This is a genomic window from Streptomyces sp. NPDC030245 (assembly GCF_055572995.1).
The window spans coordinates 393,423-440,721 of record NZ_JBVICF010000007.1; the positions used below are offsets into that span (position 1 = coordinate 393,423).

General features: G+C 70.1%; 45 protein-coding genes and 2 tRNA genes (1 of these 47 running past the window's edge). 21 read left to right on the forward strand and 26 right to left on the reverse strand.

Annotated elements, in window-relative coordinates; all coding sequences use genetic code 11:
• From ACZ4Z4_RS21405 to pdhA, 6 genes are all read right to left on the reverse strand, one after another.
• On the reverse strand, positions 1–490 hold the 5' portion of the coding sequence (locus ACZ4Z4_RS21405; protein WP_468329317.1) for a potassium channel family protein. The gene continues 608 nt to the left of window position 1, outside the view; 490 of the gene's 1,098 nt are visible here — the first part of the coding sequence; its start codon is at positions 488–490; its stop codon lies beyond the left edge, outside the window.
• Positions 487–2,172, reverse strand: coding sequence for a molybdopterin molybdotransferase MoeA (locus tag ACZ4Z4_RS21410; protein WP_468329320.1), 1,686 nt, complete (start codon positions 2,170–2,172; stop codon positions 487–489). Before ACZ4Z4_RS21410 ends, ACZ4Z4_RS21405 begins: the two co-directional genes overlap by 4 nt.
• Entirely contained in the window at positions 2,169–3,146 is a 978-nt protein-coding gene (locus tag ACZ4Z4_RS21415; protein ID WP_468329323.1) for an NTP transferase domain-containing protein, read from the reverse strand. Before ACZ4Z4_RS21415 ends, ACZ4Z4_RS21410 begins: the two co-directional genes overlap by 4 nt.
• A 90-nt stretch (positions 3,147–3,236) precedes the next feature.
• Positions 3,237–4,661 carry a dihydrolipoamide acetyltransferase family protein gene (locus ACZ4Z4_RS21420; RefSeq protein ID WP_468329326.1) on the reverse strand — a complete coding sequence of 475 codons (1,425 nt, stop codon included), beginning with the start codon at positions 4,659–4,661 and terminating at the stop codon, positions 3,237–3,239.
• Positions 4,662–4,687: 26 nt separating this feature from the next.
• Positions 4,688–5,704 carry an alpha-ketoacid dehydrogenase subunit beta gene (locus ACZ4Z4_RS21425; protein WP_468329329.1) on the reverse strand — a complete coding sequence of 339 codons (1,017 nt, stop codon included), beginning with the start codon at positions 5,702–5,704 and terminating at the stop codon, positions 4,688–4,690.
• The gene (pdhA, locus tag ACZ4Z4_RS21430) at positions 5,701–6,846 is read right to left on the reverse strand and encodes a pyruvate dehydrogenase (acetyl-transferring) E1 component subunit alpha (RefSeq protein WP_468329332.1); all 1,146 of its coding nucleotides are present in this window, start codon (positions 6,844–6,846) and stop codon (positions 5,701–5,703) included. Before pdhA ends, ACZ4Z4_RS21425 begins: the two co-directional genes overlap by 4 nt.
• Positions 6,847–7,036: 190 nt before the next feature.
• On the opposite strand from pdhA, the gene ACZ4Z4_RS21435 reads away from it, so the two are divergent.
• A complete protein-coding gene (locus ACZ4Z4_RS21435) occupies positions 7,037–7,618 on the forward strand; it encodes an Lrp/AsnC family transcriptional regulator (protein WP_468329335.1) in 582 nt (193 codons plus the stop codon).
• A 19-nt stretch (positions 7,619–7,637) separates the two neighbouring features.
• Here the strand turns inward: ACZ4Z4_RS21435 and ACZ4Z4_RS21440 are convergent, their stop codons facing one another.
• A complete protein-coding gene (locus ACZ4Z4_RS21440) occupies positions 7,638–8,231 on the reverse strand; it encodes a TetR/AcrR family transcriptional regulator (RefSeq protein WP_468329338.1) in 594 nt (197 codons plus the stop codon).
• The gene (locus tag ACZ4Z4_RS21445; RefSeq protein WP_468329341.1) at positions 8,228–9,739 is read right to left on the reverse strand and encodes a 3-hydroxyacyl-CoA dehydrogenase; all 1,512 of its coding nucleotides are present in this window, start codon (positions 9,737–9,739) and stop codon (positions 8,228–8,230) included. The genes ACZ4Z4_RS21440 and ACZ4Z4_RS21445 overlap by 4 nt, the downstream gene beginning before the upstream one ends.
• Before the next feature lie 197 nt (positions 9,740–9,936).
• On the opposite strand from ACZ4Z4_RS21445, the gene paaN reads away from it, so the two are divergent.
• Positions 9,937–11,628: a phenylacetic acid degradation protein PaaN gene (gene paaN, locus ACZ4Z4_RS21450; RefSeq protein ID WP_468329344.1), complete on the forward strand. Its 1,692-nt coding sequence runs from the start codon at positions 9,937–9,939 to the stop codon at positions 11,626–11,628.
• A gap of 68 nt (positions 11,629–11,696) precedes the next feature.
• Here paaN and ACZ4Z4_RS21455 read toward each other — a convergent pair whose 3' ends face one another.
• From ACZ4Z4_RS21455 to ACZ4Z4_RS21465, 3 genes are read right to left on the reverse strand one after another with little or no spacing between them, the layout of a single operon-like run.
• On the reverse strand, positions 11,697–12,476 hold the full coding sequence (locus ACZ4Z4_RS21455) for a TrmH family RNA methyltransferase (protein ID WP_468329348.1): 780 nt from the start codon (positions 12,474–12,476) through the stop codon (positions 11,697–11,699).
• A complete protein-coding gene (locus ACZ4Z4_RS21460) occupies positions 12,473–13,792 on the reverse strand; it encodes an HTTM domain-containing protein (protein ID WP_468329464.1) in 1,320 nt (439 codons plus the stop codon). The genes ACZ4Z4_RS21455 and ACZ4Z4_RS21460 overlap by 4 nt, the downstream gene beginning before the upstream one ends.
• 23 nt (positions 13,793–13,815) lie before the next feature.
• The gene (locus tag ACZ4Z4_RS21465) at positions 13,816–14,709 is read right to left on the reverse strand and encodes a DUF5819 family protein (protein WP_468329351.1); all 894 of its coding nucleotides are present in this window, start codon (positions 14,707–14,709) and stop codon (positions 13,816–13,818) included.
• 192 nt (positions 14,710–14,901) lie between these two features.
• Between ACZ4Z4_RS21465 and paaA the strand changes: the two genes are divergently transcribed.
• The 6 genes from paaA to ACZ4Z4_RS21495 all read left to right on the forward strand — a co-directional run bounded on the left by paaA (position 14,902) and on the right by ACZ4Z4_RS21495 (position 19,794).
• Positions 14,902–15,921 carry a 1,2-phenylacetyl-CoA epoxidase subunit PaaA gene (gene paaA / locus ACZ4Z4_RS21470; protein WP_468329354.1) on the forward strand — a complete coding sequence of 340 codons (1,020 nt, stop codon included), beginning with the start codon at positions 14,902–14,904 and terminating at the stop codon, positions 15,919–15,921.
• Entirely contained in the window at positions 15,918–16,208 is a 291-nt protein-coding gene (gene paaB / locus ACZ4Z4_RS21475; protein ID WP_030972485.1) for a 1,2-phenylacetyl-CoA epoxidase subunit PaaB, read from the forward strand. Before paaA ends, paaB begins: the two co-directional genes overlap by 4 nt.
• Positions 16,205–16,951: a 1,2-phenylacetyl-CoA epoxidase subunit PaaC gene (gene paaC, locus ACZ4Z4_RS21480; protein WP_468329357.1), complete on the forward strand. Its 747-nt coding sequence runs from the start codon at positions 16,205–16,207 to the stop codon at positions 16,949–16,951. The genes paaB and paaC overlap by 4 nt, the downstream gene beginning before the upstream one ends.
• Entirely contained in the window at positions 16,945–17,445 is a 501-nt protein-coding gene (gene paaD, locus ACZ4Z4_RS21485) for a 1,2-phenylacetyl-CoA epoxidase subunit PaaD (RefSeq protein WP_468329360.1), read from the forward strand. Before paaC ends, paaD begins: the two co-directional genes overlap by 7 nt.
• Positions 17,445–18,515 carry a 2Fe-2S iron-sulfur cluster-binding protein gene (locus ACZ4Z4_RS21490; protein WP_468329363.1) on the forward strand — a complete coding sequence of 357 codons (1,071 nt, stop codon included), beginning with the start codon at positions 17,445–17,447 and terminating at the stop codon, positions 18,513–18,515. The genes paaD and ACZ4Z4_RS21490 overlap by 1 nt, the downstream gene beginning before the upstream one ends.
• Positions 18,516–18,660: 145 nt before the next feature.
• Positions 18,661–19,794, forward strand: coding sequence for an acyl-CoA dehydrogenase family protein (locus ACZ4Z4_RS21495; RefSeq protein ID WP_468329366.1), 1,134 nt, complete (start codon positions 18,661–18,663; stop codon positions 19,792–19,794).
• A gap of 8 nt (positions 19,795–19,802) precedes the next feature.
• Here the strand turns inward: ACZ4Z4_RS21495 and ACZ4Z4_RS21500 are convergent, their stop codons facing one another.
• From ACZ4Z4_RS21500 to ACZ4Z4_RS21515, 4 genes are all read right to left on the reverse strand, one after another.
• A complete protein-coding gene (locus ACZ4Z4_RS21500; protein ID WP_468329467.1) occupies positions 19,803–20,132 on the reverse strand; it encodes a rhodanese-like domain-containing protein in 330 nt (109 codons plus the stop codon).
• Positions 20,133–20,180: 48 nt separating this feature from the next.
• Positions 20,181–21,185 (reverse strand): hypothetical protein, encoded by a 1,005-nt coding sequence (locus ACZ4Z4_RS21505; RefSeq protein ID WP_468329369.1) that lies wholly within the window; start codon positions 21,183–21,185, stop codon positions 20,181–20,183.
• 102 nt (positions 21,186–21,287) lie between these two features.
• The gene (locus ACZ4Z4_RS21510) at positions 21,288–22,751 is read right to left on the reverse strand and encodes a DUF2252 domain-containing protein (RefSeq protein WP_468329372.1); all 1,464 of its coding nucleotides are present in this window, start codon (positions 22,749–22,751) and stop codon (positions 21,288–21,290) included.
• A 259-nt stretch (positions 22,752–23,010) separates the two neighbouring features.
• Positions 23,011–23,097, reverse strand: a tRNA-Leu gene (locus ACZ4Z4_RS21515).
• Between the two features lie 503 nt (positions 23,098–23,600).
• Between ACZ4Z4_RS21515 and ACZ4Z4_RS21520 the strand changes: the two genes are divergently transcribed.
• The 6 genes from ACZ4Z4_RS21520 (at position 23,601) to pknB (ending at position 31,830) form a co-directional block, all read left to right on the forward strand.
• Positions 23,601–24,491 (forward strand): FhaA domain-containing protein, encoded by an 891-nt coding sequence (locus tag ACZ4Z4_RS21520; RefSeq protein ID WP_468329375.1) that lies wholly within the window; start codon positions 23,601–23,603, stop codon positions 24,489–24,491.
• A gap of 10 nt (positions 24,492–24,501) precedes the next feature.
• Positions 24,502–25,017, forward strand: a complete 516-nt coding sequence (locus ACZ4Z4_RS21525; protein ID WP_468329378.1) for an FHA domain-containing protein FhaB/FipA — start codon at positions 24,502–24,504, stop codon at positions 25,015–25,017.
• A gap of 131 nt (positions 25,018–25,148) precedes the next feature.
• Positions 25,149–26,696, forward strand: a complete 1,548-nt coding sequence (locus tag ACZ4Z4_RS21530) for a Stp1/IreP family PP2C-type Ser/Thr phosphatase (RefSeq protein WP_468329381.1) — start codon at positions 25,149–25,151, stop codon at positions 26,694–26,696.
• A 26-nt stretch (positions 26,697–26,722) separates the two neighbouring features.
• A complete protein-coding gene (locus ACZ4Z4_RS21535; protein WP_468329384.1) occupies positions 26,723–28,141 on the forward strand; it encodes an FtsW/RodA/SpoVE family cell cycle protein in 1,419 nt (472 codons plus the stop codon).
• Positions 28,138–29,601 carry a peptidoglycan D,D-transpeptidase FtsI family protein gene (locus ACZ4Z4_RS21540; protein WP_468329387.1) on the forward strand — a complete coding sequence of 488 codons (1,464 nt, stop codon included), beginning with the start codon at positions 28,138–28,140 and terminating at the stop codon, positions 29,599–29,601. Before ACZ4Z4_RS21535 ends, ACZ4Z4_RS21540 begins: the two co-directional genes overlap by 4 nt.
• A gap of 168 nt (positions 29,602–29,769) precedes the next feature.
• The gene (gene pknB, locus ACZ4Z4_RS21545) at positions 29,770–31,830 is read left to right on the forward strand and encodes a Stk1 family PASTA domain-containing Ser/Thr kinase (protein WP_468329390.1); all 2,061 of its coding nucleotides are present in this window, start codon (positions 29,770–29,772) and stop codon (positions 31,828–31,830) included.
• Positions 31,831–31,937: 107 nt separating this feature from the next.
• On the opposite strand, the gene ACZ4Z4_RS21550 is transcribed toward pknB, so the two are convergent.
• The 5 genes from ACZ4Z4_RS21550 to ACZ4Z4_RS21570 all read right to left on the reverse strand — a co-directional run bounded on the left by ACZ4Z4_RS21550 (position 31,938) and on the right by ACZ4Z4_RS21570 (position 36,166).
• Positions 31,938–32,684, reverse strand: coding sequence for a class E sortase (locus ACZ4Z4_RS21550; protein WP_468329393.1), 747 nt, complete (start codon positions 32,682–32,684; stop codon positions 31,938–31,940).
• Between the two features lie 37 nt (positions 32,685–32,721).
• Positions 32,722–33,798, reverse strand: a complete 1,077-nt coding sequence (locus ACZ4Z4_RS21555) for a class E sortase (protein ID WP_468329396.1) — start codon at positions 33,796–33,798, stop codon at positions 32,722–32,724.
• Complete coding sequence (locus ACZ4Z4_RS21560; protein ID WP_468329399.1) at positions 33,795–34,451, reverse strand: aminodeoxychorismate/anthranilate synthase component II; 657 nt, start codon at positions 34,449–34,451, stop codon at positions 33,795–33,797. The genes ACZ4Z4_RS21555 and ACZ4Z4_RS21560 overlap by 4 nt, the downstream gene beginning before the upstream one ends.
• A gap of 210 nt (positions 34,452–34,661) precedes the next feature.
• Positions 34,662–35,351, reverse strand: coding sequence for a class E sortase (locus ACZ4Z4_RS21565; protein ID WP_468329470.1), 690 nt, complete (start codon positions 35,349–35,351; stop codon positions 34,662–34,664).
• 44 nt (positions 35,352–35,395) lie between these two features.
• Positions 35,396–36,166 carry a DUF881 domain-containing protein gene (locus tag ACZ4Z4_RS21570; protein WP_468329402.1) on the reverse strand — a complete coding sequence of 257 codons (771 nt, stop codon included), beginning with the start codon at positions 36,164–36,166 and terminating at the stop codon, positions 35,396–35,398.
• Positions 36,167–36,309: 143 nt separating this feature from the next.
• On the opposite strand from ACZ4Z4_RS21570, the gene crgA reads away from it, so the two are divergent.
• On the forward strand, positions 36,310–36,567 hold the full coding sequence (gene crgA / locus ACZ4Z4_RS21575) for a cell division protein CrgA (RefSeq protein WP_055563960.1): 258 nt from the start codon (positions 36,310–36,312) through the stop codon (positions 36,565–36,567).
• Positions 36,568–36,826: 259 nt separating this feature from the next.
• On the opposite strand, the gene ACZ4Z4_RS21580 is transcribed toward crgA, so the two are convergent.
• Positions 36,827–37,723 (reverse strand): rhomboid family intramembrane serine protease, encoded by an 897-nt coding sequence (locus tag ACZ4Z4_RS21580; protein WP_468329405.1) that lies wholly within the window; start codon positions 37,721–37,723, stop codon positions 36,827–36,829.
• Positions 37,724–37,848: 125 nt separating this feature from the next.
• Complete coding sequence (locus tag ACZ4Z4_RS21585; RefSeq protein ID WP_468329408.1) at positions 37,849–38,382, reverse strand: peptidylprolyl isomerase; 534 nt, start codon at positions 38,380–38,382, stop codon at positions 37,849–37,851.
• Positions 38,383–38,736: 354 nt separating this feature from the next.
• Here ACZ4Z4_RS21585 and ACZ4Z4_RS21590 point away from each other — a divergent pair, with 354 nt between their 5' ends.
• The 3 genes from ACZ4Z4_RS21590 to ACZ4Z4_RS21600 all read left to right on the forward strand — a co-directional run bounded on the left by ACZ4Z4_RS21590 (position 38,737) and on the right by ACZ4Z4_RS21600 (position 41,727).
• Complete coding sequence (locus tag ACZ4Z4_RS21590; RefSeq protein WP_468329473.1) at positions 38,737–39,495, forward strand: DUF5324 family protein; 759 nt, start codon at positions 38,737–38,739, stop codon at positions 39,493–39,495.
• Between the two features lie 229 nt (positions 39,496–39,724).
• Positions 39,725–41,203, forward strand: coding sequence for an aminotransferase class I/II-fold pyridoxal phosphate-dependent enzyme (locus ACZ4Z4_RS21595; protein WP_468329411.1), 1,479 nt, complete (start codon positions 39,725–39,727; stop codon positions 41,201–41,203).
• Positions 41,203–41,727, forward strand: coding sequence for a flavin reductase family protein (locus ACZ4Z4_RS21600; RefSeq protein WP_468329414.1), 525 nt, complete (start codon positions 41,203–41,205; stop codon positions 41,725–41,727). The genes ACZ4Z4_RS21595 and ACZ4Z4_RS21600 overlap by 1 nt, the downstream gene beginning before the upstream one ends.
• A 90-nt stretch (positions 41,728–41,817) precedes the next feature.
• Here ACZ4Z4_RS21600 and ACZ4Z4_RS21605 read toward each other — a convergent pair.
• Positions 41,818–41,890 (reverse strand) — tRNA-Ala (locus ACZ4Z4_RS21605).
• 183 nt (positions 41,891–42,073) lie between these two features.
• On the opposite strand from ACZ4Z4_RS21605, the gene ACZ4Z4_RS21610 reads away from it, so the two are divergent.
• Positions 42,074–42,622 (forward strand): helix-turn-helix domain-containing protein, encoded by a 549-nt coding sequence (locus tag ACZ4Z4_RS21610; RefSeq protein WP_055527494.1) that lies wholly within the window; start codon positions 42,074–42,076, stop codon positions 42,620–42,622.
• 51 nt (positions 42,623–42,673) lie between these two features.
• Positions 42,674–44,080, forward strand: coding sequence for a serine/threonine-protein kinase (locus ACZ4Z4_RS21615; RefSeq protein ID WP_468329417.1), 1,407 nt, complete (start codon positions 42,674–42,676; stop codon positions 44,078–44,080).
• Between the two features lie 27 nt (positions 44,081–44,107).
• Here the strand turns inward: ACZ4Z4_RS21615 and ACZ4Z4_RS21620 are convergent, their stop codons facing one another.
• Together ACZ4Z4_RS21620 and ACZ4Z4_RS21625 are read right to left on the reverse strand one after the other, a co-directional pair.
• Positions 44,108–45,307, reverse strand: coding sequence for a hypothetical protein (locus ACZ4Z4_RS21620; RefSeq protein WP_468329420.1), 1,200 nt, complete (start codon positions 45,305–45,307; stop codon positions 44,108–44,110).
• A 486-nt stretch (positions 45,308–45,793) separates the two neighbouring features.
• Positions 45,794–45,922: a DLW-39 family protein gene (locus ACZ4Z4_RS21625; protein WP_003999697.1), complete on the reverse strand. Its 129-nt coding sequence runs from the start codon at positions 45,920–45,922 to the stop codon at positions 45,794–45,796.
• Between the two features lie 314 nt (positions 45,923–46,236).
• Here ACZ4Z4_RS21625 and ACZ4Z4_RS21630 point away from each other — a divergent pair, with 314 nt between their 5' ends.
• Positions 46,237–46,572 carry a DUF6344 domain-containing protein gene (locus ACZ4Z4_RS21630; protein WP_468329423.1) on the forward strand — a complete coding sequence of 112 codons (336 nt, stop codon included), beginning with the start codon at positions 46,237–46,239 and terminating at the stop codon, positions 46,570–46,572.
• Positions 46,573–47,072: 500 nt separating this feature from the next.
• Here the strand turns inward: ACZ4Z4_RS21630 and ACZ4Z4_RS21635 are convergent, their stop codons facing one another.
• Positions 47,073–47,207 (reverse strand): hypothetical protein, encoded by a 135-nt coding sequence (locus ACZ4Z4_RS21635; RefSeq protein ID WP_468329426.1) that lies wholly within the window; start codon positions 47,205–47,207, stop codon positions 47,073–47,075.
• Positions 47,208–47,299 lie beyond the last annotated feature (92 nt).

Sequence of the window (47,299 nt, forward strand, 5' to 3'; positions counted from 1 at the left end):
TGGCGCAGACGGTCTGGATCGCGGAGCGACCCTTCGTACCGAAGCCGACGACAACAGTGTGTTCACGCAAGTTGGACCTCCAGCGGGACAGACGCCATTCCTCGCGCGTCCGTTCCGTGAGCACTTCGAGGGTGGTGCCGACCAGGATGATCAGGAAGAGCACGCGCAGCGGCGTGATCAGGAGGATGTTGGTGAGCCGGGCACTGTCGCTGTACGGGACGATGTCGCCGTACCCGGTGGTGGAGAGCGTGACCGTCGCGTAGTACGCGGAGTCGAGGAAGTCGACGCGCTGGTCCGAGTTGTCGTGGTACCCGCTACGGTCCATCCACACGAGGCACGTCGTCAGGGCGAGCACCAGCAGCGCCATCGCGAGACGCCGGGTGACCTGCCGCAACGGCCGCACGACCGCACGCTGGGGCAGTTTGATCCGGTAGGTCGCATGGTGCTCGTCGGGGTGACGCGCGATGGCGTCATGCCCGGGAAGTTTCACGTGAAACGCTCCTCGCCGTCGTCTACGGCTGCTTCAGCTCCGGTGCGGGTGCCGGTGCCGGTCTCCTCTACTCCAGGCGGCCCACCGTACAAACCAGTACCCACGCCTGTGCCCATGCCTGTGCCGACGCCTGTGCTCATGCCTGTGCTCATGCCTGTGCCTACGTCCGGATCGGCCCATGGCAGGTCCAGAACCTCCAACTTGTGTCCCCTGCACGCTCCTCCGGGCGGCACGACCGCGAGCCCGTCGGCCGCCGCGATGCCGCGCAACATCGCCGGGCCGTTGAAGTGCAGCGGCACGGCCAGGTCACCGCGCATGGCGATGGGGACGAGGCGGGTGTCGTACGGATGTCCTTGGACGTCGTCGCGCACGGGTGCGCTGTACGTCGACGGGCCCCCGCAGCCGGACGCGCGTCCGGAGAGCGTGCGGAGCAGGGGCGCGGCCAGGGTCAGCAGCCCGGACACGGCGGCGAGCGGGTTGCCGGGCAGTCCGACGAGGTGCTGTCCCGGCCGGATGCGGGCCAGCAGCATGGGGTGCCCGGGCCGCACCGCGACCCCGTCCACGAGCAGGTCGGCGCCGATCCGGCGCAGGGTGGGGTGCACGTGGTCGACAGGCCCCGACGCGGTGCCGCCCGTCGTGACGATCAGGTCGGCGGTGGACTCGGTGATCGCCTGGTGGACGGCCTCGGCGTCGTCCCCGAGGCGCCGGACTGCGGTCACTTCGGCACCGAGAGAGTGCAGCCAGGGCGGCAGCATGGGGCCGAGCGCGTCACGGATGAGCCCGCCGTGAGGCAGGCCCTCCGTCAGCAACTCATCGCCCAGGATGAGGACTTCGGCACGGGGCCTGCGGACCACCGGCAGCGTGTCGTAACCGGCGGCGGCGGCCAGACCCAGCACGGCGGGGGTCACCAGGGCGCCGGCCGGCAGCAGGTGGTCTCCGGAGCGGCACTCCTGGCCGCGCGGGCGGATGTCCTGGCCGGGGACGACCGCGCGCAGGGCATGGAGCCTGCCCTTGTCGTCGGTGCGGCCGTGCTCGCTGCGCAGCACCGCGGTGGCGTCCTGCGGGATGCGGGCGCCCGTGGCGATGCGGACGGCCTCTCCGTCGGTGAGCGCCTCGGGGTGGCCCTGTCCAGCGAGGATGCCGTCGGCGCGCCCGTCGGCCCGTACGTGCCAGGGGCCCGGGCCCGCGACGACCCAGCCGTCCATGGCTGAGGTGTCGAAGGACGGCAAGTCCGTCAGGGCGGTGAGCGGCGCGGCGAGGATCAGGCCGAGGGCCCGGTCCAGGGAAGCCGGAACGGGATCGCTCCCGAGGCGCGTGGCGGCCCGCTCGGCACGGGCGCGTGCGGCGGGCCACGGCGTGATGTCGCGGTGTTCGCCCTCGCCGGGGGTGGGGGCGGCGGGCCGGGGCCGGGTGGCCGGGGTGGATGCGCCCCATGGCTCTGATGGCCCTGACACGGGGTCCGGCTCCGACCCGAACCCCGATCCAGCCCCAGCCTCAGAGCCAGGCCCCGGCCCAGGCCCCGAGGGTGAGGCTGATGCCGATGCGGAGGCCGACCCAGATGCTGATCCCCATGCCGCGGCGGGAGCCGAGTGGGGGGCGGCGTCGGCGCGGTCGGCGCGGTCCCCGTTCACCAGGGCGAGCGCCTCGTCGAGCTCGGCGTCCGGCGCCGGCTGCCCGGTCATCCTGCGTCCGGAGGCGTGTGGGAGGAGTCGGGCTTCGCGTCCTGACGGTCCTCGTCCGCCCAGCGGGCCGCGAGCGCCATGGCCTTGCGCGTCGCCTCGGCCACCGCCTCGGCACCGCCGGCCGCGCCACCCGTGGCGGAGGCCCGCGCGGCGGCCTGCGCCGCCGCGTATCCGACGAGGAACGTGGTCAGCGGCGCCGCGGGTCTGGCCACGCCGTGCGCGGCGTCGCGAGCGAGGTCGAGGAGGGCGCCGGTGTCGACGTCCAACTCGATGCCCAGCTCGTCCTTGACTGCGGAGATCCATTCATCCAACACGTTGCCATGCTCCCTGATGCGTGCCCGGGCGGTGGCGATGTCGTCCCAGGTGTCGCAGTCGAAAGCGGCGACGGGGTCGGCGACCCGCGTGAGGGTGAGCCGCTCGGTGAGCCGCCGCAACGGCAGCCCGGCGAGCGCACCGCCGACCGCCGCGGTCTCCCGCCGGAGGGCATCCCGCCGGTAGGCCGCGACGAGCGGCTGGTCACGGCCGTCGGGATCGGTGAGGACCGCCCCGTCGGCGCCGCTCTCGTCGAGGGCGGCAAGGAGGCTTCGTACGGTCTCCGCTTCCAGGAACGGCAAGTCGGCGGAGAGCACCACGACGCGCTCCGCCGCGGTGTGCCGAAGTCCCGCGTCGAGTGCGGCGAGGGGGCCGCCGCCCGCGGGCTCCTCGCGCGCCCACACCACAGGGCGCGCGGTCGCCCTCGGCGCGGCCACGACGACGGTGCTCCCGGCACCGGAACAGGCCGCCAGGACACGGTCGAGCAGCGTCCGTCCCCCGACCCGCACCCCCGGCTTGTCCGCACCGCCGAGCCGCGCGGCGCCGCCCCCGGCGAGCACGACGGCGTCGTACGGCACGGCGTCGTACGGCACCGCGGCGTGCGGCGCGGTCGCGGCGTGCGGCCCGGCGTCGGTGCGCGGCCCGCCCTCGTTTCTGGTCACCCTCCGAGTATGGGCGCAGGAAGGATCATTGACACCCCTGAAAAATGCCCTAGGGGAAAGGCGCTTGCGTCACGTGGGCGCGAGGCCTGCTCACACCGACCGCAGCAACACCGCCGGTTGCTCGACGCAGTCCGCCACGTAGCGCAGGAACCCGCCCGCCGTACCGCCGTCGCACACCCGGTGGTCGAAGGTGAGCGACAGCTGCACCACGTGCCGCACCGCCAACTCGCCCTGGTGCACCCAGGGCTTGGGGACGATACGGCCGACTCCGAGCATGGCCGCCTCGGGGTGGTTGATGATCGGCGTCGAACCGTCGACCCCGAACACCCCGTAGTTGTTGAGCGTGAAGGTCCCCCCGGTCAGCTCTCCCGGGGTCAGCGTGCCCGCCCGGGCGCACTCCGTGAGCCGGATCAGCTCCGCGTTGATCGACTCCGTCGTCCGCGACTGGGAGTGCCGCACCACGGGGACGACGAGCCCCCGCTGGGTCTGCGCGGCGAACCCGAGGTGGATGTCGGCGAACTGCCGCACCTCCCGGGCCTCCATGTCCACCGAGGAGTTGAGCTGGGGGAACCGGGTCAGCGCGGCGACGCTGATCCGGGCCAGCAGCGCGAGCAGCGACACCTTGTGGCCGCTGTCGTGTTCCGTCATCGCCGCGTTCATCGCCTTGCGGGCCGCCAGCAGCTCCGTCGCGTCGGCGTCGACCCAGCAGGTCGCCTCCGGTATCTCGCGTCGGCTGCGGGCCATCTTGTCCGCGACCAGGCCCCGGATGCCGGTCAGCGCGTGCCGGGATTCGAGACCCGCCCTCTGCGGCTCCTCGCCCGCCTCCACCTGGCGGCGCGCCTCGGTGCGGCCCGCGCGGATCCGCTCGTCGTCCTCACGGACCGCCGCCTTGATCGTCGCGGCCCTGCCGGCGGCGATGGCCGACTCGACATCGGCCCGCGTGATCAGTCCGTCCGGCCCCGAGCCCACCAGACTCCGCAGCTCGACGCCGTTCTCCCGCGCCAGCTTCCGTACGAGAGGGGAGATCACCGGAACGGGACCGTCCGGGACGTCTACCGGTGGCGGCCCAGACGAAGCGGAGGGCACCGGCTGCCCCGGGCGCACTGGCTGCACTGGCTGCACCGGCCGTATCGGTTGCACCGGCCGCACTCTCCTGCGGCGCGCCGGCGCCGCCCCCGTGCCGTATCCGACCAGCACATTGCCCGAGGTCTCCTCGGCGGCCGTCTGTAGCGCCCGCTCGGCGGGCTCCTCAGGGGCCGACGGCCCGGCCTCCTCGGCCGGAGCGCCCACGGCCACCGTCAACAGCGGTGCCCCCACCGGGAGTTCCGCACCCTCCTCGCCGAAGCGGGCCGTGACCACGCCTCCGTAAGGGCACGGCACCTCGACCATCGCCTTGGCCGTCTCGACCTCGACGACCGGCTGGTCCACGGCGACGACGTCACCGACCTCGACCAGCCAGCGGACGATCTCCGCCTCCGTCAGCCCTTCCCCGAGGTCGGGCAGTTTGAATTCCATACTGTTCACATCAAGAGCAGGGGCCATCAGCTCTCCGCCTCCCACTGGAGCCGCGCGACGGCGTCCAGGATCCGGTCGACACCGGGCAGATGGTGCTTCTCCAGCATGGGCGGCGGATACGGGATGTCGAAGCCCGCGACCCGCAGCACCGGCGCTTCCAGGTGGTGGAAGCAGCGCTCGGTGACCCGCGCGGCGATCTCGCCGCCGGGGCCGCCGAAGCCCCCCGACTCGTGCACGACGACCGCCCGCCCCGTGCGCCGCACGGACGCGGCGACCGTCTCGTCGTCGAACGGCACGAGGGAGCGCAGGTCGACCACTTCGAGGTCCCAGCCCTCGGCGCGCGCGGCCTCGGCCGCCTCCAGGCAGACGGGCACGGACGGGCCGTACGTGATGAGCGTGGCGCTGCGCCCGGTGCGCCGCACGACCGCGCGGCCTATCGGTTCAACGCTCTGCGGTGCCTCCGGGTTCCAGTCGGCCTTGGACCAGTACAGGCGCTTCGGCTCCAGGAAGACGACGGGGTCGTCGGAGGCGATGGAGGCCCGCAGCAGGCCGTAGGCGTCGGAGACCGTGGCCGGCGTGACGACATGGAGGCCCGGCGTCGCGATGTAGTACGCCTCGGAGGAATCGCTGTGGTGCTCGACGCCGCCGATGCCGCCTCCGTAGGGCACGCGGACGGTGATGGGCAGCGGCATCGCGCCGCGCGTGCGGTTCCGCATCCGCGCCACGTGCGAGATCAGCTGCTCGAAGGCCGGGTAGGCGAATGCGTCGAACTGCATCTCGACGACGGGCCGCAGGCCGTACATCGCCATGCCGACGGCCGTGCCGAGAATGCCCGCCTCGGCCAGCGGCGTGTCCGTGCAGCGGTCCTCGCCGAACTCCTTGGCGAGCCCGTCGGTGATCCTGAAAACGCCGCCGAGCGCTCCCACGTCCTCTCCGAGGACGTGCACGGACGGGTCCTCGGCCATGGAGTCCCGCAGCGCGCGACCGAGCGCCTGCGCCATGGTGGCCGGTTTGGTGGCGGGCTTCGCCGCGACCGTGGTCATCGCGTTTCCTCCTCGGCCTCTTCCGAGGCCACTTCCAGCTCGGCCCGCAACTGCGCCGCCTGCTCACGCAGTTGCGTGGTCTGCTCGGCGTACACGTGCGTGAAGAGGTCCATGGGGTCGAGCGTGGGGTCCTGGTTCATGCGTTCGCGCAGGTCGGCCGCCATGGCCTCGGCGTCGTCGCTCGCCCGTCGCCTCGTCTCGTCGTCCAGGAGCCCGCGCTCCGTCAACTCCCGCTCCAGGAGCAGGATCGGGTCGTGGTCCCGCCAGGCGGCGACGTCGGTGTCCTGGCGGTAGCGCGTGGCGTCGTCGGCGTTCGTATGGGCTTCGATGCGGTACGTGACGGCCTCGACGAGCGTCGGGCCGCCGCCCCGCCGCGCGCGGGAGACCGCTTCGCTCAGGACTTCGTGCATCGCCACCGCGTCGTTGCCGTCCACCAGGCGTCCCGGCATGCCGTACCCCACGGCCTTGTGGGCGAGGGAGGGGGCGGCGGTCTGCTTGGCGAGCGGCACGGAGATCGCGAAACCGTTGTTCTGCACGAGGAAGACCACGGGGGCCTGCCACACCGCCGCGAAGTTCAGCGCCTCGTGGAAGTCGCCCTCGCTGGTGCCGCCGTCGCCGACCATGGCGAGCGCGACCACGTCGTCACCCTTGAGCCGTGCGGCGTGCGCGAGCCCCACGGCGTGCGGGAGTTGGGTCGCGAGAGGCGTGCTCAGGGGCGCTATGCGGTGCTCGCGCGGGTCGTACCCGGTGTGCCAGTCGCCGCGCAGCAGCGTCAGCGCGGCAGCGGGGTCGAGGCCGCGGGCGACGACGGCGAGCGTGTCCCGGTAGCTGGGGAAGAGCCAGTCCCGCTCCTCCAGGGCGAGCGCCGCGGCGACCTCGCACGCCTCCTGACCGGTGCTGGAGGGGTAGACCGCCAGCCTGCCCTGCTTCGTGAGGGCGGTCGCCTGGGTGTTGTAGCGGCGACCGCGGACCAGTTCCGCGTAGAGACGGCGGAGCAGCCCGGGGTCGGCCTTCTCGGCGGCCTGGGTGCCGAGGACGCGGTACGGCTCCGCGTCCGGCAGCAGCGGCGCGGGGTCGATCCTGGGCTGCCAAGCGGGGGGCGGGGCGGGCCGGTAGGCACCCCGCTGCTCCATGACCGTCATGACGGCACCTCCTGGGGAAGCGGTCTCCTCGTGGGAGTGGGCAGACGAGGCGCGCCGACGTGATGCGCCTCACCTACCGATTGTTCGGTCGACGGCACATTTTGGCTACAGGCACCTCCAGGCTGTGGACAAACGGTTCTCCACAGCCTGGGATGGACGCAGTACGTCCATGGTAGGGAGGCGGGGGGACATGGCATCTGAACGAATGGCCGACGGGCACGACGGCGACCTCCCGGAGCCCCGCGTTCCTGAACCGCGCCCCTCCGAGCGCGCCACCGAGACCCGCGCCCCCGAGCCCCGCGGCCCCGAACCCGCGGTCCCGGACCCTCGCCCTCTGGATGCCATAGACCGCGACATCCTCCAAATACTGCACACGGACGGTCGCGCGTCGATACGTTCGGTGGCCGAGCGTGTCCATGTGTCCCGGGCCAACGCGTACGCGCGCATCAACCGCCTCATCGACGATGGTGTCATCCGGGGTTTCGGCGCGCGGATCAACCACGAGCGCGCCGGGCAGGGCGCGTCCGCGTACATCACGCTCAAGATCGTGCAGAACACGTGGCGCACGGTGCGCGAACATCTGCGCGCGCTCCCCGGCGCCTCCCACATCGCGCTCGTCAGCGGCGACTTCGACGTGCTTCTCCTCGTACACACGCCGGACAACCGCGCACTGCGAGAGCTGGTGCTGACCCGGCTCCAGTCCATCCCCGAGGTGCTCAGCACCCGTACGTTGCTGGTCTTCGAGGAGGACGACATGGAGCCGGACAACTGACCCCGGCGGCAGCCGGGCCTCAGCGGTCGGTGCGCAGCCCCGCGAACGCCAACTGCACCACCGCGTCGGCGATCTGCTCGCCGTTGGCGGCCCCCCGGCTCTCCGGCCGGTACCACTCCACAATGGAGTTGATCATCCCGAAGAGCAGCCGGGTGGCCAGCCGCAGGTCGCCGTCGGAGCGCAGGTCGCCGTCCGCGGCGGCCTCCTTGAGAAGCTCGGCCACCTGCTGGTCGAACTCCCTGCGCCGCTCCATGGCCCACCGCTCGGTGTCGGTGTTGCCGCGCACCCGCAGCAGCAGCGTCACATAGGGCAGCTCGGCGACCAGCACCTCCACGGTGCGGCGCGTGACGTACTCCAGGCGCTCCACGGCACGGCCCACGCGCGCGTGCTCCTCGGTGAGGATGCCGAAGAGCCCGTCGAGGGCCCGGCTCACCGCACGCCGCAGTAGCTCCTCCTTGCCCGCCACGTGGTGGTAGATCGACGACTTGGAGATGCCGGCCGCCTTGGAGAGGTGCTCCATGGACGTGCCGTCGTAGCCGCGTTCGTTGAAGACCCGGACGGCCACGCCCAGCAGCGTCTCCGGGGTGTACGTGTCCCGCCGGACGGTGGTCATGAGTACTCCTCTCGCACGGCCTGGCGCCGCAGTGCCTGGGAGGGCGCGTAACGCCCGGTGGGGTACTCGTCGTGCAGGGCGTCGAGCGCCTCGGCCGCGCGGTACGCGGTGAGGCGGCGGCCCCATTCGACGGGGCCGAGCGGGTAGTTGACGCCGAGGCGCATGGCGGTGTCGATGTCCTCGGCGTCCGCCACCTCTCGTCCGACGGCGTCGAGGGCGAAGTCGACGAGCATCCACACAGTGCGGGCCACGATCATCCCTGGGGTGTGTCCGATGACGCTGACCTCCTTGCCGAGCGCCTGGAAGAGGCCGATCGCCTCCTTCAGGGACTGCTCGCTCACCCTGCTCGACGGGGCGAGGGCGATCCTCGTCGCGGTGCGGTAATCCAGTGCGAGATCGAAGTGGATCGTGGGCTCAGCCGCGGCGTCGGCGGCCGTACCGTCGGCGAGGGCGAGCCGCGCGCCACTGGGCAGCTCGATGAAGCCGGGGCAGCTCGGCACTCCCTCGCCGCGGCCGACTCGTATGCCCGCCGTGCCCATCAGGTCGATCAGCACGTCCGCCGGGAACAGATCACCGTGCACCGCGACGGACGCCGGGGCCTTCTCGGGTGGCGCGGTGTGCGGCTCCGCGCGCGGGGCGTCGTCCTCGTACGCGTACCAGCCCTGGCCCGACTTCCGCCCGAGACGGCGCGACTCGACGAGTCGGCGCTGCGCCAGGGAGGGCGTGAACTTGGGGTCCTGGTGGAAGGCCTCCCACACGGAACGTGTGACGGCTTCGTTGACGTCCTGGCCGATGAGGTCGGTGAGCTCGAAGGGCCCCATCTTGAAGCCGCCGCACTCGCGCAGCACGGCGTCGATCGTGGCCGGGTCGGCGACGCGCTCCTCGTACAGGCGCAGCGCCTCGGCGTAGAAGGGTCGCGCGATGCGGTTGACGATGAAGCCGGGGGTGTCCGCGCAGCGCACCGGGGTCTTGTCCCAGGCCGCTGCGGTCTCGTACGCGCGCGTGGCCGCCGACTCGTCCGTCGCGAAACCGCTGACGACCTCGACGAGGGGGAGCAGGGGCGCCGGGTTGAAGAAGTGCAGGCCGACGAAGCGGCCCGGCGCGCGCAGGGCGCCCGCGATGGCGGTCACGGACAGGGACGAGGTGTTGGTGGCCAGCAGACAGTCCTCGGCGACGACGTCTTCGAGGTCCTGGAACAGCTGCTGTTTGACGTCCAATTGCTCCAGGACGGCCTCGACGACGAGACCGCAGTCGGCGAGCTCCGCGAGGCTCTCGGCCAGAATGAGCCTGGCACCGGCGGCGGCGCGGTCACCGGCCGTGAGCCGACCCTTCTCGACGAGCCGGTCCAGGCGGGCCCCGATCGCGTCGGCAGCCGCCCGCGCGCGGCCGGACACGGCGTCGTACAGCCGCACGGGGTGGCCCGCGACCAGGGCGACCTGGGCGATGCCCTGCCCCATGGTGCCGGTACCGACCACGGCAACGGCGCTGCTGAGCTCGAGTGCTGTCATGCTCGCGATCCTCCCGTACGGCCCATCGGCCGCAGGGTGCGGGGGTGGCCGTGAAGAAGTTGTCCACAGGTTCGGCGGACCCCCTTGTCCCGACCGATCGTTCGGTTACTCTAGCTCTGTCAGAGCGTTCCTGCCCACCGTCCCTGCCCAGCTCGCCAGCTCGATGAAGAGCTGCCCGAGGAGGAGTTGGTCCCGTCATGGCCGCCGAACTCACCGCGCACCAGCTGATCGCCAAGCACCGGCCCACCCTCGACCAGGCGCTGGAGACCATCCGCACCCGTGCGTACTGGTCGCCCCACCCCGAGCACCCGAAGGCGTACGGGGAGGACGGCAGCCTGAGCCTGCCCGAGGGAAAGGCCGCCTTCGACGCCCTCCAGGGCACCCGCTTCGACCTCGACCAGCCCGGCACGGACGACTGGGTGGGCGGAGAAGTATCGCCGTACGGCCTGGAGTTGGGGATCACCTATCCCCATCCGGACATCGACACCCTGCTCCCCGCCATGCGCGCCGGAATGCGTGCCTGGCGCGACGCGGGCGCGGAAGTGCGCGCGATGGTCTGCCTGGAGATCCTGTCGCGGATCAGCGCCCGGACGCACGAGTTCGCGCACGCGGTCATGCACACCAGCGGCCAGGCCTTCATGATGGCCTTCCAGGCGGGCGGCCCGCACGCCCAGGACCGCGGCCTGGAAGCAGTCGCTTACGCGTACGTGGAGCAGTCCCGCACCCCCGACGCCGCCGAGTGGACCAAGCCCCAGGGCAAGCGCGACCCGATCGCGCTGAACAAGCGGTTCACACCCGTCGCCCGCGGCATCTCGCTCATGATCGGCTGCAACACCTTCCCGACGTGGAACGGCTACCCGGGCCTCTTCGCCTCCCTCGCCACCGGCAACCCCGTCCTGGTCAAGCCCCACCCGCGCGCGGTCCTGCCCCTGGCGCTCACCGTGCGGATCGCCCGCGAGGTCCTCGCCGAGGCCGGCTTCGACCCGAACCTCGTCTGTCTGGCCGTCGAGCGGCCCGATGAGGGCATCGCCAAGACGCTCGCCGTGCGCCCCGAAATCAAGATCATCGACTACACGGGCTCGACGTCGTTCGGTGACTGGCTGGAGGCCAACGCCCGCCAGGCCCAGGTCTACACGGAAAAGGCCGGGGTCAACACGGTCGTCGTCGAGTCGACGGACAACTACAAGGGAATGCTGGCCAACCTCGCCTTCTCCCTGTCCCTGTACAGCGGCCAGATGTGCACCACCCCGCAGAACCTGCTCATCCCGCGCGACGGCATCGAGACGGACGCCGGCCCCAAGTCGTACGACGACGTGGTGGCGGACCTCGCCTCCTCGGTGAGCGGCCTCCTCGGCGACGACGCCCGGGCGAACGGCATCCTCGGCGCGCTGGTCAACCCTGACGTGAAGGCGCGCCTTGAAGCGGCAGCAGGTCTCGGCGAGGTCGCCCTCCCCTCACGGGAGATCGTCAACCCCGACTTCCCCGACGCCGTGGTCCGTACGCCGGTGATCGTCAAGCTGGACGGCGCCAAGCCGGACGCCGAGGCGGCCTATCTGAGCGAGTGCTTCGGGCCCGTCTCCTTCGCGGTCGCCGTCGACTCCGCGACGGACGCCGTGGAGCTGCTGCGCCGCACGGTGCGCGACAAGGGAGCGATGACCGTCGGGGCGTACACGACGTCGGAGGAGATCTCCGCCGCCGTGGAAGAGACCTGCCTCGAAGAGTGCGCCCAGCTGTCCCTGAACCTCACGGGCGGCGTCTATGTGAACCAGACAGCGGCGTTCTCGGACTTCCACGGCTCGGGCGGCAACCCCGCTGCGAACGCCGCGCTGTGCGACGGCGCGTTCGTGGCTAACCGCTTCCGGGTGGTGGAGATCCGCAAGGACGCGTGACGCGTGACGCGTGACGTATAAGGCGTAACGCATGCGGCGGGGCGCGTGCGCTCTGACGCGCGGCGGGCTCAGGCCTCCAGCCCAGGAGGCCTGCCCGCCGACCAGTGGAAGAGCGCCATGCCGACGCTCGTCGCCAGGTTGTAGCTGGAGACCTGGGGGCGCATCGGCAGGGAGACCAGGTGATCCGCGCGCGCCCGCAGCGCGGCCGACAGACCGCTGCGCTCCGACCCGAAGGCGAGCACGGCGTCATCCGGCAGCTTCAGCCCCCTGATGTCCTCACCCTCCGCGTCGAGCGCGAACACCGGACCCGGCGGCAGCTCGGCCACCTCCACACGCTCCACGGCGGTTGCGAAGTGCAGACCCGCACCGCCCCGCACGACCGTGGGGTGCCATGGGTCGAGCGTGCCGGTCGTGACGACACCGGTCGCCCCGAACCCCGCGGCGAGCCGGATCACGGCCCCCGCATTGCCCAGATTGCGCGGGTCGTCGAGCACGACGACCGGCGCCGGTCTGGGCACACGGGCCAGTGCTTCGAGGTTGTCCGTACGAGAGGGGCGTACGGCAAGAGCGGCCACCGCCGTCGGATGCAGCCGCGGAACAAGGGCGCGCAGCCGCTCGTCCGGGACCTCTGCCAACAGCGCGTCGAGCGCGTCCCTCACATCGGGCGCCAACTCGTCCGCGAGCGCCAGGACAGCGGACCGGTCACTGGTCAGCGCGACCGGTACCCGCGCGCCGAAGCGCAGCGCATGCTTGATCGCGTGGAACCCGTCGAGCAGCACGGAGGTGTCGGCGAGCCCACGCCAGGCGCGTACGGCGCCGTCGGGGCCCGCCTCATCCGTCCTGTTCATGGAGTGAAGCCTACGCGCGCGTGCTCGGTGGGCTCCTCGCCCCGCTTCCCGCCCCGGGAGCGCGGATCCGGCACGGCACCCTCACCGGCCCTGTCGACGCTGCCGGACAGGACAGACCTGACCGACCTGAGCGACCCGACAGATTTGACCGACCTGACGGACCCGACCGACCTGACCGACCGCAGGCGGGTGACCACCCCTCCACGCGCGCGTGCCGCCCAACCGCCCATCCGTCGCAAAAACGACGTCGGCAGGAACACCGCGTCGGCCGCGATCATCGCGAGCGAGAAGAACGGCAGTCCCAGGACGACCGCGATCACGGCGTGCTCGACGATCATGACGGCAAGCAGGACGTTCTTGACCCGGCGGTTGAAGAGGGTGAAGGGGAAGGCCACCTGCACGGCGACCGTCCCGTACGTCACCAGCAGCACCATGATGCCGCTGGAGGAGAGCAGTTCGGAGAGGGCGGGCCAGGGGGAGAAGTAGTCGAGGTTCAGCGGGTAGTAGACGGCCGTGCCGTCCTGCCAGCGGCTGCCCTGGATCTTGTACCAGCCGGCCGTCGCGTAGATCAGACAGGCCTCGACCATGATCACGAGCAGCCCCGCGTTGTGGGCCAGATTCGCCATGACATCGAGGAGCTTGCGCAACTCGCTCCGCGGAGCCCGCCGCCCCACGGCCCACCACAGGCCGTGCACCAGCCACAGCCCCCAGAAGAACAGCAGCCACCCGCCGCTGAGCTCCCCCATGAACGTCACGGTCGACAGACCGAGCCCGAAGACCCACCACAGGAGGGTCCCCACCCGGTCGACCGGCACGGTGCCCACGGCTTCCGCGCGTGCCGCACGCCGCGCGTCCAGCGACCAGACCTGACCGCACCTAGTGAAGACCAGGTAGGTCGACATCAGGTGGATGACGTTGTCGCCGCCGTCCCCCATGAAGATGCTGCGGTTCTGAAGCGACAGGACACCGACCATGAAGAGCACGGACATCGCGCGCGTGTGCCATCCGAACAGCAGCAGGGCACTGCTGAGGATCGCCAGCGCGTAGACGATCTCGAACCAGACCTGTCCGTCCGACCACATCAGAGCGGTGAAGGCACCGTTGTTCGCGATGAGCCGCTGCGCCATGTCCCAGCTCCAGGGGCCGTCGGGCCCGTACAGCTCATGACGGTGGGGGAGTTCGCGCAGCAGGAAGAACAGCCAGGTGGCGGCGAACCCGATGCGGATCACAGCGGTCTGGTACGGGCCGAGGGCGAACCCGGTCACCTTGTCGATGCCCAGCGTCTTGCTGCGCCCCTGCGTCTTGCCGCGACCCAGAGCCGGCGGGCGTTCGAAGCGGATCACCGTCCCACCCCCTCGGTGCGCGCACGCGCACGGTCCGGCTGACCGGGCTCACCGGCAAGCGGTGGATCGTCGGCAAGCGGCAGATCATCGGGCTCCACCGACCACCACGGAAGCACCCGGTAGGCCGGTTTGAGGGAGACCTTCTCGTCGCTCCACTTCGGCGGCCGCACGTTGGTGGTCTTCGAGCGCATCTGCACGCGCGCGATCTCGTCGCCCTTGCCGCCCGGCTCTTCCCGGTCGAGCCGCATGTACGCGATGCGGCGGAGGTAGCGCTCGGAGAGCTGACCGCGCAGGCCGACGGGACGATTCTGCGAGTCGTGCGAGCCCACGTAGAAGTCCCAGGCGCGGCGGAGTTCATTCTGCTGCGTATGGCTGGGCAGCAGGCTTCCGTCGATGCCGGCGCCGTCCTCGGCGGAGAGCTCGAACCAGTCCGTGGTCCGTACGCCCCCTTCGGCCGTACGAAGTTCCGCGCGGGCCTGCACCGCGACGTTCTGCTGCAACGGGTTGGGCGCGAAGAGCTTCCAGTTCTGCTCGAACTCGGGGTAGATCCACTCGTCGATCACGTCCCCGTGCTGCTTGGTCAGCGTGTTCGACGGCGCGACGTGGAGGAAGAGCATCCCTATGTGGACGCAGGCGGCCACCGCGACGACCACCAAGGCACAGGCAGCTGCGATCTGATATCCGAGCCTGAGTCCGGCGATCCCGGGTTCGGCCGCTGCCGGCTCTGGTGCGGACCCGGCCGACTCCGCCCCTCCCTCCGGCCCGGCAACTCCCTCCGGCCCTTCCGACCCCTCCGGCCCTTCCGGCCTCTCCGGCCCCCTCGGCGCGGGCTCGCCGGGCTCACCGGGCCCGGCGGTCCCACCGCCCGGGACCTTGTCGTACCCGTCCATTCCGCCCCGTTCCCCGTTCCCCGTTCCCGCACCGAACCCTGCCGCCGGAACGGTACTCAGGCCCGACCGTCACGCACAGCGTCCGTGAAGTTATCCACAGGGTTGACACCTTATGGCGGAGGACCGCACCATTGAATTCAACGAACCGAACGATCGGTCGGGCGGTTCGCTCAAGGTCGAGGGGGCCGAGAGATGGCGACAGCAGCCGCACACCAGGCGGCGGGGACGGAGCCGGACAAGGCCGTCGTGCCCGCCGCGGACTCCGCAGCGCGCACGGCAGCGCACCAGGCCGCTTTCGACGCGGCGGTCGCCGCCGACGAGCGCATCGAGCCGCGCGACTGGATGCCGGACGCCTATCGCGCGTCCCTGGTCCGTCAGATCGCCCAGCACGCGCACTCCGAGATCATCGGCATGCAGCCGGAGGCCAACTGGATCACGCGCGCCCCCTCCCTGCGGCGCAAGGCGATCCTCATGGCCAAGGTGCAGGACGAGGCCGGCCACGGCCTGTATCTGTACAGCGCGGCCGAAACCCTCGGCACCAGCCGCGACGAGCTGCTCGACAAGCTGCACTCAGGCCGCCAGAAGTACTCGTCGATCTTTAATTACCCCACGCTGACCTGGGCGGACGTCGGCGCGATCGGCTGGCTCGTGGACGGCGCCGCGATCACCAACCAGGTCCCCCTGTGCCGCTGTTCGTACGGTCCGTACGCACGCGCGATGGTCCGCGTCTGCAAGGAGGAGTCCTTCCACCAGCGCCAGGGTTACGAGTCGTTGCTCGCCCTCAGCCGCGGCACCCAGGCCCAGCACGACATGGCCCAGGACGCGGTGAACCGCTGGTGGTGGCCCTCCCTGATGATGTTCGGCCCGCCCGACGACGAGTCCTCGCACTCCGAGCAGTCCATGACGTGGAAGATCAAGCGCCACTCGAACGACGAGCTGCGCCAGCGCTTCGTGGACATCTGCGTCCCCCAGGCCGAATCGCTCGGCCTGACACTCCCCGACCCGGACCTCGTGTGGAACGAATCCCGGGGGCACTACGACTTCGGCCCCATCGACTGGACCGAGTTCTGGGACGTCCTCAAGGGCAACGGCCCCTGCAATGACCAGCGCATCACCCAGCGTCGGCGCGCACATGAAGAAGGCGCCTGGGTCAGGGAAGCCGCCGCGGCGTACGCCGAAAAGCAGACAGAGCACGGAGAGGCGACAGCATGAGCAGCTCGACCGACTGGCCGCTGTGGGAGGTGTTCGTCCGCTCCCGTCGCGGTCTCTCCCACACCCACGCGGGCAGTCTGCACGCGCCGGACGCCGAGATGGCCCTGCGCAACGCCCGCGATCTGTACACGCGCCGCAGCGAAGGCGTCTCCATCTGGGTCGTGCCGTCCACCGAGATCACCGCCTCCTCCCCGGACGAGAAGGACTCCTTCTTTGAACCGGCCGGCGACAAGCCCTACCGCCACCCGACGTTCTACGAGATCCCGGAAGGGGTGAAGCACCTGTGACCGCCACCCCGGCCCCCGCCCTCTCCACAGCCGACGCCGCGGCCCTCCCCGCCCTGGCCCTCGGCGACGACGCCCTGGTGCTCTCCCACCGGCTGGGGGAGTGGGCGGGACACGCACCGGTCCTCGAAGAGGAGGTCGCCCTGGCGAACATCGCCCTCGACCTGCTCGGCCAGGCCCGCATCCTGCTCTCCACGGCCGGCGACGAGGACGCCTTGGCGTACCTCCGCGAGGAGCGCGCCTTCCGCAACCTCCAGCTGGTCGAGCAGCCGAACGGCGACTTCGCCCACACCATCGCCCGCCAGCTCTACTTCTCCACCTACCAAACCCTTCTGTACGGCCAGTTGGCGGCGGGGGACGGCGAGTTCGCCCCCTTGGCCGCGAAGGCCGTCAAGGAGGTGGCCTACCACCAGGACCACGCCGAGCAGTGGACCCTGCGGCTCGGCGACGGCACGGAGGAGAGCCACAAGCGCATGCAGCGTGGCCTCGACGCACTGTGGCGGTTCACCGGCGAGATGTTCCAGCCGGTCCCGGGCCTGGACGCCGACTGGCAGGCGCTGCGGGACAGCTGGACCACCTCGGTGACGACGGTCATCGAGCGGGCGACCCTGACCGTGCCCGAAGGACCCCAGTCCGGCGCGTGGACGGCAGGAGCCGGCCGGCAGGGCCTGCACACCGAGCCGTTCGGCCGGATGCTCGCCGAGATGCAGCACCTGCACCGCAGCCACCCGGGGGCATCATGGTGACGACCGCGCCCACCGCTCTGGAGGCGGAGCTCCTGGCCCTCGCGGGCTCGGTGCCCGACCCCGAGCTGCCCGTGCTGACGCTGGGCGAGCTCGGCGTGGTGCGCGGCGTCCAGATCCTCGCCCCCGGCAAGGTCGACGTCGAGCTGACCCCCACGTACACGGGCTGCCCGGCGATAGAAGCCATGTCCGCCGACATCGAGCAAGTGTTGCGCGACCGGGGCATGGTCGAGGTCGCGGTGCGGACGGTCCTCTCCCCCGCCTGGTCGACGGACGACATCAGCGCCGAAGGCCGCCGCAAGCTCGCCGAGTTCGGCATAGCGCCCCCGCGCTCCCACACGGCGGACGGACCCGTCCCCCTGAGCCTGTCGATCCGCTGCCCGCACTGCGGATCGACCGACACCGAACTGCTCAGCCGCTTCTCGTCCACGGCCTGCAAGGCACTGCGCCGCTGCGCTTCCTGCCGCGAGCCCTTCGACCACTTCAAGGAGTTGTGATGGCCCGCTTCCACCCGCTCCGGGTTGCGGCGGTCGACCGGCTCACCGACGACTCCGTGACGCTGACGTTCGACGTGCCACCGCCGCTCCGCGAGGAGTACCGCTTCGCCCCGGGCCAGCACCTCGCCATCCGCCGCTTCGTCGACGGCACGGAGATCCGGCGTACGTACTCGATCTGCTCCCCCGCCCCACCCCCCGAGTCCCCGGAGGGTCCCGCGGCCCTGCGCGTCGGAGTGCGCCTCGTCGAGGACGGCGCCTTCTCCACGTACGCCTTCAAGGAAGTCACCGTCGGTGACGAGCTGGAGGTCATGACTCCGGCCGGTCGCTTCACCCTGGACCCCGCCCCCGGGCGCTATGCGGCGGTCGTCGGCGGCAGCGGCATCACCCCGGTGCTCTCGATCGTCACGACGCTCCTGGAGCGCGAGCCGAAGGCGGACTTCTGCCTCATACGCAGCGACCGCACCGCCGCCTCGACGATGTTCCTCGAAGAGGTCGCCGACCTGAAGGACCGCTGGCCCGACCGGTTTCAGCTGGTGACCGTGCTCTCCCGGGAGGAGCAGCAGGCGGGTCTCGGTTCCGGACGGCTCGACGAGGAGCGGCTCGCGGCGCTCCTGCCCGCGCTGTTGCCGGTGTCGGACATCGAGGGCTGGTTCCTGTGCGGGCCGTTCGGCCTGGTGCAGGGGGCGGGGCGGACGCTGCGCGGCCTCGGCGTCCCCCGCAGCCGCGTACACGAAGAGATCTTCCACGTGGACGACGCGGGCGTGCCCGCAGCACCCTCGGCTCCGGCGCCCGCGCACAGCACGGTGACGGCGACCCTCGACGGCCGCTCGGGCACCTGGCCGGTGCTGGAGGGCGAGACTCTTCTCGAAACGGTGCTGCGCAACCGCGCCGACGCCCCCTACGCCTGCAAGGGCGGGGTCTGCGGCACGTGCCGGGCGTTCTGCGTATCCGGCGAAGTGCGGATGGACCGTAACTTCGCGTTGGAGCCGGAGGAGACGGAGGCCGGTTATGTGCTGGCCTGCCAGTCCCGTCCGGCGACGGACACCGTGGAGCTGGACTTCGACCGCTGACCCCACCCACCTCCGTCCCCGGCCCCTGACCACGCCCCGCCCTCGCCCCCGTGCCGCGCCTGTTCCCTTCCGATAGAACCTGTTCTATCTTGACGCCCCGTCAGGTTGGCGGAAGCGGGACGGCCGGGGCACGGGAGGACGGACAGTGGACTTCACCTTCACCGAGGAACAGCAGGCCGTGGTCGAGGCGGCGAAGGCCCTCTTCGCCGACGTCGTGCCGGACGGCGTGCCGAGCCCCGCCCTCACGCCCGGCGCCGTCGCGGAGGACTTCGACCGTGCCTTGTGGTCCCGCCTCGCCGACGCCGACCTCCTGGGCGTGCTCATCGACTCCGAGCACGGCGGTGTGGGCCTGGACCCCATCGCGCTGTGCCTGGTCCTGCGCGAGTCCGCGAAGGTGCTCGCACGGGTCCCGCTCCTGGAAAGCAGCGCAGCCGCGTCCGCCGTACAGACTTATGGCGGGGCCGAGTTGAGGCAAAAGGTCCTGCCCGCGGCCGCCCGTGGTGACCTCGTCCTGACAGTCGCCGCCAACGGCCGCACCGGACACGACCCGGCCGAGCTGGCCGTCACCGCACAGCGCGACGGCGACAGCTGGGTACTGGACGGTCTCCAGACGGGCGTGCCCTGGGCGCAGAACGCCGACCTCGTCGTCGTTCCCGCCCACACCGCCGAAGGACACACCGTCCTCGCACTCGTCCCCCGCATCCACGAGGGCATGACCGTCGCGGAACAGACCTCCACCAACGGCGAGCGCCTCGGCGAGCTCCACCTGGCAGCCGTCCGCGTCGCCGCCTCCGACGTCATCGAGGCCGACGGCGCCTGGGACCGGCTGCGCGACCTGCTCGCCACCGGAACCTGCGCGCTCGCCCTGGGCCTCGGCGAAAGCGTCCTCCGTATGACCAGCGAATACACCAGCAAGCGGGAGCAGTTCGGGCACCCCGTGGCCACGTTCCAGGCGGTGGCCGTGCAGTCCGCCGACCGCTACATCGACCTGCGCGCGATGGAGGTCACCCTCTGGCAGGCCGCCTGGCGCATCAGCACAGGCGCGGACGGCGCCCTGCCCGCAGCGGGAGACGTGGCCGTCGCCAAGATCTGGGCGTCGGACGGCGTACGAAGGGTCGTGCAGACGGCCCAGCACCTGCACGGCGGCTTCGGCGCCGACACGGACTACCCCCTGCACCGCTATCACGCCTGGGCCAAGCAGCTGGAGCTCTCCCTCGGCCCGGCGGCGGCCCACGAGGAGGCACTGGGCGACCTACTGGCCGCCCACGCACTCGGCTGAAGCCCGTCCTAGATCACGGTGCCCGGCTGGCCCTTGTCGTCGACGACGGGCCGTCCGGCGGCCGCCCACGCCTCCATGCCGCCCGCGACGTTCACCGCGTCGATGCCCTGCTGCCCGAGGTACATGGTGACCTGGGCCGAACGCCCGCCGGACCGGCAGATGACGTTGACCTTTCCGTCCTGCGGCGCCGCCTCGGTCAACTCACCGTAGCGGGACACGAATTCGCTCATCGGAATGTGCAGCGCGCCCGCGGCGTGACCTGCCTGCCATTCCTCGTCCTCCCGGACGTCCAGCAGAAAGTCACCGCTCGTGAGGTCGTCGATGCCGACCGTGGGCACCTGAGATCCGAAAACCATGCCCCCGACGCTACCCGACGGGCAGCACCGTCAGCCGCGCAGCCGCTCCAGCTCCGCCTCACGCTCGGCGACCTGGGCGAGCAGCTGCTCGGCGATCTCGTCGAGCAGCGTGTCCGGGTCGTCGGGAGCGAGCCGCAGCATCCCACCGATCGCGCTCTCCTCCAGCTCCTTGGCGAGGACCGAGAGGAGCTCCTTGCGCTGGGCCAGCCACTCGAGCCTGGCGTACAGCTCCTCGCTGCGGGTGAGTCGCTGTTCCTCGGGCACCGGCCCCGCGGCCCACTCCTCGGACAGCTCGCGCAGCATCGCCTCGTCACCGCGGGCATAGGCGGCGTTGACACGCGTGATGAACTCCTCGCGCCGCTGCCGTTCGCCCTCCTCCTGCGCCAGGTCCGGATGCGCCTTGCGGGCCAGCTCGCGGTAGAGCTTGCGGGCCTCCTCGCTCGGGCGCACCCGCTGCGGCGGCCGGACCGACTGATCGGTGAGCATCGCGGCGGCCTCGGGGTAGAGCCCCTCGCCGTCCATCCAGCCGTGGAACAGTTCCTCGACGCCGGGCATCGGCATCACGCGGGCCCGCGCCTCGTCCGCCTTGCGCCGGTCCTCGGGGTCGCCGGTGCGGGCGGCGGTGGCCTCGGCGATCTGCGCGTCGAGCTCGTCGAGGCGGGCGTACATGGGGCCGAGCTTCTGGTGGTGCAGGCGGGAGAAGTTCTCCACCTCCACGCGGAAGGTCTCCAGCGCGATCTCGTACTCGATCAACGCCTGCTCGGCAGCGCGCACGGCTTTCTCGAGCCGCTCCTCGGGACGCCCCGCAGACGACGACCGCTCCGCGGACGGCCGCCCCGCGGAGGAAGAACCGTCCTCGGCGGACCGTCCCTCAGAGCGCTCCTCAGAACCCGCCTCGGACCGCTCCTTGAGCCGTGCCTTCAGCTGCTCCTTGAGCCGCCCCTCGGGACGCCCCTCGGGTCCGGACCGCTGCGCTCCCTCCGGGGGAGTCTCAGGAGTCTCGGGCTGCGTCGGCTCGGCTTCCGGGATCGTCACTCGTCCAGCGTAGGCCACCGGGCGCCTCGCCCATGAAGCCCGCACCGCCACGCCGCGTACGCCCCCACCGCACGCCCCTGACCTCCCTCACGTCCCGACGCCTCACACCCCCGACTCCGCCGCCAGTCGTCCCTCCTTGACCGCCCTCACGAGCAGGGCGTGATCCGCCTCCGTGCGGTCCGCGTACGCCGTCGCGAAGCGCGCTATCGCCCCGTCCAGCTCGTCGTTCTTGCCGCAGTACCCCGCTATGAGGCGAGGATCCGCGCTGTGCGCGTGCGCGCGGGCCAGCAGGGCGCCGGTCATGCGGCCGTAGTCGTCCAGCTGGTCGGCGGCCAGTGCGGCCGGGTCCACGCTGCCCTTGCGGTTCCTGAACTGCCTTACCTGGAAGGGCCGTCCGCCGATCGTCGTCCACCCGAGCAGAAAGTCGCTGACGACCTGCATCCGCTTCTGCCCGAGCACCACCCGGTGCCCTTCGTGCATGGTCTCCGGGGCCTTGAAACCGGCCACCGGCAGATGCGGCAGCAGCGCTGAGGGCCTCGCCTCCTTGACCTGCAACACCAGCGGCTCGCCCCGGTGGTCGAGCAGCAGCACCACATACGAGCGGAGCCCGACGCTGCCCGTGCCGACGACGCGGAACGCCACGTCCTGGATCGCGTAACGCGCGAGCAGCGGCAGCCTGTCCTCCGTCAGCGTGCCCAGATACTCACCGAGCGAGGCGGCCACCGAGGCTGCCTCCTCGTCCGGCACGCGCCGCAGTACGGGCGGAGCGTCGACGAAGCGCCGCCCCTCGGAACCGTCACTGCCCTCGACGGACTCCGTCGACTTCGCCGCGAAGCGCGCGCTCGTGTTCTGCCGGGCCTTCTCGGAGACCTTTTCCAAGGTGCCGAGGAGATCACGCGCGTCAGTGTGCGAGACCAGCTCCTCGTCCGCGATGGCGTTCCACGCGTCGAGCACGGGGAGCTTGGCGAGGAGCCGCATCGTGCGGCGGTAGGCCCCGGCGGCGCCCAGTGCCGCCTCCTCACAGACGTCCTCGCTCGCGCCTGCTTCGCGCCCCGCGAGCACCAGAGAGGCAGCCAGCCGCTTGAGGTCCCACTCCCAGGGCCCGTGCACCGTCTCGTCGAAGTCGTTCAGGTCGATGACGAGGCCGCCCCGCGCGTCTCCGTAGAGCCCGAAGTTCGCCGCGTGCGCGTCGCCGCATATCTGCGCGCCGATACCGGTCAGCGGGGTGCGCGCGAGGTCGTACGCCATGAGTCCCGCGGAGCCCCGCAGGAACGCGAAGGGTGAGGCGGCCATCCTGCCGACCCGGATCGGCGCGAGCTCGGGGAGCCGGCTGCGGCTGGACTCCTCCACGGCGGCCACGGGATCCGGCCGCCCGCCATCCACCACGAATTCCGCGTGCGCGGAGCGGGGCACCTGCCGGCGGAGCGCCTTGCCCTCCCTCTTCGGCGCCCCCTGCGCGGGCCACTCGGCGAACCCCGCCACCCGCGGCAGCCGCTCGCTCCCCTGCTCCTGCCCCTGCCGCTGCCGCTCCCGCTGCCCGGGAACCTTCCCGTCGAGCTGCACCATGCCCATCGCCCCCGCCGGCTATCGGCCAATTCCAGATCCGGCCTCGACCGTACCGCCGCTCGTCGACCGCCGTGAGGGCCTGTGGATAACTTCGGTGACATACATCACCACGCCACACTCGCCCCCTCGTCACACGCTTCAAGAGCACGAAAGGGAGCGCCAGGCCACGAAACGGAGCGCCGCAGCATGAAAGGGAGCGCCGAGACAAAAAGAAGCGGCCCCCTTCCGGACTTTCGTCCGGAGGAGGACCGCTTCCTCGTGGTGCGCGAGGGGGGAGTTGAACCCCCACGCCCTTGCGGGCACTGGAACCTGAATCCAGCGCGTCTGCCTATTCCGCCACCCGCGCATGGGTGTTGTCTTTGGGTCTCTCACTGTTTGGTGCGAGCGCCTGCCGACATCCAGAAGATTAGCACGCTGCAACGGGTGGATTCACATCCGTTCGTGGCGGGCACCTGGCCTCAGAAGCTTCCCCCCGGTCCCGGCCGGGTCCCACCCGCCCCTCGGGCCGATTCCGTCGCGTCCCGCACCCAGGCCACGTCTTCACCCGCCTCGGCCGCGCTCGCCGAGGTCCACAGCCAGGTGCGGGACACTGGCTTTGGCCCCCCTCTACGATCCGTTGTAAAAGGAGGCTCGAGCAGACGTCCCGAGCAGCTGCCCGTACGGGGTTCCCGGGGCCACAGATCAGGGTCCCGTCAGGGGTCCTGCGAGGATCCTTGGACACCGGCGCGGGCATGTCTTGTGAGAGGCGACACTCGTCGACTGGGCGGACAGGGGGAACCAGCCGATTTCCCGGCGCGTGGATACGATCAGTAAGCAGTACCAGGATGACTACGACGGAGGAGGTGCCCCATGGGAGTCCTGAAGAAGTTCGAGCAGCGACTTGAAGGTCTGGTCAACGGCACCTTCGCCAAGGTGTTCAAGTCCGAGGTCCAGCCTGTCGAGATCGCCGGCGCACTCCAGCGGGAGTGCGACAACAACGCGACGATCTGGAACCGCGAGCGGACCGTCGTCCCCAATGACTTCATCGTGGAGCTCAGCGCCCCCGACTTCGAGCGGCTCAGTCCGTACTCGGGCCAGCTCGGCGACGAGCTCTCCGGCATGGTCCGCGACTACGCGAAGCAGCAGCGCTACAGCTTCATGGGCCCCATCAAGGTCCACCTGGAGAAGGCCGAGGACCTCGACACCGGCCTGTACCGCGTGCGCAGCCGCACCCTCGCCTCCAGCAGCTCCCAGGGGCCCGAGGCGCCCTCGGCGGGCCCCGGCGGCCCGGCGGCCCCGGGCCGCGGCGTGGGCGCGGGCGGCGCCGGCGGTTACGGGTACCCGCAGCCTCCCTCCGGAGCCCCGGGCGGCGCACCTCCCATGCCTGCCGCTCCACCGCCGGGCGCGGGCCGCCCCGGTGGGCAGTCCCCGGCCCTGAGCAGACCCCAGGGTCCCGGTGCCGGACCACTCCCGGGCGCCCAGGTGCGGCGCTGGATCGAGATCAACGGCAATCGCCATCAGATCTCCCGCCCGACGCTGGTGCTGGGACGCAGCACCGACGCCGATGTGCGGATCGACGACCCCGGCGTATCCCGCCGGCACTGTGAGATCCGGACCGGAACGCCCTCGACGATCCAGGATCTCGGGTCTACCAACGGCATCGTGGTAGACGGGCAGCACACCACCCGCGCTACGCTCCGCGACGGCTCGCGGATCGTCGTGGGCCAAACCACCATCGTTTACCGGCAAGCCGAAGGGTGAAGCGGGGGCAATGTCAGAGCTGACCCTGACGGTCATGCGGCTAGGTTTTCTAGCTGTTCTGTGGCTGTTCGTGATCGTGGCCGTCCAGGTCATCCGCAGCGACCTGTTCGGGACGCGCGTCACACAGCGCGGTTCGCGGCGGGAGCGGCCGCAGCAGGCCGCCCGCCAGCAGCAGGCCGCACCTCCTGCGCAGCGCCAGCAGCAGAGCGGTGGAGGCCGCCAGCGGCGCGGCGCCCCCAGCAAGCTCGTCGTCTCCGAGGGCATCCTCGCCGGGACGACGGTCGCGTTGCAGGGGCAGACCATCACGCTCGGCAGGGCGCACGACTCCACCATCGTCCTGGACGACGACTACGCCTCCAGCAGGCATGCCAGGATCTACCCGGACCGTGACGGCCAGTGGATCGTCGAGGATCTCGGGTCCACCAACGGCACGTATCTCGACCGGACCCGACTCACCACCCCGACGCCCGTTCCGCTGGGCGCGCCGATCCGCATCGGCAAGACCGTCATTGAGCTGCGGAAGTAGTGCTACATCATGAATGAGCGCGAGCGGAGCGAGCGAGCCGAAGCGGCTGTCCAGGCACTGGACGCCGGCGCGCTCCCGACCGGAGGGTGGGCACCGTGCGGATGTACCCGGAGCCGACGGGCGAGGTGCGCATGAGTCTGTCTTTGCGCTTCGCCGCCGGATCGCACAAAGGCATGATCCGGGAGGGGAACGAGGACTCCGGTTACGCCGGCCCGCGTCTCCTCGCGATCGCCGACGGCATGGGGGGCCAGGCCGCGGGCGAGGTCGCGAGCTCCGAGGTCATCTCGACGCTCGTCACCCTCGACGACGACGTGCCGGGCTCGGACATCCTGACGTCCCTCGGCACCGCCGTGCAGCGGGCCAACGACCAGCTGCGCATGATGGTCGAGGAGGACCCCCAGCTCGAGGGCATGGGGACCACCCTGACCGCCCTCCTGTGGACGGGCCAGCGCCTCGGCCTCGTACACGTCGGCGACTCGCGCGCGTACCTCCTGCGGGACGGCGTCCTCACGCAGATCACCCAGGACCACACCTGGGTGCAGCGCCTCGTCGACGAGGGCCGCATCACCGAGGAAGAGGCCACCACCCACCCGCAGCGGTCCCTCCTCATGCGCGCGCTGGGCAGCGGCGACCACGTCGAGCCCGACCTGTCGATCCGTGAAGTCCGCGCCGGTGACCGGTATTTGATCTGCTCGGACGGTCTCTCCGGAGTCGTCTCGCACCAGACCATGGAGGAAACCCTCGCGTCCTACCAGGGCCCGCAGGAGACCGTGCAGGAGCTCATCCAGCTCGCGCTGCGCGGCGGCGGCCCCGACAACATCACGGTGATCATCGCCGACGTCCTGGACATCGACAGCGGTGACACCCTCGCCGGCCAGCTGTCCGACACCCCCGTGGTGGTCGGCGCGGTCGCCGAGAACCAGCTCCAGTCGCAGGACGACGGCGCGATGCAGACCCCCGCGGGCCGCGCGTCGGGCCTCGGCCGTCCGGTGCCGCCCCAGCCCTCCGGAGGAGGCTTCGGCCCGCCCGGCAGCGGCGACACCGCGGGGTACGTCCCCGAGGGCAGCTTCGGGGCGTACGACGACGATGACTTCGTGAAGCCCGGCGGCGGCCGCAAGTGGCTCAAGAGATCCCTCTACGGAGTGCTCGCCCTCGCCGTCATCGGCGGCGGTCTCTACGGCGGCTACCGCTGGACGCAGACCCAGTACTACGTGGGCACCAAGGACGAGCACATCGCCCTGTACCGCGGCATCGACCAGGACCTGGCGTGGGTCAGCCTGTCGAAGGTCGAGAAGGACCACCCCGAGATCGAACTCAAGTACCTGCCGCCGTACCAGCGCAAGCAGGTCGAGGGGACGATCCCCGAGGACAACCTCGACGACGCCAAGAGCAAGATCGAGGAGCTCAGCGTGCAGGCCTCCGCCTGCAAGAAGGACGCCGAGCGCCGCAAGGTCGAGCGCGAGAACAACGCCAGGACCGGCGAAGGCGAGGCAGGCGGCACGACCGGGCTGCGCAAGGCGCCGATCCCGGACCCGACCGACCCGTCGTCCGGCACGAACAGGGACGACAAGAACAGCACCACCGACAAGAACAAGTCCAAGACCGCACCGACTCCCACACCCGGCCCCAGCCTCTCCGAGGATGAGCAGAAGCTGGTCCCGCTGTGCGGTAAGCAGTAAGCAGCCGTTGGGGGCCTCTGCACGCCATGAGCAGTACTACACATACGTCGACGATCGGCGCGATCGGAGCGCCGAGCAGGCGCAACACCGAGCTCGCGCTGCTCGCGTTCGCGGTCGTCATCCCGCTGTTCGCCTACATCAACGTAGGCCTGGCGCTCGACGGCAAGCTGCCGTCCGGCATGCTCGGCTACGGCCTCGGGCTGGGGCTCCTCGCCGCCGTGGGCCACATCGTGGTCCGCCGTTTCGCGGCCTACGCGGACCCGCTGCTGCTGCCGCTCGGCACGCTGCTCAACGGCCTCGGCCTGGTCGTCATCTGGCGCCTGGACCAGTCCGAGAAGCTGCAACGCCTCGGCAAGCTCGCCACGGGTTCGTTCAGCCCGTCGGCGCCCAGGCAGCTGATGTACTCGGCCATCGGCATCGCGCTCTTCGTGGCCGTGCTGATGCTGCTCAAGGACCACCGTGTCCTTCAGCGGTACACGTACATCTCCATGGTCGCCGCGCTCTTCCTGCTGCTCCTGCCGCTCGTGCCCGGCCTCGGCAGGAACGTGTTCGGCGCCAAGATCTGGATCAGCGTCGCCGGCTTCTCCATCCAGCCCGGTGAGTTCGCGAAGATCGTGATCGCCATCTTCTTCGCCGGCTATCTCATGGTGAAGCGGGACGCGCTCGCCCTGGCCAGCCGCCGCTTCATGGGCCTGTACCTGCCGCGCGGCCGCGACCTCGGTCCGATCGTCGTCGTCTGGGCGATGTCGATCCTCATCCTGATCTTCGAGACCGACCTCGGTACGTCGCTGCTGTTCTTCGGCATGTTCGTCGTGATGCTCTACGTCGCCACCGAGCGCACCAGCTGGATCGTGTTCGGTCTGCTGATGTCCGCGGTCGGCGCGGTCGGCGTGGCCACCTTCGAGCCGCACGTGCAGCAGCGCGTGGACGCCTGGCTGAACCCGTTCGCCCCCGAGACCCTGGCGCAGACCGATCAGATCGCCCAGTCCCTGATGGCGTTCGGCTCCGGCGGTGTCCTCGGCACCGGCCTCGGCCAGGGCAACTCCGACCTCATCGGCTTCGCCGCCAACTCCGACTTCATCCTCGCCACCTTCGGCGAGGAGCTGGGTCTGGCCGGCGTCATGGCCATCCTGCTGATCTACGGCCTGATCGTGGAGCGCGGTGTCCGCACGGCGCTCGCCGCCCGCGACCCGTTCGGCAAGCTCCTCGCGATCGGTCTCTCCGGAGCCTTCGCCATCCAGGTCTTCGTCGTCTCCGGCGGCGTCATGGGTCTCATCCCGCTGACCGGTATGACCATGCCCTTCCTCGCGAACGGCGGTTCGTCCGTCATCGCCAACTGGGCCCTGATCGGCATCCTGATCCGGATCAGCGACACCGCGCGCCGCCCGGCCCCGTCCCCCGCCCCGAACCCCGACGCCGAAATGACCCAGGTGGTCCGACCGTGAACAAGCCCCTGCGCCGGATCGCGATCTTCTGCGGGCTGCTCATCCTTGCCCTGCTCGCCCGGGACAACTGGCTCCAGTACGTCCAGGCGGATTCGCTGGCCAAGCACGAGAAGAACCGCCGCGTCACCATCGAGCGCTACTCCCAGCCGCGCGGCGACATCATCGTCGACGGCAAGCCCATCACCGGCTCCAAGGCCACGCCCGACAGCGACCTGAAGTACAAGCGCACCTGGAAGGACGGGCCCATGTGGGCCCCCGTCACCGGTTACTCCTCGCAGCGCATCGGCGCCAGCCAGCTGGAGAGCATCGACGACGGCATCCTCACCGGCAACGACGACCGGCTCTTCTTCCGCCGCACGCTCGACATGCTGACCGGCGAGAAGAAGGAGGGCGGCAATGTCGTCACGACCCTCAACTCCGCCGCGCAGAAGGCCGCGTACGAAGGCCTGAAGAACAAGGGCAAGGGCGCCGTCGCCGCGATCGACCCGTCGACGGGCGCGATCCTGGCGCTGGCCTCCACCCCGTCGTACGACCCGGGCGACTTCGCCGGCAACACCAACGAAGAAGCCGAGAAGTTCATCGAGCTCGACAAGGACAAGGACAAGCCGCTGGTCAACCGCGCGCTGCGCGAGACCTATCCGCCCGGCTCCACCTTCAAGGTGGTCACGGCGGCGGCCGCCCTGGAGCACGGCCTCTACAACAGCATCGACGAGAAGACGGACTCGCCGCTGCCGTGGACGATGCCGAACACCACGACGCCGCTGAAGAACGAGAACAACATCCCCTGCAAGAACGTCTCGCTGCGTGAGGCGCTGCGCATCTCCTGCAACACCGTCTTCGGCAAGATCGGTTCCGATCTCGGCAAGGACAAGATGCTGGAGACGGCAAAGAAGTTCGGCTTCAACAGCCAGCAGTTCGTCCCGGTCCGCTCCAACGCCTCCAACTTCCCGGAGGAGATGGACAAGCCGCAGACCGCGCTCTCCTCCATCGGCCAGTTCGAGACCGCCACGACGCCCCTGCAAATGGCCATGGTCACCGCCGCGATCGCCAACGACGGCACGCTCATGGAGCCGTACATGGTCAGCGAGCTCCAGGCGCGCAACCTCGACGTCATCGAGAAGCACTCGCCCAAGGAGATGAGCGAGCCGCTCTCCAAGGAGAACGCCCAGAAGCTCCAGGAAATGATGGAGACGGTCGTCAAGACGGGCACCGGAACCAAGGCGCAGCTCCCCGGCGTCACTGTCGGAGGCAAGACGGGTACGGCGCAGCACGGCGTCGCGAACAGCGAGAACCCGTACGCCTGGTTCATCTCGTACGCGAAGACGGACTCCGGCTCCCCGGTCGCCGTCGCCGTGGTGGTCGAGGACAGCGACGCCGACCGCGGGGACATCTCCGGTGGCGGGCTCGCGGCGCCCATCGCCAAGGACGTGATGAAGGCAGTCATCGAAAGCAAGAAGTGACCCCCGTCACGGCCCCTCCACATCGGTGCACGTTGCGGTACCGGTCCGGTATCGGGTGACGGTCGCGGCCGGGTCACGTAAGTGGAGCCGGGTACCGTATGCCCGGACAGCACACCGCCGGACCACACAACGGTGCGGTCGGGACCGACGGAGAGGGCTGGAATAGCTATGGAAGAGCCGCGTCGCCTCGGCGGCCGGTACGAGCTGGGCCAGGTGCTCGGCCGTGGTGGGATGGCGGAGGTCTACCTCGCGCACGACACCCGCCTCGGTCGCACCGTGGCGGTGAAGACGCTGCGAGTCGACCTCGCCCGCGACCCGTCGTTCCAGGCCCGGTTCCGCCGTGAGGCCCAGTCTGCCGCCTCGCTCAACCACCCGGCGATCGTCGCGGTCTACGACACCGGCGAGGACTACGTGGACGGGGTCTCCATCCCGTACATCGTGATGGAGTACGTCGACGGTTCCACCCTGCGCGAGCTCCTGCACTCCGGCCGCAAGCTGCTGCCCGAGCGGGCCATGGAGATGACGATCGGCATCCTCCAGGCCCTGGAGTACTCGCACCGCAGCGGCATCGTGCACCGCGACATCAAGCCGGCGAACGTCATGCTGACGCGCAACGGCCAGGTCAAGGTCATGGACTTCGGCATCGCCCGCGCCATGGGCGAGTCCGGCATGACGATGACGCAGACCGCCGCGGTCATCGGCACCGCGCAGTACCTCTCGCCGGAGCAGGCCAAGGGCGAGCAGGTCGACGCCCGCTCGGACCTCTACTCCACCGGCTGTCTCCTCTATGAGCTGCTCACGGTCCGGCCGCCCTTCGTGGGCGACTCGCCGGTCGCGGTGGCCTACCAGCACGTGCGGGAAGAGCCGCAGGCCCCGAGCGTCTTCGACAACGAGATCACGCCCGAGATGGACGCGATCGTCCTCAAGGCGCTGACGAAGGACCCGGACTACCGCTACCAGTCGGCCGACGAGATGCGCGCCGACATCGAGGCCTGCCTCGACGGCCAGCCCGTCGCCGCCACCGCCGCCATGGGCGCGGTCGGCTACGGCGGCGCCGAGGGGTACGGAGCCGACCAGCAGACCGCGATGCTCCGCCCGCAGGCCGGTGGCGGCCAGACGTCGATGATGCCGCCGGTCAACCCGGACGACGGGGGCTACGGCTACGACGAGGGCCGCGGCCGCCGCCAGAAGAAGAGCAACACGTCGACGTGGCTGCTCGTCGTCGCCGGTGTCCTGGTCCTGGTGGGCGCCATCCTCATCGGGAAGTGGGCGTTCAGCGGGGACGGCGGGGGCGACGGGACCATCAAGGCCCCGAAGCTCATCGGTGAGACCGAGGCCGAGGCGAAGCGGTCGGCCAAGAACGTCGGCCTCGAATTGGAGATCGGCAAGCGCAAGCCGTGCGCGAAGTTCCCGAAGGGTGAGGTCTGCTCCCAGGACCCGGGCGTGAACGCCGACGTCAAGAAGGGCGACACCATCACGGTGACCGTCTCGACGGGCACGCCGAAGATCACCGTCCCGGACGTCCAGGGCCTGAGCTTCGAAGAGGCCGAGAGCCAGCTCGAGGACAAGGGCTTCACGAACATCGAGAAGGAACTGCAGGAGTCCGACCGGTCCGCCGGCACGGTCATCGGTCAGGACCCGAAGGGTGACTCCAAGGCGGAGAAGAGCGAGACCATCACGCTCACCGTCGCCCAGGAGAAGAAGCTGAACAGCGTCCCCGACGTGACCGGCCTCGACTACGCGGCCGCCGAGAAGCAGATCAAGGCGAACGGCTTCACGGCCGCCCGCCAGGACGTCGCCAGCGAGGACGTCGACGAGGGCAAGGTCATCAAGACCACGCCCGCCGCCGGCACGCAGGCCGAGCCCGGCTCCACGGTCAACGTCCAGGTCGCCAAGGAGGCCGAGGAGGCCACCGTGCCGCCCCTGACCGGCCAGAAGCTGAAGGACGCCCGCAAGGCCATCGAGGACGCCGGCCTGACGGTCGGCTCCATCACCGGGCCGCAGGACGACGACGCACTCGTGGTCCTCTCCACGCCGAACGCCGGTGAGAAGGCGGCGCCGGGCACCGCGGTCAACCTGACCACCGCGGGTGGCGGGGGCAACGGCAACGGCGGTGGCGGGAACGGCGGCGACGGCGGATGGGGCGACATCATCGGCGGCATGTCGGACCGGGACAACCGTGACCACAGCGGCCGGCGGGACGGGTGGGACGATCCCTTCAGGGACTGATCCCGGCCAAGCAGCATCAAGGAGCCCCGGTACCGCTGAGCGGTGCCGGGGCTTCTTCGTGTCCGCGGGAGGACTTCCGCGTACGCGCGGGACGGCAGGCCGGGGGGCTACTTCAGCTCCGCCGGCGGCGTCCGCTTGTCGTCGACCTTCTCGACCCGCTCCAGCTCGCCCCACACCACGTACCGGTGGCGGGACGTGTAGACCGGCGTGCAGGTCGTCAGCGTGATGTAGCGGCCCGCCTTCTTCGCGCCCGACTCCTTCGGGATCGGGTCGAGGACCTTCACGTTGTACTTCGAGGTCTCGGGCAGCGTCGCGTACACCTTGTAGACGTACCACTTGTCCCGGGACTCGAAGACGATCGCGTCGCCCTTCTTGATCTTGTCGATCTTGTGGAACTTCGCGCCGTGACCGTCGCGGTGCGCGGCCAGCGAGAAGTTGCCCTTCTTGTCCTGGGGAAGGGCCGACTTGACGGGCTTCTTGTAGTAGCCCGCGATGCCGTCGTTGAGGAGCTCGCTGTCGGTGCCCGCCTTGACGAGGATGTCGCCGTCGCCCATCGCGGGTACGTGGAGGAAGCCGATGCCGTCCTTGGTGTCGAGGCCGACCGGGCCGCGGCCCTCCGCCCAGTGGTCGCGGACCTGGTCGCCCTGCCGGTGCGCCTCGCGGTCGGCTATGACGTTCGTCCACCAGAGCGAGTAGGCGACGAACAGGCCGAGCACGAGGCCCGCTGTGATGAGGAGTTCGCCGAAGACGCTGACCGCCGTGGCGATCGGGCCGCGGCCGCGCCGCCGTGGTGCGGGAGCGGGAGAGGAGGCCGGCGCCTCGGCCTGCTTCTCGTCGTCGGTCGTGGCTGCCACTGGATCTGCCCCGTTCTCACCGTTCTAGTTCACGGTTCTAGTTCACGAGCGCGCTCGGTTTTCCCTTGTCGCGCGGTCGTTCCTCGACCATCTTGCCCCAGACGATCAGCCGATACTTGCTCGTGAATTCCGGGGTGCAGGTGGTCAGTGTGATGTACCGGCCGGGTTTGGTGAAGCCCGAACCCGGCGGAACGGGACCGATCACGCTCGTGTTGCCGGGTTCGGTCTGCGGCAGGATGCTCGCCATCTTGTAGACGAAGTACTTGTCCTGCGTCTCCACGACGATGGGGTCGCCCGGCTCCAGGCGGTTGATGTAGCGGAACGGTTCGCCGTGCGTGTTGCGGTGGCCCGCGACCGCGAAGTTGCCCGTCCTGGCGTCCGGCATCGCGGTCTTGGTGGCGCCCTCGTTGTAGTGCCCGACCATGCCGCGGTCGAGGACCTTCTGCTTGTCGATGCCCTCGGCGACGGGCACGACGACGTCGAGACGCGGAATGTGCAGCAGCGCGAAGCCCTGCCCCGGCTCGAAGGTCCCGGGCTTGCCCTCGCCCTTGGCCCAGCTCTCCTGGAGGTCGTGCTTGGCGCCGTCCGCCTGCTGCTGGGCACGGATGTTCGTCCACCACAGCTGGTACGTGACGAACAGCAGCATCAGGACACCGACGGTGATGAAGACTTCGCCGAGCCCCCGGCTGATCACCGCTCCCGGCGACGGCCTGCGGGCACGCTCCGCGCGCCGGGCCTCGACACGCGTGAGGGGAACGCCCGGGCGGGGCTCCACGGGGCGCCTGGCCCCCTTCTTGGCGGCCTTGCGGCGGGCGGCTCTGCCCTCCGTGGGGCGGACGGGCACCGGTTCTGCTATTCGCCGCGTGTCGACGGCCCGCAGGCCCATCGTCTCGTCGTCCCGGACCGGCTCGTACGGGGGCGCGGGCTGCTCGGGGGCGTACGCGCCGTACAGCTCCTGGTACGTGGGCTCAGGCTGAGGCTCCGGCGCCGGCCGCAGCCCCGACTCCGCTTGTGCGGGCTCCGCGGGACCGCTGCGGAACCACGGGGAAGGGTGCTCCCCCGGGAGCGGACCCGTCAGCGGGTCGCCCGGACGCTCGGGCCCCGGCGCCGTCACGCCGTGGCCCTGCCCACCACCGGGGCGAGCCCGCTCGATCGGGCGACGGCGCCGGTGTCGCCGCACTCCGCCAGCCAGTTGGCGAGCATGAGGTGGCCGTGCTCGGTGAGGACCGACTCGGGGTGGAACTGCACGCCTTCGACGGCGAGTTCACGGTGGCGCAGGCCCATGATGATGCCGTCCTCCGTCCGCGCGGTGACCTCCAGCTCCGCCGGTACGGTGGCGGGCTCGGCGGCCAGCGAGTGGTAACGGGTCGCCGTGAACGGGGACGGCAGGCCCGCGAAGACACCCTTGCCCTCGTGGCGGACGGCCGAGGTCTTGCCGTGCAGGAGCTCCGGGGCCCGGTCCACCACGCCGCCGTACGCCACCGCCATGGACTGCATGCCGAGGCAGACACCGAAGACAGGCACGCCGGTGGCGGCGCAGTGCCGCACCATCTCGACGCAGACACCCGCCTGTTCCGGGGTGCCGGGGCCCGGCGACAGCAGTACGCCGTCGAAACCGTCCTGCGCGTGCCGCAGCTCGACCTCGTCGTTGCGCAGCACCTCGCACTCGGCACCCAGCTGGTACAGGTACTGGACGAGGTTGAAGACGAAGCTGTCGTAGTTGTCGACGACGAGGATGCGGCTGCGGGCGCCGCCTGCGGTGCTCACTGGCCGTCCACCGTAACGTCGTTGAAGGGCAGCAGCGGCTCCGCCCACGGGAAGACGTACTGGAACAGCACATAGACCACCGCGAGGACGAGCACCAGGGAAATCAGTGCCCTCACCCATGCGTTTCCCGGCAGATGCCGCCAGATCCAGCCGTACATGCCGTCCCTTCCGTCGCGTGCGACCCGGCCTCCCGCGCCGTACCGCACCAGACTAACGGCGCAGTGCCTCCGGTTTCCCTGCCTCCACGGGCTGCGTCGCGTCGAGATGTGCCCAGACGATCAGCCGGTGGCTGTGGCCCCACTCCGGTTCGCAGGTCGTGAGCGTGAGGTAACGGCCCGGCCCGTCGTAGCCGGATTTACGCGGCACGGGATCGATGACGCCGATGTCGCCGGGGAGCGTCTTGTACGGCTTCTTGTCGATGCGGTACGTGAACCAGGTCGCGCCATCCGTCAGGACGACGGCGTCACCGGGGCGCAGCTTCGGGAAGTCCTTGAAGGGGTCGCCGTAGGTGCGGCGGTGGCCCGCCACGGCGAAGTTGCCCTTCTGGCCGAGCCTGGCGGTGGAGGCGTAGTGGCCGAGGCCCTTCTTGAGGACGTCGGTTCCGGTGCCGTGGAGCACCGGCTTGTTCCACGTGAAACCGAACCGCGGGATGTACATGACGGCGAAGGCCTTGCCGTCCTTGTAGGGGGTGGGTGCCTGCGGCGAGGTCTCGGCCGGCTTCTCGTCGGTCCCCGTCGAGACGGCGCCCTGCGCCCACCGGTCCTGCAACTCGTCAATCTGGCTGTCCATGGCACTGTCGGCCTTCACGCCGGTCCAGAACAGGACGTACGCGACGAAGAGCACGATCAGCGTGCCGACGGTGATGCACAGTTCGCTGAACGTCCTGACCATCACTCGCACGGACACCCGACCCCCCACAGGCGGCTATGGCGGCTACTCCACGGTCATTCCACCGGCTTCGCGTGGTGGAGATCCACTGTGCCCGAGTAGCCGGGAAGAGTCACCGCTCCGTCGTCGTCCACTTTCCAGCCGAGCCCGTACGCGTTGACGTACAGCATGTAGTTCTGGATCTCGGGTGACGCCGCGAGGGCGCTCCTGAGCTTGTCGGGGTTGCCGACGGCGGTCACCTTGTACGGCGGGGAGTAGACGCGGCCCTGGAGGATCAGCGTGTTGCCGACGCAGCGCACGGCGCTCGTGGAGATCAGGCGCTGGTCCATGACCTTGATGCCCTTGGCGCCGCCCTGCCAGAGCGCGTTGACCACGGCCTGGAGGTCCTGCTGGTGGATGACCAGGTCGTTGGGCTGGGGCTCGGGGTAGCCGGGGAGCTTGGCGGTGGCGTTGGGCGGGGCGTCGGCGAGGGTGACGGTGACCGCCTTGCCGCTGAGCTTCTTGGTGCCGGCGTTCTCCTCGAGCGCCTTGAGCCGGGCACCGTCCGCCTTGGTGCCGCCGCCGTCACGCTCGGCGAGCGATTCGACGTCGTCGCGGAGGGATCCGTTGGACTCGTCGAGCTTGCCGTTCTTGTGGCTGCGCTCCTGAATGAGGTCGGAGAGTTTCAGCAGGGACGCGTCGGTACGGATGTTGGTGCCCTTGGCCGTGTTGAAACTGGTGAAGAAGATCAGCCCGGCGAGTGCGAAAACAGCACCCGTAAGCACCCGAACCGGACGCCATCGGGGGCGACGACCGGCACCTTTGTGAGGGTCGGCAGAATTGCTCAACGTACCCTTATCTCCTTCAGCGCCTTGGAAGCACTACGCTAACGGACGCCCGGGGGAGGCTTCAGCTCCTTAGTAGTGCCCCGCCAGGCGCCAGACCACAGTTACCTGCGCGGCCACGCAGCGCATCGACAGGAGAGACCCTCGTGCCGAAGTCACGTATCCGCAAGAAGGCAGACGACTACACTCCGCCGCCCGCCAAGAAGGCGACGAACATCAAGCTGACGAATCGCAGCTGGGTGGCTCCGGTGATGCTGGCGATGTTCCTCATCGGGCTCGCCTGGATCGTCGTCTTCTACGTCACGGACGGCAAGCTGCCGATCGACCCGCTGGGGAACTGGAACATCGTGGTCGGCTTCGGCTTCATCGCGGCTGGATTCGGCGTCTCCACTCAGTGGAAGTAGCTCGCTGATCGGGGTGGGCGGCTCGCCGAAAGCAAGCCCTGCCCTGAGTTATCCACAGCGCTATCCACATGAGTGGAAAAAGGTCTGAAGATCTGTGGATAACCCTCGGCCGGTTGACGCCGGTGTGACTGGCCCACCAGGTCTCTCCCCCTCGCCCGCCCCTTGTCCTTGCTGGGAAAACCCAGGTCAGCGATGAGGGGCACGGCTGTTCCCCACAACATGCACAGGATTCGGCACACGCTGTGGACAACCCGGTACGTCAGGTGAGCTCAGCGGTCCGGACGAGGACCATGACCACAGCCGCGACGAGCACCAGCGCACAGCTGCCGTACTGGATGAGGCTCCGCCGCTCGCGGGGCGCGTGGACCATCGCGTAACCGACGATGACGCCCCCGACGAGCCCGCCGACGTGGGCCTGCCAGGCGATGTTGGGCCACCAGAAGGTGATCACCATGTTGATCGCAAGCAGTGCGATGACCGGTCGCATGTCGTAGTTCAGGCGCCGCATCAGGATGGCCGTCGCGCCGAACAGACCGAAGATCGCTCCGGACGCCCCCACCGAGGGCCGGAACGGCTCTTCGAGGAGATATGTCAGGGCGCTGCCCGCGAGCCCTGAGACCAGGTAGAGCGCGAGGTAGCGAACGCGGCCGAGGGCGGCTTCGAGCGGGCCGCCGATCCACCACAGGCTGAGCATGTTGAAGGCGATGTGCATGACGCTGCTGTGCAGGAACATCGCCGTCACCAGGCGGTACCACTGCCCCTCGGCGACACCCTCGACCGTGCCGAACTCCGGCACGAAGGCCCGCCCCAGCAGGTCGAACCGGTCGGTGAAGCGGTCCCCGACCACGAACTGCACCAGGAACAGGGCGAGATTCAGCCCCACCAGGACCTTGGTGACCAGGCGCGGATCGGCGGTGACCGCGCCGCCGGCGACCGTGCGCGGCTGGGTGGCCGTCGGCGCGTGACCCGTGCCGGAGCCGGTGCGGACACATTCGGGGCACTGGAAGCCGACCGAGGCACTGATCATGCACTCGGGGCAGATGGGACGCTCGCAGCGCGTGCAGGTGATACCGGTCTCGCGGTCCGGATGCCGGTAGCAGCCGGGGAGGCCCGACGCACCCTGTGGCTCCTGCGGGCTGCCTGGCGCCTGGTCCATGGGGTCCCCCTCAATCTCCGTACAAAGGCACTGTGACGGCACACGTGGCAACGCGCCGCCCCGCCCTTCCTCTACGGATGGGCGGGGCGGTTTGGTTCCCTCGCGAAAACGCGCGGTCGCGCGGATCAGGCGTCGCGGGTCTCGATGACCACGGACTCGATGACCACGTCGTTGACCGGGCGGTCGGTGCGCGGGTTGGTCTGGGTGGCCGCGATGGCGTCCACGACCTTCTTGCCGGCGTCGTTGGCGACCTCGCCGAAGATGGTGTGCTTGCGGGTCAGCCACGCCGTCGGCGAGACGGTCACGAAGAACTGCGAGCCGTTGGTGCCCGGGCCGGCGTTGGCCATCGCCAGCAGGTAGGGCTTGTCGAAGGCGAGGTCGGGGTGGAACTCGTCCTCGAACTCGTAGCCCGGACCGCCCGTGCCGTTGCCCAGCGGGTCACCGCCCTGGATCATGAAGCCGCTGATCACGCGGTGGAAGACCGTGCCGTCGTACAGACGGTCCGTCGTCTTCTTGCCGGTCTGCGGGTGAACCCACTCGCGCTCGCCCTGAGCGAGCTCAACAAAGTTCTTGACCGTCTTGGGCGCGTGATTCGGCAGAAGCCGGATCTCGATGTCGCCCTGGTTGGTCTTCAGGGTGGCGTAAAGCTGCTCAGCCACGATCTGCCTTCCGTTGTCTTCTGTGACACCCCGATCCTCGCACGGACCGGATTGGGACGAGTAGCCACCGACTGGGCGCGCGCCGAAGCGATCCGTGGCATTGTCGGCCGAGAGCTCTTCTTGCACCAATTGGATCGAATTGAACGGAACGGGCCGGCCGATCACCTGAACAGAGATCCTTTCTCTGTACAGGGAGTGGATCGGGACCGGATGGGAACCGCATCAGAGATTGGCCGGCGTCAGCTCCCGTGACCCGGATGCCCGCCCTCGCATGCCTTGGAGCGATCCGGAAGGCATGATCGCTGAAAGGGTGGAAAGGTGACATACCTATACGCCACCGAGGAGGAGGATCCCGTGACCCGCATCGACAGCGTGCGCGCCGCGACCGGCTCTGCCAAGGACAGCGTGCGTCACGCCGCGGACGCGGTGGCGCCTTACGCCGACACGGCCAAGGACCGGGCCACCCATTACGCCCACGAAGCGCGCGTACGGCTCGCGCCCAAGGTGTCGCTTGCCGCCCAGCAGGCCGCTGAACAGGCCCGGGTGGCCGCCGAACAAGCCCGTGTCCAGTACAGCGCCCACGTCGCCCCCCGTGTCGAGCAGGCCCGCACGCATGTGCCGCCGAAGGTCGACCACGCCGCGCACGAAGCCGCCGTCCGCACCCGCAAGGCCGCCCGCCAGGCCGCCGACTACTCCAGGCCCCGTATCGAGCAGGCGGTCGCCGCCGCACAGCCCGTGCGCGACGAAGCCACGTCCCGCGGCACGGCGGCGCTCGCCGCGCTGCGCGGGCAGGTCTCGGCGAAGGAGATCCAGCGCCTGGCCCGCAAGCACCAGCGCCGCGCCAGGGCAGGCCGTCTCGCCAAGAGGCTCGCTGTGGTCGGCATTCTCGCGGGCGGCGCCGTGGCCGCCTGGAAGTGGTGGGACAAGCAGGCCAACCCCGACTGGCTGGTCGAGCCGCCCGCGGCCACTGAGGTCCCGGACAGCACGCCGCTGACCTCCGTCGACGGCAGCGGTCAGGCGGCCCTGGACCCGGAGGTGCAGGCCAAGCAGGCCGAAGCGGAGGCGGGGGACGCCGAGAACGCCGAGAAGACCGACCGGGACAAGCGGAGCTGACGTCAGGTCTGTGCACAAGGCTGACGAGGCTGACGGCACGTCTGTGTACAAGTCTGTGCACAAGGCGGATCCGCGCACGGCAGAACGCCGTGGGGCGGGGGCCACCCGGTCTCCCGCCCCGCGGTGTTTCACGTGAAACAACGACCCACTCCGCCCAACGACCCACTCCGCCCCGCGCCGCCCGCGCAGTCGCGGGTTGGTGCCCGCTGAAACGGGAACTGCACCTGGCATGGCTGCGAACGAAAGCTTGAACCACGACGAGGCCCCCGTACTGGAGGCCCTGGAGCGGTACCACGAAGCCGACGAGCTCGCCTTCACGCCGCCCGGCCACAAGCAGGCCCGCGGCGCCGATCCACGGGTCACCAAGGTGCTCGGAGAAGCGGTGTTCCTCGGCGACGTACTCGCCAGTGGGGGACTCGACGACCGCCTGAGCCGCCAGCAGATCCTGGAGCGCGCCCAACGGCTGATGGCCGACGCCGTGCACGCCGAGCACACCTACTTCTCCACGTGCGGCAGCTCCCTGTCGGTCAAGGCGGCCATGCTGACGGTGACCGCGCCGCACCGCCGTCTCCTGGTCGGCCGTGACGCCCACAAGTCCGTCATCGCGGGCCTGATCCTGTCGGGTGTCGAGCCCGTCTGGGTGAGCCCCGCCTGGGACCCCGAGCGGCACATCGCCCACCCGCCGACGGCCGAGTCGTTCGAGAAGGCCTTCGAGGCCCACCCCGACGCCGACGGCGCACTGGTCACCAGCCCTACGCCCTACGGCTCCACCGCCGACCTGCAAGGCATCGCCGACGTGTGCCACCGGCGCGGCAAGCCCCTCATCGTCGACGAGGCCTGGGGCGCGCACCTGCCCTTCCACGACGAGCTGCCGACCTGGGCGATGGACGCGGGCGCGGACATCTGCGTCACCAGCGTCCACAAGATGGGCAGCGGCCTGGAGCAGGGCTCGGTCTTCCACCTCCAGGGCGACCTCATCGACCCCGCCGTCCTCGCTTCCCGGGCCGACCTGCTGGGCACCACCAGCCCCTCCGTCCTGCTCTACGCGGGGCTGGACGGCTGGCGCCGCCAGATGGTCCAGCACGGCGAACAACTCCTCGACGACGCCCTCCGCCTGGCCGCCGACACCCGTGCGGCGATCAGTGACATCGACGGTCTGCACGTCGACGGTGCCGAGGACTACTGCGGTCCGGACCGAGCGGCCGATCTCGACCCGCTGCCCGTCGTGATCGACCTCTCCGCGCTGGGGACCACCGGTTACCGCGCCGCCGACTGGCTGCGCACCCGGCACCACATCGACATGCACCTCTTCGACCACCGCCGGATCAGCGCCCAGCTCACCTACGCCGACAACGAGGCCTCCGTCGCACGCCTCCTGGGCGCGCTGCGTGACCTTTCCCGGCACGCCGCCGACCTGACGGACGCACCCGGTGTCGACGTCCCCGACCCCGGCGAGCTGCGGATGGAGCAGGCATCGCTGCCGCGGGACGCCTACTTCGCCGACCTCGAAGACGTGCCCGTGGAGAAAGCGGCGGGACGCATCGCCGCAGAGATGATCACGCCGTACCCACCCGGGATTCCCGTGGTCCTGCCCGGCGAGCGCCTGACGGAACCCGTCCTGAACTACCTGCGCTCGGGCGTACGAGCCGGGATGAACCTCCCGGACGCCGCCGACAGCTCGCTGAACACCGTCCGCGTCACCGCCTGATGATGGGCACGGACCAGGACATATCGAACTTCACCGCGCTGACGAACCCTTCCATGTACGTGGTCACCGCTGCGGCGGACGGGCAGCGCGCGGGCTGCCTGGTCGGCTTCGCGAGCCAGTGCTCCCTCCAGCCGGCCCGTTTCGCCGTGTGGCTCTCCAAGGCCAACCACACCTACCGTCTCGCCCGGTCGGCACGGGCCCTCGCGGTCCACCTGCTGCCCCGGCACCGGCACGACCTCGCGGAGCGGTTCGGGGCCCTCTGCAGCGACCGGACGGACAAGTTCTCCGACCTGGACTGGCGTGAGGGACCGGACGGGACCGTGATCCTCTCCGACGCCCTCGCCTGGTTCGCCGGACGCGTCCACGACCGGTTCGACGGGGGAGACCACGTCGCGTTCGTGCTCGACCCGATCGCCGCCGACACCACGGCGGCCAGCGACACCGCGGCCGACGCCGATGAACAGCCACCGCCCCCGTTCGCCCTGCTCGACGCGGGTGACATCACCGCCGGTCACCCGGCCTGACGCCCGCCCCGCCCCCGTACGCAGAAAACCCCTGTACGCAGAAAACCCCTCTGACCAGCGTTTCCACAGATCAGAGGGGTTTTACAGATGTGGAGCCTAGGGGAGTCGAACCCCTGACATCTGCCATGCAAAGACAGCGCTCTACCAACTGAGCTAAGGCCCCGCTAGAGATACATCGAACCGGAGGAACCACGTCCCGGCGTGCATCGCAGACCAGAGTACCGGGTCACCCCCCCGATCCCGCAAAAGGATTGGGGCTCCCGGTCCACGACCACGCTCCGTAAGATGCTCGACGTGGTTCGCGGCAGCGAACCGCGGTCTTAGGGGAAGCGATGGGGAGACGCACATGGACGCCGCACAGCAGGACACCACCGCGAGAGCACGAGAGCTCCAGCGGAACTGGTACGGGGAGCCGCTGGGAGCGCTCTTCCGTCGCCTCATCGACGATCTGGGACTGAACCAGGCACGCCTCGCCGGAGTCCTCGGCCTGTCCGCGCCCATGCTCTCCCAGCTGATGAGCGGACAGCGCGCCAAGATCGGCAACCCCGCCGTCGTCCAGCGCGTCCAGCTCCTCCAGGAACTGGCGGGCCAGGTCGCGGACGGCAGCGTCAGCGCCGCCGAGGCCACCGACCGCATGGACGAGATCAAGAAGTCCCAGGGCGGCTCCGTCCTCACCAACACCGCCCAAACAGCGACCAGTTCGGGCGCGCCCACGGTGAAGCGCGTGGTGCGCGAAATCCAGTCACTGCTGCGCTCCGTCGCGGCGGCCGGCGACATCATCGATGCCGCGGACTCCCTCGCCCCGACCCACCCGGAACTGGCAGAGTTCCTCCGGGTGTACGGCGCCGGGCGCACCGCGGACGCGGTCGCCCACTACGAGGCGCACCAGAGCTGAGCCGTCGACCGGGCCGCCGCACGCGGCCCGGAAGGGGAGCGGAGCGCGACCATGGGTGAGGTCTTCGCCGGCCGGTACGAACTGGTCGACCCGATCGGACGCGGGGGAGTCGGAGCGGTCTGGCGCGCCTGGGACCACCGACGACACCGGTACGTGGCCGCCAAGGTCCTGCAACAGAGCGACGCGCACTCCCTGTTGAGATTCGTGCGGGAACAAGCACTGCGGATCGACCACCCGCATGTGCTCGCGCCCGCCAGCTGGGCCGCCGACGACGACAAGGTCCTCTTCACCATGGACCTGATCGGCGGCGGCTCACTGGCGCACGTGATCGGGGATTACGGCCCACTGCCGCCCCACTTCGTCTGCGCCCTGCTCGACCAGCTTCTCTCCGGCCTCGCGGCCGTCCACGCCGAAGGCGTCGTCCACCGCGACATCAAGCCCGCCAACATCCTGCTGGAGGCCACCGGTGCCGGGCGCCCGCATCTGCGCCTGTCCGACTTCGGCATCTCGATGCGCAAGGGCGAGCCGCGGCTGACCGAGACGGACTACGTGGTGGGGACGCCCGGCTACTTCGCCCCCGAGCAGATGCTGGGCGCCGAACCGGACTTCACCGCCGACCTCTTCGCCGTCGGCCTGGTCGCCCTGTACCTCCTGGAAGGCGCCAAGCCGGACGCCAAAGCGCTGATCGAATACTTCGCCGAACACGGCACGCCGCGGGCCCCGCAGGGCGTGCCCGAACCCCTCTGGCAGGTCATCGCCACCCTCCTCCAGCCGAACCCCCAGGCGCGCTTCCGGACCGCCACGGGGGCGCGCAAGGCGCTGGCATCGGCCACGGAGATGATGCCCGAGCCGGGCCCGGACGATGAGCTCATCGAAATCTTCGATCAACTCCCCCCGCTGCCCACGGGTTTCGGCCCCGAAGGCCCTCTCACCGCCACATCGCGCACGGGCTCCGCACCTCGCCATGCACGCCCCGCGCCTGGGCTCCGGTCACCCGGCACGACCTCGACACCACCTCCGGCTGCGCCTCCTACGCCACCTCCGCCGCCTCTCTCTGCGCCTCCGACGCACACCCCCACTCCGACGCCGAATCCGCCCTGGGCCCCGACTCCGGGCCCGCCCCCCGCCTCGGCTCCCGTTCCGGGGCCGACGCCGAGTCAGGAGTCACAGCCCACGCCATCCGTCCCCTCTCACACGGCCAGCGGCGGCTTCCACCTGCCACCCCCCGCGCAACCACCCCAACCGTTCACTCCCCCCACGCCCATGCCCCTTCCGACACCTGCACCCGATCCCACCGTCACATCCTCGGCACCACGCCCTCACGCCCAAGCGTCCCGGCCCGCGGCCCTCTCCACCCCTCCGAAGCGCCCTGGTCCGCCCGCGAAGGTGGCGGTGCCGATGCTGCTCATGGCGCTGGCCTGCCTGGCCGTCGGCGTATGGGCACTCACGCAGCTCTGACCAGCAAGGCGAGGCCTGACGAGCGCCTCACCACCCCCGTGGCGGCCCGAACTGCACGGCCAAGGGTGCCGGTGCCGCCGCCGACGCCGTTCCCGCTTCCGATGCCTTGGCCGCCCTGCGCCGCGCGATCAGCGTCCACAGGCCGAGGACTGCCAGCAGGGCCACCCCGGTCCCGATCCCCCCGGCGGCGATGACCACCATCAGCCCGTCGTCGTCCCCACCGGAACTCGTACCGGCTTCGGACGCCGCCTCCCCGCGCCTGGCCGCCGCCGTGTCCCGCTCGGTGACGCCGAAGTTCTCGGCGGGCTCGGGCGCCCCCGCATACGAAGGCCCGGGCCGCGGCGCTCCGCCGACGTCCACCCGCAGCGTCAGTTCCAGCGGCGCATCGCCGAACTTCTCGGCGACATCCGGGCTGAGGTGGACCGCCAGGTAGTACCAGCCGGCGAAGCGCATGGCGGCGACTTCGTCGGTGAGGGCGAAACGGTTCTCGTACGCGACCGGCGGCAGCGGGTCCAAAACCGTGGTCTTCTGCCTGCCGTCGTACGCAGTGTCGGAGTCGTCGACCTGGGCACGCACCGGGTTGGACAGGGACAGGACCAACGCGGACGAGACGTACCCCGCGTCCCGCGCCATCCCGCGCTCCGCTCGATCCGAACTGCCGAGCTCCGCCGCGACCGAAAGTTGCTGCCCCCAGTCGACCGGCACTCGGTAGAAAAGGGTCTCCCCAGGCACGATGTCGGCGCCCCACACCCCTTTCTCCAGCCCCCGGGCCCTGTTGAAGCTCGTGCCACCCTCACGTGGCTGACGCTCCCCCGACGGCAGGACAGGGGGCGCGGAGTTCCACGAATCCGGCGGAGCCGTCGCACTCTCCGCCCGCAGCGCGGGTTCTGACGCCACGTGCAGTTCCAGATCCCAGTTCTCCAGAGCGGCACTGGAGGCTCTGGTCCGCTCGACGAGCACGTAATACGTACCGGCGCCGCTACAGCTCTTCTCGTCGGGGCCGACCCTGCGCGCCGCAGTGGCCGTGATCGGGCGCGGACTCTCCGAAGAGCCGAAGCGTGCCTCTTCCGCGTCCAGAGGGCTGCATTTGTTGCCGTCGGCGTCCTGTACGGACACCTCGACCCCGTCGGCGTAGGAGACCTTGGTGCCGGGCTCGGGGACAGCGGTGACCGAGACATACACACTGTCCTCCGCCCCGAGCTCCAGGCGGTAAAAACGCTGCCCCACGCGCGGGAGGGAGCTTTTGTACGTCTTACCGGGGCTGAGCCGAGGCCCCTCGACGTTGCTGGTCGCGCCTTCGACCGTCTCGGCGCCCTCGGCAAAGGCGTACGGGGCCGGTACCGGCCCCGCGGCCCCGGCCTGCCCGGACCCCCCTGCCACCGCCGCCAACACCAACGCCACGCACAACGCCGCGACCCCGCCCGACCTCAGCCTCCGTCGCCCCATCACGCGCCACCCCTCGCCGCGAAGCCCAGCCGTCCCACCCATCTCGACCGTCCTGCCCGCCGACCGCCGCGCGGACACCACCACGAGCCCACCACCGACGCAACCGCGCCACCCGCAGATTTGCTTACGCAAGCACATCATTCACGAACGCGAACAAGCGGAATTCCGGGATACGGGGATACGGGGATACGGGGATACGGATCCGCACCCAGCACAAAGCCCCGGCCGCAATAGCGACCGGGGCCTGCAAGTGACTGTCGTCGATACTCACGAACCCGTGGGCACGGAGTCAGTCGCCTCCGTCCACAGATCCTGCTCGGCGCGATCCGCCTGGATCTGGCGGTACACGAGGAGCCCGCCGATGGCGGCCAGTGCGACCAGGAGAAGCTTCTTCACCGCGCGACCTCGTCTTTCCTTGACGTAGGGGACTTCTGGCGCCCGACTATACACACCGAGCGATATCGATCGGTGACCTGGATCTGCCTCAACTCCCGCCCCGCACAGCGCCGTCGAAACGGACTTCGGCACTCCACCCGGCTCCCGTCCCGACTGTGACTTTCGCCGCTTTGCCCCCTTCTCGGCGCCCTTGCGGCCATCCGGGTGGTGTTCATCTGAACATCCACGCGCCACGAGCGTCGGTCCACCACTCTCAGCCCCACATACACATCATGAGGAAAGTACGCAAATCGCCCAACCCGAATTGAGGGGTCATGACCGGCAACAAGCCCATGAAGCTGTGGACCACGATCGTCACCGCCTTCCTCGCGCTCTTCGCCGCGCTGGGATTCACCACGACGGCCACCGCGGCCACGGCGGTACAGGAGACCACGAACGCACGCAACGCCACGGCGTGCGCGACCGCGCCGATGACGGCCCTCTGGACGGCAGTGTACGAACGGTCCCTGCCGCCGACGATGAAGCAACGCATCCGCGCCGAGGCCCACGGCTCGTCCCCCAGCTGCCGGCACCTGCCGCGCACGGACATGGACACGGACACCGAGACCGAGTCCCGCGCACATGAACCGGCCCTCGCCGCAGAGCCGTAACCCCGGCCCCGCGCCCAGGGCACACGCCCTCACAAGCCTCAGAAGACCCCCGGCCACCCCAGGCCGGGGGTCTTCTTCATGCCCGCCCCCAACAAGCACTCCCCGCCCCCGAGCACCCCCACCCCCACTCCCATCCCCGCACGCCAGGTCCAGAGCCCTCCACACACAGCCTGGAAACGCCAGAACCCCCAACCGTGACCGGTTGGGGGTTCTGTGCTGGTGGGGCTAACAGGATTTGAACCTGTGGCCTCATCCTTATCAGGTCGACCATGAGGGACCAGACAACCGCGTCGCTGCCTGGTGACCCTCGGATGCTGAGCCGCTGAGATCCAGCTTGGATCAGCCGCGTGTGTCGCTGTTGGTGTCAGCCACTGATGTCAGCTCTGAGGTGCAACCTTGACAAGACCACGATCCCTATGAAGGGGATCATACGGATCAGGTTGCAACTCAAGGTCGGTGGAGCTGCTTTGGGCCCCGGCCGGAACTGGGGCCCGAGGTGCTCAGCCTTCGTAGTCGAGGAAGTCGCGGGGGTCGTAGCCGGGGTTCTCGTCCGGGCAGAGGGTGACGTCCTCGGGGTCTTCGGCGTACGGGTTGGGAACGATGCCGTCGTCGCACTGGGGGTTGGTGCAGGTCATGGTGTGCTCCCTAGGTCGGTGCCGTTGTCCTGATGGGCTTCGTCCAGCACGGTTCTGGGAGGGCGCACAAGGTGGAGCACCCCACTGTCTGA

What these genes read in the sequence shown, in the direction of transcription:
- ACZ4Z4_RS21410 (WP_468329320.1), bottom strand. Translation starts at nt 2,172, where the DNA reads ATGACCGGGCAGCCGGCGCCGGACGCCGAGCTCGACGAGGCGCTCGCC.
- ACZ4Z4_RS21420 (WP_468329326.1), bottom strand. Translation starts at nt 4,661, where the DNA reads ATGGAATTCAAACTGCCCGACCTCGGGGAAGGGCTGACGGAGGCGGAG.
- ACZ4Z4_RS21425 (WP_468329329.1), bottom strand. Translation starts at nt 5,704, where the DNA reads ATGACCACGGTCGCGGCGAAGCCCGCCACCAAACCGGCCACCATGGCG.
- pdhA (WP_468329332.1), bottom strand. Translation starts at nt 6,846, where the DNA reads ATGACGGTCATGGAGCAGCGGGGTGCCTACCGGCCCGCCCCGCCCCCC.
- ACZ4Z4_RS21435 (WP_468329335.1), top strand. Translation starts at nt 7,037, where the DNA reads ATGGCATCTGAACGAATGGCCGACGGGCACGACGGCGACCTCCCGGAG.
- ACZ4Z4_RS21440 (WP_468329338.1), bottom strand. Translation starts at nt 8,231, where the DNA reads ATGACCACCGTCCGGCGGGACACGTACACCCCGGAGACGCTGCTGGGC.
- ACZ4Z4_RS21445 (WP_468329341.1), bottom strand. Translation starts at nt 9,739, where the DNA reads ATGACAGCACTCGAGCTCAGCAGCGCCGTTGCCGTGGTCGGTACCGGC.
- paaN (WP_468329344.1), top strand. Translation starts at nt 9,937, where the DNA reads ATGGCCGCCGAACTCACCGCGCACCAGCTGATCGCCAAGCACCGGCCC.
- ACZ4Z4_RS21455 (WP_468329348.1), bottom strand. Translation starts at nt 12,476, where the DNA reads ATGAACAGGACGGATGAGGCGGGCCCCGACGGCGCCGTACGCGCCTGG.
- ACZ4Z4_RS21465 (WP_468329351.1), bottom strand. Translation starts at nt 14,709, where the DNA reads ATGGACGGGTACGACAAGGTCCCGGGCGGTGGGACCGCCGGGCCCGGT.
- paaA (WP_468329354.1), top strand. Translation starts at nt 14,902, where the DNA reads ATGGCGACAGCAGCCGCACACCAGGCGGCGGGGACGGAGCCGGACAAG.
- paaB (WP_030972485.1), top strand. Translation starts at nt 15,918, where the DNA reads ATGAGCAGCTCGACCGACTGGCCGCTGTGGGAGGTGTTCGTCCGCTCC.
- paaD (WP_468329360.1), top strand. Translation starts at nt 16,945, where the DNA reads ATGGTGACGACCGCGCCCACCGCTCTGGAGGCGGAGCTCCTGGCCCTC.
- ACZ4Z4_RS21490 (WP_468329363.1), top strand. Translation starts at nt 17,445, where the DNA reads ATGGCCCGCTTCCACCCGCTCCGGGTTGCGGCGGTCGACCGGCTCACC.
- ACZ4Z4_RS21510 (WP_468329372.1), bottom strand. Translation starts at nt 22,751, where the DNA reads ATGGTGCAGCTCGACGGGAAGGTTCCCGGGCAGCGGGAGCGGCAGCGG.
- ACZ4Z4_RS21520 (WP_468329375.1), top strand. Translation starts at nt 23,601, where the DNA reads ATGGGAGTCCTGAAGAAGTTCGAGCAGCGACTTGAAGGTCTGGTCAAC.
- ACZ4Z4_RS21525 (WP_468329378.1), top strand. Translation starts at nt 24,502, where the DNA reads ATGTCAGAGCTGACCCTGACGGTCATGCGGCTAGGTTTTCTAGCTGTT.
- ACZ4Z4_RS21530 (WP_468329381.1), top strand. Translation starts at nt 25,149, where the DNA reads ATGAGTCTGTCTTTGCGCTTCGCCGCCGGATCGCACAAAGGCATGATC.
- ACZ4Z4_RS21535 (WP_468329384.1), top strand. Translation starts at nt 26,723, where the DNA reads ATGAGCAGTACTACACATACGTCGACGATCGGCGCGATCGGAGCGCCG.
- pknB (WP_468329390.1), top strand. Translation starts at nt 29,770, where the DNA reads ATGGAAGAGCCGCGTCGCCTCGGCGGCCGGTACGAGCTGGGCCAGGTG.
- ACZ4Z4_RS21580 (WP_468329405.1), bottom strand. Translation starts at nt 37,723, where the DNA reads ATGGACCAGGCGCCAGGCAGCCCGCAGGAGCCACAGGGTGCGTCGGGC.
- ACZ4Z4_RS21595 (WP_468329411.1), top strand. Translation starts at nt 39,725, where the DNA reads ATGGCTGCGAACGAAAGCTTGAACCACGACGAGGCCCCCGTACTGGAG.
- ACZ4Z4_RS21600 (WP_468329414.1), top strand. Translation starts at nt 41,203, where the DNA reads ATGATGGGCACGGACCAGGACATATCGAACTTCACCGCGCTGACGAAC.
- ACZ4Z4_RS21610 (WP_055527494.1), top strand. Translation starts at nt 42,074, where the DNA reads ATGGACGCCGCACAGCAGGACACCACCGCGAGAGCACGAGAGCTCCAG.
- ACZ4Z4_RS21615 (WP_468329417.1), top strand. Translation starts at nt 42,674, where the DNA reads ATGGGTGAGGTCTTCGCCGGCCGGTACGAACTGGTCGACCCGATCGGA.
- ACZ4Z4_RS21630 (WP_468329423.1), top strand. Translation starts at nt 46,237, where the DNA reads ATGACCGGCAACAAGCCCATGAAGCTGTGGACCACGATCGTCACCGCC.
- ACZ4Z4_RS21635 (WP_468329426.1), bottom strand. Translation starts at nt 47,207, where the DNA reads ATGACCTGCACCAACCCCCAGTGCGACGACGGCATCGTTCCCAACCCG.